Source organism: Vibrio sp. E14 (assembly GCF_020515785.1).
GTDB classification, from domain to species: domain Bacteria; phylum Pseudomonadota; class Gammaproteobacteria; order Enterobacterales; family Vibrionaceae; genus Vibrio; species Vibrio diabolicus.
On the sequence record NZ_JAHPJI010000001.1, the window covers coordinates 1,153,432 to 1,211,102 of the forward strand.

Below are 57,671 nucleotides of genomic sequence, written 5' to 3' on the forward strand. Positions count from 1 at the left end.
GAGACAAGATTGAGGACACCTACGCCGCCGTGTAAGTCACCAAGATACACGGAACGAACGTGAGAACCTGCTGGTAGCATCGTGATGACTGTGCTTGCACCATCCACGACTTCCTCAATAGAGCTCGCCACCACCGCACCAAAAGGTGCAAGTTGCTTTGCCGCTTCGCTATCGACATCAAATACTTGCACGTTAAATCCAGACGCTAATAAGTTTTGCGCCATCGGATGCCCCATTCTTCCTAAACCGATAAATGCGATGGTACTCATGATCATTCTCCTTATTGACCTAGTGTTTGTTCACCCAAATCAGCAAGCGGATGTTCGTCATCCGGCCAAAGTGAGGTAAACAAGGTATCGATGACATCTTCATCGACTTCACTGACACTGTTAAACATCCAGTTAGGTTCGCCATCCCGGTCAATAAGCCGAGAACGGACGCCCTCTTTAAACTCACCTAATAAGGCGCTGCGAACCGATAAACTCAGCTCCAAGCGGAAGCAATCTGCAAGTGGTAAGCTGTGGTATTCTTTCACTTGTCTGAAGCAAATATGCGCGGTGATCGGACTGCCCGCGGCGAACGTTTGTTTCGCGTTTTCTATCCACTGACTGTTCCCTTCGATAGCCATGATTCGCTGTGCTATTGCATTAAGATCAAAGCCTTTGCACGCTTCCTCTATCTGATCTAAGTATGGACAAATTTGCGTGGTTGGTTTGCTATCAATAACCTGTTCTTCCATTAATTGTAGTAGCGCAGTTACCAACTCTTTCGCATCTTCTTTGCCCCACTGGAGCCGCTTTAGCTCATCCAGTAAGGTGGGATACTGCTCTTCCAACAGTAACCAATCGGCCAAACCAATAGTGACAGCGTCACTTGAATTCACCATTGAACCTGTCAATCCGAGGAATAAACCCACTTGCGGATCTATCTGGCTTAAAAACCATGTACCTCCCACATCGGGATACAGTCCAATATTAATTTCTGGCATAGCAAGGCGTGATGTTGTTGTCACAACTTTGTGGCTGGTTCCCATAAAAAGCCCCATCCCACCACCCATGACAATACCCTCTCCCCAACCGATAATAGGCTTGTTGTAAGTGTGAATGAGATAGTCACACTCATACTCCAACGAGAAATAGTCCGTACAGAACTCTACGATTTTTTCTTTACTCTCGTTATGCATGACGTGATACATAGCTCGAACATCGCCACCAGCACAGAATGCTTTTTCTCCAGCGCCAGTGAGTACCACACAAGTCACATGCGGATCGTCTTGCCACTTGATAAGCTGATCGTTGAGTTGGACCAACATGTCATACGTCAATGCATTCAATGAAGCGGTGTTGTCTAACGTTGCGATACCAATGCGGTGCACGCCATCTAAGCACTCTATTTCACTGATGGTTACCATCCCTGCCATGTGGCCTCCTATCGGTTTTTCCATTGCGGTGGGCGTTTTTCTAAAAAGGCGCGAACACCCTCAACTTGATCTTCCGTATCAAAAAGATTCAGAAACAACTCTCGCTCTTTCATTAAGCCGTGCTTAAGTGGCGCAGAGCGCATATTTTGAATGAGCGCCTTACATGCGGCGACAGAAGATGGTGACTGGTTCGCAACAGATTCAGCAAGCTCCAACGCTTTACTTAACGCTTCGCCTTTGGGAACCAACTCCTCAGCCAAGCCTAGTTCTTTTGCTTTGTCAGCGCTAACTTGTTCTCCACATAAAATGATGCGCTTTGCCCAGCCTTCTCCTACTAACGCTGTGAGGTTTTGGGTACCGCCAGCGCAGGGCAAAAGTCCGACTTTGGCTTCAGGTAAAGCAAGTACCGCTTGCTCTTCAACTACTCGAATATCACAAGCTAATGCCACTTCTAAACCTCCGCCCATGGCGTAACCATTAATCGCGGCAATGGAAACACCACGGAATTCCGAGAGCGTTTCAAAAGCTTCACCAAAGCATCGCGCCATGTCTAACGCAACCGCTTTGTCACCATCAGAAAATAGCTTGAGATCCGCACCAGCTGAGAAAAACTTTTCTCCACTGCCGGTTAAAACCAGTGCGTAGACCTGCTTATCATTGTTAAGTGTGAGTATCAGCGACTTCAGTACCTTGAGGCTCTCTGCTGTCCACGTATTGGCTGGCGGGTTGTTCATCGTCACCACCGCAACGTGATTAGTGATCGTATGTTGAATGGCTTCTTGGGTTAATGGCATATATGAATCCTTTCTCAATGAACAAATCCAATACTTCGCTACAGCAAGGTCGACTCCTCAGAGAGCAAACGGCGCGCGATGATTAAACGCATAATTTCGTTCGTTCCCTCCAGAATTTGATGCACACGCACATCTCTGAAATGACGCTCCATTGGATACTCTTTGATGTAACCATAGCCGCCATAAAGCTGCAGCGCTTGGTCGCAAACCTGAAAGCCCACATCGGTTGCGAACCGTTTTGCCATCGCGCAATAAGCAGTGGCATCTGGGTCATTTCGGTCGAGCTTGCTGGCGGCATAGCGCACTAACTGCCGCGCAGCCGCTAGCTCTGTCGCCATGTCTGCTAATTTGAATTGTAAGGCTTGAAACTGCGCAAGCGGTTTGCCGAACTGCTTACGCTCCTGAATGTACTGTGTCGCCTGTTCAAGGGCCTGTTGAGCCGTACCGACGGAGCAGGTCGCAATATTTATACGCCCTCCATCAAGCCCTTTCATCGCAAAGACAAAACCTTGCCCTTCTTCGCCCAGTAAATGGCTAGCTGGAATAACGACATTCTCAAAAGTAACCGCTCGTGTTGGTTGACTGTTCCAACCCATTTTGGGTTCTTTGCGCCCATAGCTGATGCCATCTGCTTGAGCAGGAACGACAAATGCAGACACGCCTTTGGCACCCGCTTCTCCAGTTCTCGCCATCACGACCAAAACATCTGTCTCTCCTGCGCCAGAGATAAAGGTTTTGCCACCGTTGAGCACATACTTATCCCCCTTTTTTGTAGCGGAAGTGGTCAGTGCAGCGGCGTCTGATCCTGCGTTGGGCTCGGTTAAGCAATAGGAGCCTAACCATTCCCCCGTAACTAACTTCGGGCAGAACTGCGTTTTGGCTTCATCGGTAGCAAAACTGGCTATCATCCAACTGACCATGTTGTGAATCGTCATAAACGCCGTAGTGGACGTACATCCCATGGCCAGTTGTTCAAAGATAATTGACGCATCTAAGCGACTCAGCCCTAGGCCACCTTGCGCTTCTGGAGTGTAGAGGCTCAGGAAGCCTAACTCTCCCGCCTCTCTCAATACGTCTTTGGGGAAGATCTGTTTTTCATCCCACTCCGCCGCCATCGGCGCTAAACGCTCATCGGCAAATTGCTGAGCGGTATCGGCAAATGCACGTTGATCTTCATTAAGTTCAAAGTCCATAAAAGCTCCTTCTATTCACTCAGCGCAGTTGGATGGTCAGATTAGGCCCCGTTGGAATATCGTCATCAAACCAACGTGCCGTCACCGTTTTAGTCTCGGTATAAAAACGTACCGCTTGTTTACCATACGCATGCAAATCGCCATAGAAACTGCCTCTCCAGCCTGTAAAAGAGAAAAATGGCAAAGGGACTGGAATAGGCACATTGATCCCGACCTGACCAACTTGAATGTCATGCTGATATTTTCTTGCAGCAGCGCCATTAGCCGTAAAAATGGAAGTGCCGTTCCCGTATGGGTTGCGATTCACTAACTCAATGGCTTCTTGTAACGTATCCACTTCCATGCAAACTAAAACAGGGCCAAATATCTCTTGCGTGTAAATCGACATATTCGTTGTTACACCGCTAAACAAGGTTGGGCCAATCCAGTTTCCATCGGGAAAGCCTTCCACTTCACACTGACTGCCATCCAGTTCACACACTGCGCCTTGTTGCTTGCCATCTTCAATTAGGTCCAATACGCGTTGTTTAGCCTGCTCACTGATCAGTGGGCCATAAGCAGCTTGCTCATCGTCCCAAGGCCCTGGGTGTACTTTCGCCATTGCCTGTTTGATGTCTTTAATCCATTGTTTTGAATCGCCGACAAATACCGCAACAGAAATCGCCATACAGCGTTGCCCCGCCGCCCCAACGGAGGACCCCACTAGATTATTCACCACTTGTTCTTTGTTCGCATCAGGCATGATCACCATGTGATTTTTAGCACCAGCAAAAGCTTGAACGCGTTTAAAGTGTTTCGTACCCGTGGTGTAGATATAACGGGCAACAGGAACCGAGCCAACAAATGACACCGCTCGAATGTCAGGATGAGCCAGCAGAAAGTCGACTTGGTCTTTGCAACCGTGAACGATTTGCAACACTCCTTTCGGCGCGCCAGCTTGCTCAAATAGTTCGGCTAAACGAATAGAGGTCAACGGCACTTGTTCGGAGGGTTTAAGCACAAACGTATTGCCCGCCGCGATGGCGATTGGGAACATCCACAACGGAATCATGGCAGGAAAGTTAAACGGCGTAATGCCGCAACACACACCTAGGGGCTGAATCATTGAGTAACTATCAATATCCGTGGCAACGTTTTCGACGGTTTCGCCCATCATGTTGCTGGCAATGTTTGCAGCCTGCTCAACAACCTCTATGCCTCGCCACACATCGCCTTTTGCATCCGCTAAAATCTTACCCGTTTCATGAGAAAGCAGTGTGGCAAGCTCATCATGATGTTCTTTGAGAAGGTGCTGATAACGAAGCATGACTCTGGCACGCTCGGATACTGCCACTTCCTTCCAGGATTGGAATGTCTCTTTCGCATTATCAATGGCGGCTTCCATCTCGTGATCCGTTGAGCAGGGAACGTACGCAATGACATCATTAGTGGCAGGATTGGTCACCTCAACCCAATCCGAAGTTTGAGATTCACGAAACTCTCCACCAATAAACAAGGGAACCAAACGAGTCATCATTTACTCCTTTCTGATTTCAATTAAAGCGGTATTTCAATGCCTATCGCCGTTGCCTCTCCACCACCGATACAAAGTGTCGCAACGCCTCGCATCACTTTTTTGGCGTCTAGATCACCGTCGGTACCTAAAGCTTGTAGCTGACGCAAACTATGAATCAATGTCACCAGAATTCGTGCGCCACTTGCGCCTATCGGATGCCCGAGTGCACACGCTCCGCCTTTAATATTGACTTTGCTCATATCAAGCCCAAGTTCTGCTACCGCGATTTGTGTCACGACAGCAAAGGCTTCATTTATCTCCCACAGATCCACTTCGTCAATTGACCAATCCAACTGGGACAACAACTGTTCAATCGCATAAACGGGAGCCAAAGTATATTCAGCAGGTTTTCTGGCGTGTGTAGCGTGAGACTTGATAACGGCGAGTGGCTCAAGACCTTGGTGGATCGCAGTCTCTTCATCCATTAGAACAAGCGCTGCAGCGCCATCGGAAATCGCACTCGAATTAGCAGCGGTCAACGTGCCTTTTTTATCGAATGCAGGTTTGAGTTGAGGGATTTTATCCAGATCAATCGAGCGCGGGTGCTCATCGTAATCCAACGTTCCTTGTTCAGACTTGGTGTTGAATTCAATCGGTGAGAGCTCGTCTGCAAATAAGCCTCGCTCTTGAGCTTCCAACGCACGTTTTGCCGACATCACTGCCCATTCGTCCATTTGCTCTCTGGTGAACTTAAGCCTGTCTGCGACGTGCTGAGCATAAACACCCATTAAGTGCCCTTCGTACGCATCTTGCAATCCATCGAGAAACATGTGGTCATACGTCGACTGGTGGCCCATGCGCATTCCCTTTCTCGCCTCTTTCAATAAATACGGCGCATTGGTCATACTCTCCATACCACCAGCAATGGCAGTTCGAATCGTTCCAGCTTTGATAAGATCGTGCGCCAACATGACGCTCTTCATGCCGGAACCACACACTTTATTGATAGTCGTGCACCCTACACTCATGGGTAAATCCGCACCAATTGCCGCTTGTCTTGCCGGGGCTTGCCCACACCCCGCAGGTAGCACACATCCCATGAAAACTTCATCTACAGATGTCACATTCACTTCATGCATCGCAGCCTTTATCGCTTGTGCACCTAATTGGGGAGCGGAGTAAGTTTGCAACTTTCCTTGAAAGCGCCCGATCGGCGTTCTTTTCGCGCTGACAATCCAGATGTCTTTTTCCATGATTCGCATTCCCTTGAGGTATATGTGAACACTAGACTGACTGATGACGCCCCTGCATGACATTACTCACCAAGTGCTACGCCAGTCTTTGTCGCCCTTTCTCACTGACAAACTTTCATACTGCGATTTCTTGACGTTTACGTAAGCATAGCACTAGCCTTTACAATGAGATGAAAAAACACACCAAGTAGGCGTTTATCTTTCAAAATTTGCGTTCGGCCTTTCCGTTGAAGGTTCGATTTCCAGAAACTGGATTTTTATTCGAGGTAAGTATGTTATGGAAAAATACAAGATCAGTGACCTCGCCAAGGAGTTTGATATTACCACTCGCAGTATCCGGTTTTATGAGGACGTAGGTCTGATTGAACCAGAGCGAAAAGGCAACATGCGCGTTTATCAACGCAGAGATAAAATTCGTCTCAAACTGATTTTAAGAGGGAAACGGCTCGGTTTTTCACTGGCAGAAATTCGTGAACTTTTCGAGCTCTATGACATGCAACAAACCGAAGGACAGTTATTGAAAATGCTCAATATCATTGAAGAGAAACAAGCCGTCCTACAACAGCAACTCAATGACATCAGCGTCGTAATGGCAGAGTTGAATGCCGCTAAAGAACGCTGTATTCAAACACTCAAAAGCAAAGAGACATAACCGCTATACTCAAATAGCGACACTGCAATCGGCTTTTCCACCTTACCTCTGATATCGGGAGACGTTATGAAAAGCACCTACGCCCCACTCAATTTCGGACTTGGTGATACCATCGATATGCTCCGAGACCACGTTAATGCCTTTTCTACGGAACATATTGCTCCCATCGCCGCAGATATAGACCGCGATAACCAGTTTCCGAAGCATTTGTGGCCTTTGTTTGGAGATATGGGGTTGCTCGGTGTCACCGTCGATGAAGAACTTGGTGGTGCAGGCATGGGATACCTTGCTCACGTTGTGGCGATGGAAGAGATCAGCCGAGCCTCTGCCTCCGTCGCTTTAAGCTACGGCGCTCATTCTAATCTGTGCGTCAATCAGATTTTTCGCAATGGCACGCCTTCTCAACGCAAGAAATACCTTCCTAAGCTCCTCGATGGTACGCACGTTGGCGCCCTAGCTATGAGTGAGCCCAATGCCGGTTCAGACGTGATAAGCATGCAACTGAAAGCGGAGAACAAGGGCGACCATTTTGTACTGAATGGCAACAAAATGTGGATCACCAACGGTCCCGACGCTGACATAGTGGTGCTTTACGCTAAAACGGATGTCAATGCAGGTTCACGAGGTATTACCGCATTCATTGTTGAACGCAACGTCGAAGGTTTCAGCCATGCTCAAAAGCTGGACAAACTAGGCATGAGGGGCTCGAACACTTGCGAACTTGTATTTAACAATTGCGTAGTGCCGAAAGAGAATATTCTTGGCGAGCTGAATCAAGGCGTCGAGGTGTTAATGAGTGGACTAGATTACGAGCGCGTCGTCCTCGCTGCCGGACCACTCGGGATAATGCAAGCTTGCATGGACATTGTGGTCCCGTACGTACATGAACGAGAGCAGTTTGGAAAATCCATTGGCGAGTTTCAGTTAGTTCAGGGCAAGATCGCCGATATGTACTCTCGAATGAGTGCAGCAAAAGCGTATGTATATACCGTCGCAGCGGCTTGTGATCGAGGTAACGCAACACGCAAAGATGCCGCAGGAGCGATTCTGTACAGTGCAGAACTCGCCACACAAATGGCACTCGATGCAATCCAGTTGCTCGGTGGGAATGGCTACATCAATGAATACCCTGCTGGTCGTTTGCTACGTGATGCAAAGCTTTATGAAATCGGCGCGGGTACCTCAGAGATTCGCCGCATGTTAATAGGCCGAGAACTGTTCGAAGAATCTCGCTAAAGGAACATACGACAAGGAAGTCATTATGGCCATTATCAAAAGTAAAACTAAGCCAACTGACGAGTTATTTCTTTCCAATAAAGCTGCGATGGAAACGTTGGTCACTCAACTGAATCAACACATCGAGACCATCAAACAGGGAGGCGGTGAAAAAGCCATTCAGCACCAGAGGCAAAAAGGAAAACTCCCCGCCCGAGAACGCATCGCGCGCTTGCTTGATGACAACACTGACTTTCTTGAAATCAGCCAGTTTGCCGCCTGGCAAATGTATGACGAATCCATCCCCTGCGCTGGCGTTATCGCCGGCATTGGTTTCATAGCGGGAATTCAATGTATGGTCATCGCCAACGATGCTTCGGTAAAAGGCGGAACCTACTACCCACTCACGGTAAAAAAACACCTTAGAGCGCAAGAGATAGCCCAACGTTGCCAACTCCCCTGCGTATACTTGGTGGACTCCGGTGGCGCAAATCTCCCTCATCAGTCCGACGTCTTCCCCGACAAAGAACACTTTGGTCGCATTTTCTTTAACCAAGCGAGGATGTCAGCAAAAGGCATCCCTCAGGTTGCTGTTGTGATGGGGCTTTGCACTGCTGGGGGCGCGTATGTTCCTGCCATGGCGGATGTGTCCATTATGGTCAAAGAGCAAGGCACCATATTTTTGGCGGGACCGCCTCTAGTTAAAGCGGCCACTGGCGAAGTCGTGACGGGTGAAGAGCTCGGCGGTGCAGACGTGCATTGTCGTAAATCTGGTGTTGCTGATTATTACGCTGAAAATGATGAGCATGCCCTAATGCTTGCCCGAGAAGCCATTGCCAATGCCAATGCCAATAGAGAAAAACCGATTAAGCCGGAAAACACCGTGCTACCTCCCCGCTACGATGCAGAAGAAATCTACGGAATCGTGAATGCCAACTTACGACTATCATTCGACGTTCGAGAAATCATTGCCCGCATCGTCGATGATTCTGATTTTGACGAATTCAAAGCCTTGTACGGCAGAACGTTAGTGTGTGGCTTTGCTCGCATTCACGGACACTTGATCGGCATTGTGGCAAACAACGGCATCTTGTTTTCTGAATCGGCACAAAAAGGCGCGCACTTTATTGAACTTTGCGCCAAACGGAAAACACCGCTTCTCTTTCTCCAAAACATTACCGGATTTATGGTCGGGAAAAAGGTGGAAGAAGAAGGCATCGCAAAACATGGTGCCAAGCTGGTGATGGCCGTCGCTTGTGCTGACGTACCGAAGTTTACCGTGATCATCGGTGGGTCGTACGGCGCTGGCAATTATGGCATGTGCGGCCGAGCTTATGATCCAACCATGATGTGGATGTGGCCGAACGCGCGTATTTCTGTGATGGGCGGAGAACAAGCGGCAGGCGTCTTAACACAAGTTCGAAAAGACGCGAAGGAACGCCAGGGAGAAGCGTGGTCAGAGCAAGAAGAACACACTTTTAGAGAATCGATCATAGACTTGTATGAAACACAAGGACATCCCTATTTTGCGAGCGCTCGGCTATGGGATGACGGAATTATTGACCCCAAACAAACGCGTCAGGTGTTGAGTCAAGCGCTAACGGCAGCATTAAATGCCCCCATTCCTGATAGCGAGTTTGGCGTCTTCAGAATGTAAATATCCAGAGATAAATTAAGGAAGTAAGTATGCAGGAAATGCAACCAAGCATTATTCCCAACGCCCAAAGACAAGATGATGTTCTTTGGCATGTCGATGACAATGGCGTAGCGACCATCACTCTAAACAGAACAGCCAAGCACAATGCTTTTGACGCTTGTACGATCGACTTGCTGATCCACCGCCTAGATTATCTCGCTTTACGAACGGATGTGCGATGCTTGGTATTAAAAAGTAACGGCAAGCACTTTTCATCCGGGGCCGACCTGAATTGGATGCAGTCGATGGCCGACAGCACGAGGCAAGATAATTTCGTTGATGCCCAAAACTTGGCAAGACTCATGGAAACACTAGATTCGTTCCCTCAACCCACCATCGCGGTTGTACAAGGCTCCGCTTACGGCGGCGCGCTGGGATTGATTTGTTGCAGTGATATCGCCATCGCGAGCCAATGTGCCAACTTTTGCTTAAGTGAAGTTAAGCTTGGTCTAGTTCCGGCAACCATTGCGCCTTACGTCATGCGCGCTATGGGGAATCGACAAGCTAGACGCTATATCTTAAGTGGTGAAGTCATTTCAGCCGAGGATGCCGAACGGTTTGGTATTGTGCACGAAGTGAAAGAAGCCAAACAACTTGAAAGTGCGGTCGATAGCGTGATCAAGACGTTACTACTTAATAGCCCAGATGCGATGCGTAAAGCGAAAACGCTCTGTCACCAATGTCATCAAAACCCCATCGATCAACAACTGATTCACTATACCAGCAAGCTCATTGCGGACATTAGGGTATCGCCACAAGGCCAAGATGGCTTGCAAGCGTTTCTTGAAAAACGAAGCCCAAGTTGGGTAACCAAATCACAGGACAAGTAATGCTGCCTTCCAAAGTAAATATTGTCGAAGTAGGTCCTAGAGATGGGCTACAAAATGAGTCTCCCGTTGCGACCCAGACTAAAATCCGGTTGATCAACTTACTCTCTGATACTGGGCTAACGCATATTGAGGCGGGCTCTTTTGTTTCGCCCAAATGGGTGCCACAAATGGCGGACTCAACAGAGGTCATGAAAGCAATAACAAGGCGAAATCATGTTACTTATTCTGCCCTGACACCAAACCTAAAAGGCTTCGAACAAGCCTTGGAGGCTGGTGCCAATCAGGTCGCAATTTTCACTTCATCATCAGAAGGATTCTGCCAACACAATATCAATTGCTCGATTGCAGAAAGTTTAACTCGCTTCGAGCCTGTAATGCGATTAGCCACCAAACACGGCATCCCTGTTCGAGGTTATCTATCCTGCGTTGCCGATTGCCCTTACGACGGTCCAACAGCCCCTAAACAGGTGGCGAGCGTGACCAAATCGCTCATCGATTTAGGGTGCTATGAGGTGTCTCTAGGTGACACCATCGGCACAGGCACGCCAAATCGAATTGCAGCCATGCTGGAAGCCGTCATGTTGGTTACACCTCTCCCCCAGCTTGCTGTCCATTTCCACGATACATGGGGACAAGCGCTCGCCAACATTCATCAAGCCTTGAGTATGGGCATCAATACCATCGACAGCAGTGTCGCTGGGCTGGGTGGATGCCCATACGCTCATGGGGCCTCGGGGAATGTCGCGACGGAGGATGTACTGTATTTATGCCAAGGATTAGGGATCGAAACGGGGATCGACTTGGAGCTGTTAGCAAAAGCTGGCTGGATGATCAGCGAAGAGCTTAATCGAGAACCCACGTCAAAAGTATCGCTAGCTTTGCGTAACCGTATGACATCTCTAACGTAAGACGTTTATTAAACCTCGTAGTTTGCTTTAATACCAATATCAAAATGAAGTGGCATCCGCCACTTTGATATAGACAGGAAACCCATAATTAAGCCAGACAACCCTGTCGCAATAGTCGCTACCGTCAGTATTTCGAAACAAAACGCAAAGGTTGCGATGGCAAGTAGCACTGGCACCGCTTTCAAGCCTGGAACTTTAAAACAAAAGGACTCTTTCAGCGCCACACCGGAAAAAGTGACAAAGACAAAACCAAGAGAAAGCCACACGCGGGATAAGTCTGGATCGCTCACCATGAAGAGCAGTCCCACCCAAGTTGACCAGCTGATGACAGTACGCACAGTTTTACTGTAGACATGGATATTTGCTGCAGTTAATACACCTGCAATGGCGATGAGCAGCAACACATTTCGATCATAAAATGCCGAACCTTCAATAAGGTGCAAACCCGATATCGTCATCGCGATAAGTCCAAAGGCAAATACGCTAATTCCTAAACGGTATAAACAGACACTTAAAATATCTAAAAAGTCTAGTGATTCCTTATGCTCAGTATTGGCCATGCTTCACTCCTAAATTGTTCCCTACCCACATTTCTTGAAGCTACCTAGGGATAGACAAACGAAATAGCCCGCCAGTACGATAAATAATAAGAGAGAATAAGATAAGCACACAGCCCACTAGCTTATTTGCCGTTAGCACTTCGCCATACCACAGCACGCTCAGAATGACGGTCCAAACTGGCTCTAATATCATGATCAAGGCAGCATTACCTGCCTGAACAAATTTTTGACCCATGGTTTGCATTACGTAACGCAAGCTCGTCGCTAGCAAAGTACTCAACGCGAACCACCACCAAATGGAGGAGTCAACCTCTGCCGGAAAAGACTCCATAAAGAAAGAAACCAACAAACCTAAACAACCAGCAGAAAAAAGCTGCACGCAAGTAAGCAGCAACACAGGCAATTTTTGAGAATATTTACTGTTCACATTAAAGTGAAGCGCCAGAACCAGTGCCGCGCCAAGAAACCAAAATTGACTGGCCGATTGCTTCCAGCCGCCAACTAAAGAGAGACAGGCGAGACCTAATACCGCGATAGGCAAAGAAAGCCAGAAAATTCGTTGTGGTCGTTGACGAAACATAACCCACGCAACAATAGGCACAAATAGCATGGAGAGACTCATGATAAATGCGCCTTCTCCGAGCGTATCGCTGATGGAGATGGCGTAAATCCATGTCATAACGGCACTGCCTAACAGGAGCCCGACACCACCAGCAGAAAGCACATCTCTCAAATTCGCTTTCAGCAAAGGTCGATAGCACAACGGCAACAGACAGAGCGATGCAATAGTAAATCGCGCCCCAATAAAGCCAAAAGGTGGTAACCCCTGTATTGTTTCCTTAGAGAATATCCAGCCAAGTGCCGCGATCATCGTCGTCGCAACCAGAATAACCGTCGCTTTGCGTTCTGAGTTAAACATAAATACTCACAAAATATGGAACACAGTATCGCAGCAAGGGAAGTTTGCTGCGCTGTTGTATCAATTTGAAAGGAGTTTCTGTCGAGCGGAAGTGAAAGCCCGATTCTCTCCTGTGTTGTTGTTAAGCAGATTGAAGTTCTGCGGTCGGATACATTAAAGGCAGGCAAAGTCTTAAGGCAAGCGTTTTCGTATACTAAATTGCCTAAGCATCTTATGCATTAAACAAACTGGCTAAAACTTGGACCGGATGTCGAACGACCTCCCCTTCAAAACGCTTAACCTGACTGCGACAGGAATACCCCGTGGCTAACACACGCTCAGTGGGCAGGTTCTTTATATTCGGTTTCCAACTCAGCTGATAAATAGCTTCAGACGTACTTTTCTTATCCACTTCATGGCCGAATGTCCCTGCCATGCCACAACATCCCGTAGGTATCACATGCAGCTTTAAGCCAAAGTGATGAAAAATAGACTGCCAAGATTTCTCAGTCTCCGGGATTTTGGTCTTTTCTGTGCAATGCGCCATCAAATACCAAGGTTCTTCGTCTGATACACTTACTGGCGGCCATTCATTAAGTGTATCCACCAGCCACTCATGAGCCGTATTAACTGTAAACTCGCCCCGCTTTTCTTTTAGAGCCTGACGGTATTCATCGCGATAACAAAGTACTAAGGCTGCATCGATACCGATCATAGGAATTTCAAGCTCAGCAACTTGGTTGAGAAAATCCGAGGTATTTTGTGCATTTCTGGCGAATGCCTTAAGAAAACCTTTTACATGTTGAGCTTTCCCATTGGGTTTGAAAGGCAGAACAACAGGGTGTTTCCCTAACCGCTGCAATAACTGAATAAAGTCCGAAACCAACTCGGCTTCATAAAAGCTGGTAAATGGATCTTGAACAATCAAGACGTAATTTTGCTTCACTTCTGGGGAAAGCGATTCTAGATACGCAAAGTCGAACGGGCTCACTCCAAGTGCCTGACATCGACTTTGCAACGTAGGGATCGATAGCACTGGCGAATCAACAAAACCAATGGATGTCTCTAATACTTGCGTAACAGGCCTACTAGATGCAATTCGATTAACCAGCTTGGGGGCTTTTGCCATAATCGGCAGCAGTTGCTCAATATTCGACACCAGATAGTCGCGCAGAGGTCTGCGATAACGCGAGTGATAGACGTGTAAAAAACATGCTCTAAAATCAGGCACATCAACTTTAACAGGACACTGACTCGCACACGCTTTGCACGCTAGACAGCCATTCATCACCTCATAAACTTCATGCGATAGGTCATCAGATGCGGGGCGAGATATCAGTTGACTCAGCTTCTGAGCCAAAAGCTTAACCGATAACGTTTGATTGAGAAGCTGCTGTTCGTTAGCGAGCAAATCGAAGCCACTGTCATTAAGGCGACGCAGCCATTCACGCATTATCCCAGCCCTCCCTTTCGGAGAGTGGCGACGATCGGCTGTTACTTTAAATGATGGACACATTGGGCTATCAGCATCGTAATTAAAACACAGCCCATTGCCATTGCAAGACAGCACGGGCTTAAGCGACTCTCGGACTTCTACAGGGATCTGACGATCATAGTAGCCACGCTTGGTCGCTGTGACTTTTACCATTTCAGCGTCGCTATTCAGTGGCGTGCAAATCTTGCCCGGGTTCATTTTATTGTCGGGGTCAAACGCCGCTTTAATACGCCTTAATTCAGTAAAGAGCTCATCACCAAAGAAGGCTGGTCCATATTCTGAGCGATATCCTTTACCGTGCTCTCCCCACATTAAACCATTGTATTTTGCCACCAGCGCGACCACATCATCGGACAGTTGATGCATCAACGCTTCTTGCTCAGGGTCACACATATCGAGCGCTGGACGCACGTGAAGGACGCCAGCATCCACATGCCCAAACATGCCATAATGCAGGTTATTGCGGTCTAGCAACGTACGAAATTCCGCGATAAAGTCCGCTAAATTTTCAGGCGGCACACAGGTATCTTCCGCGAATGCAATGGGCTTTGCCTGACCTTTGGTCGCGCCAAGCAGCCCAACCGCTTTCTTGCGCATGCCATAAATGGCCAGGATGTCTTGGGGTTCACGACAGACTTGATAACCGATGATACCACTGCGTCGGTGAGCCATTTCTTTATCGAGAATTGAAAGTAAGCGTTCAACTTTATCCTCAATATCATCGTTGTGACTGCCTGCGAACTCGACAAAGTTAATCCCTTGCATCTCTTTGCCCTGCACATCTGAGATCGCGTGTTTTACCGAGTGCCAGACAATGTCTTCTCTTGCAAGATTAAGCACCTTTGCATCAACTGTCTCTACCGATAGCGCTTCTGCTTCGACCATCAAGGGAGCATTTCGCAATGCAGAATCAAAGCTATCGTATTTAACGTTCACTAACCGTCGCGTGGTAGGTATTCGCGTAAGGTTGAGCTTGGCTTCAGTGATAAAAGCTAACGTGCCTTCAGAGCCACATAATATTCTCGTGACGTCAAACTCTTCACTCTTGTCGTTGATGGCATTTTTTAGGTCATAACCAGTAAGAAATCGATTCAGAGGAGGAAACTTATCCAGAATCTGTTGACGCTTGTCTCGACAAACTTCCTCCGTAATTTTTAACGCTCGCGATACTACATCACTGTTTAACCATTTGTTTTGTTGAATTGCTTCGGTATCGAGCACCGAACCATCCGCCAATACGGCTTTGAGCGCCAACACATGATCCGAGGTTTTACCATATTGCAAAGAGCCTTGGCCTGATGCATCGGTATTAATCATCCCACCTAATGTTGCGCGGTTGCTGGTCGACAGATCTGGCGAGAAGAAATAACCATAAGGGCGAACGATGTCGTTGAGTTGATCTTTGACTATCCCAGTTTCCACTCTCACCCAACCTTCCTGCTCGTTGATCTCTAACACTCGATTCATATAGCGAGACAGATCAACCACGATCCCCGAGTTCAATGATTGTCCGTTGGTGCCCGTTCCGCCTCCTCTGGGCGAAAAGGTCAGGTGTTTAAATTCATCACGAGCACTGACCTTGCCAAGTATTACCACATCATGATGGTTGGCAGGAAAGACGACCGACAACGGAAGTTGCTGGTAGACGCTGTTGTCAGTCGCCATACTCAATCGAGTGGTATAGCGAGCATCAGTATCCCCCTTGAAACCAAGCTGTTTAAGGGTGTTAAAGAACTTGATAACCAAAGGATCAGAGTAAACCTGTAGCGGAAGTGCAGGAAGCATAATTTGAATCAGTGCCTTACGGTTGTCTTTTTAGGTTCGTAACATGAATGCGGAGTTAAAAGCGGTAGAGGCGCTTGGGGTTATCGACCAGAATCTTGCCAAACAGTGTCATATCTTGCGTCCAGTGCCACAAGGTATCTAGCAGCTGGCCATCACTTGGCATCTCAGCAGCAAAACATGGGTGAGGCCAATCCGATCCCCAGACACATTGATCTTCATTCGCTTCTAACAAAGCTTGAGCAAATGGAGAAACGTCATCATAAGGCGGTGATTGAGGCGACAGACGATACGGCGCCGACAGTTTTGTCCACACTTTCCCTTCGGTCTTAAGCTTCAATAAGGTTTGAAAACCAGGATGAGAAATAAGCTTGTTTGTTGGCATATGTCCAAGATGATCAATCACTACGGGCACGGGTAAAGCCCTTAATCGCTGATATAAGTCATCAAACTGCGAAACATCAATTAAGCATTGAAGGTGCCAGTGTCGCTCTGCAAGGCGAGCCGCTAAACGTTCAACATCACGCCACTCAATACCACCTTTAAACAGCAGGTTCATCCGCACCCCACAAAATCCCGCTTCTTGTAGCTCATCCAGCGTTTGCTCGGACACATCCGCATCCACGACCGCGACGCCTTTGTAGTCATAACCTTGCTGGCGTAAATATCGCAATGTATCAAGATGCAACTGGTTATCATTGCCATACACACTCGGCTGAACCAGCACGCCATGACGGATGCCTAATTGCTGGTGCAAATGCATGTACGCGCCGACGCTGGCATCAGGTGGCGTGTAGGTTCGCGTTTCACAGTACGGATAACGTGAAGAAAAAACGTGGGCGTGACAATCAACCGCGCCTTCAGGAATCGCGATTGTTGGTTTATTTACAAATGGGTCAGCCGCTTCACAAAATGGAATTATGCTCATCGAAAATCATCCTGTCAGAAAGGTAGAGGTGCCATCAACGCAAGCACCTCTTGAAGACTTAACTGAAGTTCTCACTCAACCAGTTCGCGATCACACCAGAGAACTGAATAAACTTAGGATCGTCGTCCAACATCCACTCGGTGTGACCACCTTCAGGCAGTAGGAAAAGAGATTTCGGCCCAGGATATTTCGCGTACAGCGACTTTGCTTCGGTCACTGGGTGAAGGTCGTTTTCTGCACCGTGCGCAATCAAGATTGGCGCGTCTGCAAATCGCTCGTCCAGTAGAGCTTCCGGTTTGAAATTGATGAGAGAATCCGCAAAATCCAGATCAGATGTCACGCCGTAGCCCGGCGCTTTGACCAGTTCAGTGAATACATATTCTCGGCTTACTGGATCAAGCGGGTAGATTTCAAATGGATCAATCCCCTGCTTTTCTCCACCAAGAGCAAGACGTGTACGCTCTTCTAACATAAATTGACGGAACGCTTTCCAGCCGTGCTCGCCACGTTGAGCAACCTGAACACGTACCGCGTCATAAAAGCCGTTCATGGAGATAAGGCCATCAATCGCATCTTGGCAAACTCGGTAAGCATCAAGAATTAATCCCCCCGCCATGCCCCAGCCAGCCAGTACGACTTTGCGGCCTTCCTTATTAGCGCGCTGTTTCACAACCGCAACCGCGTTGGCGATGTCGCGTACTTGTTCATCCAGAATAACTCGCTCACGAATGCCTTCAGATTCACCAAAGCCACGGTAGTCAAATCCGAATACCGTAAAGCCCTTCGCAGTTAAGGCTCTCGCGTAACGCTCTGGGTGAATATTTTTTTGCCCAGTAAAGCCTGAGCAGACAATAACGATCGGTAAGTCTGGGTTGTTAACGTTCTCGTCAGTAAAGAAGGCGCCATCAAGGCGTAGACCATCACTAATTACTGGGGCTTTTTGTTCAATCATAATTATCTCGTCCAAATGAATGTGTATGCTCGACAAAGAACTCCTTGTCTTAAGTCACATCATGTTCGAATTTTGATAGCAATAATTTAACAATTGCGACATTCTTATCCAGAAATACGACATAGATGAACTGCCCACTTGGTGACCACAGAGAATGAAAACGACACACACGTATCGCATTGGTTTTTTCCTTATTCCTGATTTTTCGATGCTCTCTTTTTCGGCGGTTATCGAACCTCTTCGAATGGCCAACCGCCTCGCAGGTTGCGATTTGTATCAGTGGGATATTTATGGATTCGAAGATAAAGAAGTGTCGGCCAGCAATGGCGTTTCATTCTCGCCAACACAGTCAGTCAACGACATTGCCCATTTAGACTTGCTGCTGGTTGTGGCAGGTATTGGCGCCCATGTTGCTGCTACGAGTGGCTCGGTGAGTCAGTGGTTAAAGCAAGCGCTTCGTCAAGGCATCGCCGTGGGCTCGACTTCGACAGGCAGCGTGTTGTTAGCAAAAGCTGGGCTATTAAAAAACAAGACGTGTACGGTGCATTGGGAGTCCGCCAACAGCCTGGCAGAGGAGTTTCCAAACATCAACGTGACCAGTGAGTTGTACGAATTCGACCCACGCACACCAACTTGTTCGGGCGGCTTAGCCGGTTTGGATATGATGCTTCATTTAATTACAAACCAACATGGGAGCGACTTGGCGAATCAAGTAGCTGAGCAATGCATTCACCCTGCGATTCGACCGGCGCATGATAAACAGCGCATGTCGTTAATTCGTAAGCACAACATCCGCCACCCGCGCCTGCTCGACGCTGTAGAGATCATGGAAGCCAACATGGAAGAGCCGCTAAAGTGCTATGAAATTGGCGAACAAGTAGGATTATCGGTCAGGCAGATGGAAAGATTATTTTTGCAATACTTGCAAGACAAACCAGGTAATTACTACCTTCAATTGCGCTTAGAACGCGCTCAACATTTGTTGTTGCAAACCATGCTGTCCATTACTCAAATTAGCACCGCTTGTGGGTTCAGTTCTACATCGTATTTTGCGCGTTGCTACAAAAAACGCTATGAAAAAACGCCGCGTGAAGAGCGACGTTTAGCTTAAGATTGAGTAAGAGAAAAGAAGTTCGATCTCTTCGATCTCATCGTGATGTGTCAGGCGACGTGTCAGACGGCTTATCAGACAACGTGCCTTGGTAAAGCAGTGATAGCCAAGCAAGTACCTGCTCTTTACTGGCTTTATCAAGTTGCAAACAGCCCTCTTCTATCGCTGACACGCGTGAAGCGGACAATTCTTTCTCTGCCAAAGTATGAAACTTACCTCGCATCTCGTCTCGACTGAGCGGATTTTCAGGATTACCTCGCGCAATACTGGGAGGCGAAGTCAGTTTGTCACCATTTTTCAACGTCACCACGACATGCGCCCAGCGTTCGGCTGGAAACTTATCATTGTAAACGGGCTCTTCAATTAACCTCATCCGCTCCGTAAGTGCCAAGCGAGCAGGATCTTTCAGTCCTTTGGTGACGGCTTCTACCGTGACCGTATTATCCATGACCGCACTCGCGACTGAAAATGGCAAACTGTACTGAGCCTGCTCGGTTGTCTCTGGGCGCTTGGTATGCAGGCACACCGCCTGATGAAAGCTGTGAACTTCGATAAGTTCAATCTCATCAGGTTCTAGTTTATTTTCTTGTTGCAGTGCTCTCACTGCTTCAACCGCGGGTTGAGCCCAACGACAAACCGGATACGGTTTAAAGTATTGCTCCAGAATATACCAGCGCTGCCCTAAATCTGCCCACAAAGCGTGAGTTTGTTGGTCCAGCAGCGTCACGGCTGGCGCGCCAGTAAATCCTTCTTCTGCCAGCTCTGCACTGGCAAAGCCCGCCATCGCTCCCCAGCCAGAGCCGTCTTTGAGCATGGTTGGATGTTCAATACAACGCATCATTTGACTGCGCGGACCATAGAACTCGGCAATGCCGAGCGCATGCTCTGTTTCTGCATCCGTTAAGCCTTTTCTTCTTGCAGACACCGCAGCGACGCCCAACGCATTCCAAGCACCAGAAGTATGATAATCACAAGCGGTTTGATGCAGCGCGATTCCGGCGCGAGTTGCTATTTCGTAGCCAATGACGAGGGACGTTAATAACTCTTCTCCCGTAACTGCTGACTCATGCATACTGGCGAGCAGCCCCGGCAAAACAGCGACGCCAACATGGCCTTTCGTCAGGACTTGGCCGTCGTGCGCGTCCATACTGTCAATCAACATGCCGCCATATAGAGTCGCCCCGCAACCACTAGCCGTGTGATCAGAAAACAGCATCGGCGTATCACCGGCAAACTGCTTCTGCGCGAGTTTGGCTACCATGTTTTGCAGCTGCGTCGCTTTACCAGCTGCGGCGACACCTAACAGATCCAAGACGCAATATTTCGCTTGTTCAATAACGTCAGCAGGAAGCTGTTCAAAGGTTAGTTCGTGAATAAATCGATGAATAGATTGCATCGTCTACTGCTCCTGTTTTAGCGTTTTGCCTTCGACAATAGCGTTGTGATCAATGGTGTATTGCTGTCTCGCACGGTAGGCAGCTCGAATCTGGCTTTGTCAATATCGTCCAATGACAAGGTTGCAGTTATCAAGGTTTCACCGTCTTCTGCCTGCGCCAATAGCTCACCCGTTGCAGACAAAATACAGCTTCCTCCCCAAAACCACGCTTCGCCCTCTGGCCCGTAACGGTTGGCCATCAAAACTGGAGTTCCGTACAGCACCGCATAAAATTTAACGTTAACTAACCAGTTGTCTTCATTGGAAAAGTCTTTACTGACAATACTGCTGGCCGAATTGATCGGCGCGAGCAAGATTTCAGGCTTATCGAGTAGCGCGCAATGAACCAAAGGTGGATTCCATAAATCGGCACAAATTAAAACCGAGCCTCGCCAATTTTCATCAAAACAAACACTGGTGGTTGCGTCACCAGAATGAAACCACTTGCCCTCTTCAAGCCCACCATAGGTTGGTAAATTGATTTTGCGATGCACAGCAACCACCGTACCACCGAGCAACCAAGCCATCGCGTTGTAGTACTCTCCCGGAGCAGCCTGTTCAACAAAGCCGACAATCACGGACATCTGCGGTGCAAGTTGCGCAAGCTCTTTAAGCCGAGCATCATCACGCTTCATGGCGACTTCACGCACAGAGGATTGGAGCTGGTATCCGGTCAAGGAGAGTTCAGGAAACAGCAATAGCTGCGACCCCAAGGCCGCGGCTTGCTTTATGTAATCCTGATGAGTATTCAGATTGGCATTCACATCGCCTAACTGGGCGTTGATTTGGGCCACACTGACTTGCAGGATAGTCATGGTATTACCCCAAGTTATGCTCAGATAGGAACTGGCTTGCGACTTCTGAGATCGAACGTCGCTCCACATCAACTTGTTGATTCAAAGTCGACATCGTATCGCCATCGATCGCCGCAGAAAGCGCGTTCATTTGCTCGGCAAGCTCTGGGTTCGCATCTAGCGTTTCTTGGCGAACCACAGGAGTGATCGCGTAATCAGGGAAGAACTGTTTGTCATCCGTTAAAACGGTAAAACCAAATGCTTTGATACGACCATCTGTTGCAAATACGAGCGCAGCATCGACTTCTTTCCCTTTTAGCGCATCATAAGTTAACCCCGTATCCATGCGTTTCACTTGGTCTCGTGACGCTTTGAATTTGTAGGTTTTCTGTAAAGGTCGGAAGCCATCTTTTCGTGCATAGAATTCCGCATTCAAAGCAATGGTCATTGGCGGGTCTTGGCGCATTTGCTCGGCGAAGTCGGATAAGGTTGAGATGCCACGTTGTTTCGCATCGTCACTGCGCATAGCGAGCGCGTAGGTGTTGTTCGCTTTTGAAGGGTTAAGCCAAACTAGGCCTTTCTTCGCATCGAGTTCCTTAACGCGTTGATACACTTGCTCTGCAGGGAGCTTGTCTTTGACTTTGTTGTAAATGATCAGTGATGTGCCCGTGTATTCCCAATAAAGATCAATCTGGCCGTTTTCTTGCGCTTTACGCAAAACCGCACTGCCCATGCCCGAACGTTTATCAACGTCGTAGCCTTTTTTGGTTAAATATTGAGACGTAATTTCCGTTAAAAGCTGTTGTTCTGTAAAGTTTTTACCACCTACGACGATTTCCGCAGATGCGTGAAAACTTGAAAGCAGTACACCAACGGCCAGCAAGCGGCGAGTAATTTGCTTCAACATGTTTGACTCCTGTCTGTGTTCAATTTTTAGGATTGTTATTGTCTAGCTCTAATAGGGTTACAGCCTTTAGGTACAGTGACATAGGAAACGGCTCCTACCACACTGTCGATAGCGATAGCCAGCATCGCTGTAGGAATAGCGCCTGCCAGCATCATGATGGGTTCACCCAGATCAATACCGGTAAAAATGAGCTCCCCTAACCCACCGCCACCAATTAAGAAGGCCAGTGGAACGGTGCCCACGTTGACAGCTAACGCCGTGCGGATACCGGCAAAAATGACGAACAGCGCATTAGGAATTTCAACCTGAAACAACATTTGTAACTCGGTCATACCAATGCCTGACGCCGCTTCTTTTAAATGAGCGGGCACTTCTTTCAGCCCGATGTAGGTGTTTCTGACAATCGGTAACAACGAGGCAATCGTCAGCCCAAATACCGCTGGCACGGTGCCAATGCCAAGAAAGCTCATTGCCAGCGCGAGAATGGCTAAAGTAGGAATCGTGGTCCCCACATTCAAAATCTGCATCGCCGATTCTGCGACTTTCTGAAAACGAGGACGGCTGAGCAATACGCCGACGGGAATCGCGATTAGGATCGCCAATCCACCAGACAGCAGCACCAGTTCAATGTGCTGAAACGTCAGATAAACAATGTCTTCTTGGTAGTAAAGAAAATCATCGATCGTACCCGCGCCTTGTAAATAAATACCCAACGCAAAGACACACGCCAATAAAACGAAATAGTAGGTTTGTTTTAGCTGATTGGTCACGATGCCTCCTTAGCCTGATGCAATGGCTGCGGCTGATTAGGAGAGGTATCGCGCTGATAAGTTGCACCGAGATAATGGGTAATGCCGCGCTGTGTGACTTCGCCCACTAAGCGGCCATTCTCGTCAACACACGGCATCCAAACAATGTCGTGCGTGAACATCTTCGACGCGACTTTACGCAGATCATCCGTGGTTCGGGCGATTGTTTTCAGGCCGACATAATGTTCACCGCAGTACCCCTTCATATTGATTGCGGTAGCTTTTGGCACATAACCGATAGGTTGGTGTTGGTCATTCACTAATATCACGGCGTCGCGATATCCATACGCGTCAATTTTAGTTAGAGCGTCGGCAAGCGTATCGTTAGGTTTTACGTACGCAAAGGTGGTCTGCATGACGGATTCAGCTGTAACTAAGCGAAGACGTTTAAGTGCGCGATCATCTCCGACAAAGTTTTTCACGAAATCATCTTTCGGGTGTGCGAGCAAATCGTCAGGCGTATCGTACTGAACCAGGTGACCATCACGGAAAATCGCAATTCTATCGGCCATTTTGACCGCTTCATCAATGTCATGACTGACAAACATGATGGTCTTGTTGAGCTCTTGCTGCATTTTAAGGAACTCATCCTGGATTACTTCACGGTTGATCGGGTCAATCGCGCCAAAAGGTTCATCCATCAGCATGACGGGAGGATCCGCAGCTAGCGCTCGGGCAACACCAATTCGTTGCTGCTGTCCGCCAGACAACTCATTTGGATAACGATTAAGGAAGACACTAGGATCAAGAGCCACCATCTCCAATAGCTCTTTTGCACGCGCCATGTATCTTGCCTTATCCCACCCTAATAACTTGGGAACCACCGCGATGTTTTCGCCGATCGTCATGTTGGGAAATAAGCCAATTTGCTGAATAACATAACCGATATTGCGGCGCAGAGTGACTGTATCCATCCCAGAAGTATCTTCACCACCAAGGTAGATCTTGCCCGATGTCGCGGGAATAATTCGGTTGACCATTTTCAGCGTGGTGGTTTTGCCACAACCGGACGGACCAAGTAACACACAAATTTCACCACTGGGAACTTCCATCTCAATGTGATCTGCGGCAGTCACCGGGCCATTAGGCGTTTCAAAAATTTTGGTTAGCTTGTCAATTTTGATCATTTGAATGTCCCTATTATTTATCCTTTATCGAGCTGCAGTCAGGCCCGGTGGCGTTAATCTTTTTTGTAGTCGAATCAATCCGTAATCCGCGATGATAGCCAGAAGGCTAACGGCGATGGCACCAACGATCAGTTGTCGAGGATCACTTTGCGAGATGCCGCGGCTGATAAACACGCCCAACCCTCCTGCTCCGATATACGCGGCGATCGCCATAACGCCAATATTCATTACTACTGCCGTTCTCACACCCGCCATAATCACCGGAATCGCCAATGGAATTTCCACCATTTTCAAACGCTGAAAAGGCGTCATCCCGATGCCGCAAGCTGCCTCTCGGAGTGACGGTTCTACGTTGTGAATGGCGGTATAAGTGTTGCGAATAATAGGCAGCTGAGAATAAAGCAGTACGGTAATCACGGCGGGCACGTAGCCAATCCCATGACCAATGGTCGATAAGAGAGGAATCATCAAACCAAACAGTGCGATTGAAGGAATGGTGATAATGATGGACGCTACGTAAAGCACCACTTTCGCAACGCGCTCATTTTGTGTGATAAGAATGCCGATAGGTACTCCAGTTAAGATGGCAAGCCCAACAGCCAGAGCGACCAAAGAGATGTGCTCCATGGTAAGCGTACCTAGCAGCGCTAAGTTATCTATGGTGAAATTTAGTAAGTCCAAGTAGGTCTCCCCCAACTGTGATTCGCAACCAAGTTAACAGGAGATTAAATTACGCTACTTTTTATTAACAGTGTTGTAAAATAGCGACACGTTAAGATAGAAATACGAAATATTAAGGAGGGAAATAATTAGCTTTCTCATCACCAAAAAAAGCGCTTTATTGGCGATGAGCAGCAGTAGTAAACAGGTTGATTATATCGGAGCTGAAAAAAGCCATTGATAGCATGAAGAACCCACTACAATGAGCGGTTAAATTGCTCCACAGCCTCTACGACACGGCTAGCGCCATCTTGTATTTCGTTCATCACATTCCCCGCTTTTTCTGAAAGCTCTAGCGTATCTAGTGCTTCTTTTTGGCACTTGGCGATCAGTTGGACAGCATTATCGGTTCGCTCTAAGTTTTCAGTTACCATTGTGATAATTTCATCAGTGGTCGCATTGGTTCTTGTGGCAAGCTGTCTGACCTCGTCAGCAACAACGGCAAAGCCTCTACCATGCTCACCCGCGCGAGCCGCTTCTATCGCCGCATTTAACGCTAGTAAGTTAGTTTGGTCTGCAATACCACTGATGCTATTAACCAGTTCACTAATGCGCGATGAGTGCGCTTTGAGCTCGTCAATGGCCGTATTCGCTTGCTGCATCTGGTCAGACAGTGTTTGCACCTTTTCTAGCGTCGAACCTATCACTTGCTGACCTTGCAGTGTTTGTGTTCCGGTCTCTTGAGAAACTTCATTAGCCAATTGCGCAGCCTGAGCCATTTTCTGCTCTTGCATCACCTGCTGGGTGATGTCAGTCGCGAACTTGACGACCTTGTAGAGCTCTCCTCTATCGTTATGGATAGGGTTATAGGAGGCTTCTAGCCATACCTCTTCACCGTAACGGTTAACTCGCTTAAATCGGTCTGAAGCAAACTGTCCTTTTGCCAAACGTTGCCAGAACTCGCGATAAGCTTCAGAACCAGCCTCTTCCTGATCGCAGAACATACGATGATGCTTCCCTTTAATTTGATCCAGTGTATAACCCATCGTATTAAGGAAGTTATCATTGGCTTTTAATACATTACCTTCTAACGTGAACTCAATAACCGCCATAGAACGGCTCAACGCATTCAGCATGTCCTCTTGCTCACGCGATGTTTTGATCGTTCGCGTAAGCTCAGAAGCAAACACAAAAAAGCTTTCAACTTCTTGATGTTCGTTCAAAACAGGCTGGATAACCGTTCGTAACCACGCTTCTTCGCCGTTGCCTTTAAGGACTTGCATCGCGCCATTCCAAAATACTTTGTCTTGAACGGCTCTCTTCATTCGATGAAAGTGCTCTGTATTGCGCGAATTTGATGGAACCAACTCGGTAATCGGTTTCGCTAAAATATCCGCATCAGTGAAAAAGAGTTGTTGCTGAAGTTTTGTATTTGCAGAGGTAATGCAGCCTTTCTTATCCAGCGTTAAGCGAAGCATTTCTTCATCTAAACTGTATTGGATTTGCTGCAAGCGTTGCAGATCCTGCTTTAATCGTTGGTTTTCTTGCTGAAGCGACTTATTAAAAAACATGACTTTCTCTCATTTGACTAATCTTCGAACTAGTCAACGGTTTATTATTTATATGCCCAATAGCCTGCAAAGATCCGATTTCGTTTGATCGTTCTTCAAACGCAATTCCTGTCTCCGAGCTGAGACACCTACATGACATAAGGCTATTTTTCTTTGGTATGACTTAAGCTCAGTATACTGAAATTTCTTCACCGCCCAAGTTGTTTATATATTTATCAATATCAAGACAATTGGCAGCTATTAGAGATCCGTATTAATGCGGATAGTTGTATGGAGAAAGGATGTATTTGGATCAAAAAAAGCCCTTTCCATAAAGGAAAGGGCTTTGACTTAGTTCCCAAAATTTTTGCCGTTTTACAGCAGTTCCACCGACTGTTGAGCGATTACCCACTCTTCATTGGTAGGAATAACTAGTGCTTTCGCACCGAGCAACTCAGATGTTGCAATAACACCTGCGTTGCCAAATCTTGCATCTTCGTTGCCTTTCTCATCTTCAACAAAACCTAGCAGTTTTAGGTTTTTCAAGATTTCACGACGAATTGGTAGTGAGTTTTCACCAATACCACCAGTGAAGATGATGCCGTCTAATGAATCCAGAGCAGCTAGGTAAGAAGTAATGTATTTCGCAACACGGTAAGTGAAGATTTCAAATGCCAACTTCGCACGTGTGTTACCCGCTTCCATGGCTTCTAGTACACCACGTGCGTCACTTGTTACACCGGATACACCTAAGAAGCCTGACTTCTTGTTCATCATCTCGAACACTTCGTCTTTTTCCCAACCTTTACGGAAAAGGAACTCGATAACACTTGGGTCGAGGTCACCACAACGAGTACCCATCATTAGGCCAGCTAACGGCGTCAAACCCATACTTGTATCAACACATTCGCCATTTTTAACCGCACTCACTGATGCACCATTACCTAAGTGCACGGTGATAAAGCTGCTTTCTTCAACCGGCTTATCTAGCATTTTCGCTGCTTCACGACTTACGTAGTAGTGGCTTGTGCCGTGAGCACCGTAACGACGCACTTTATGCTCTTCGTAAAGCTCGTAAGGAAGCGCGTACATAAACGCTTTGGCAGGCATTGTTTGGTGGAAAGCAGTATCAAACACAGCGAATTGAGGCAGTGAAGGGAATGCTGCCATTGCTGCTCGCATGCCTTCTGCATTCGCTTTGTTATGAAGTGGCGCTAGCTCAGCAAGACGCTCAACTTCTTGAATAACTTTTTCATCGACTTTTACTGTGCCTTTAAAGGTTTCGCCACCAGCAACAATGCGGTGACCTACAGCCACAAATTTTGAGCTCAAACCCAAAGTCTCGAGTAGTTTTACCACTCGCTCAACAGCGTACTGATGATGGTTACCGCCAGCAGGAATTGCTTCAACGGTTTTTTCTCCCTGATATTTCCAACTGATTTCAGCTTCAGGTAGGCCAAAACACTCACCAATACCTGATACCAAAGCTTCACCGGTTTCAGAATCAATAACAGCAAATTTTAATGAAGAGCTACCAGAGTTGATCACCAGTACAAACGAATTAGACATGAAATAGTTATCCTGTTGTAGAGCAGAGGTTGTAATAGCGCTTGTGCGCTGCGTACTTCTTGTTTGCCCCTCTATTATTCAATAATTTTTTAATCTTTCAACAATCTTTTAGTAAAAGCGATTTGATTGAACAAATTTTGTTGATCTGTAGCAAGTTTTGATTTTATTTGAAGACTAAAAAATATGACTTGTTAAACATAATTTATGAATAGGTCAATTTGTACAAATTCAGAGATATGAGCTACGTTGTTTATTGGGTGAACAAAAATAATAAACCAATCAATAAATCGGGGTAATAATGTGCCCACTATTGCATTTCTATTAGTGATCTTAGGTTTGATTTTGCTCTGCTGGGGATGGCAGATGACAAAAAACATCTGCTCGAGAACTGATGTACCCGGGTGGACTTTCCTATTGTTGTTAATCAGCTGTTTCATTTTTGCGTATGCCGCTTTTTTACACGCTATAATGCAAAAACCTATCGCTTCCCTCTTGGAAACCGGAGTTTCTCTCATTCTATTCGGTGGCAGCATTTTTGTGGTGCTGGTTATCAAATGGAGCAACGACTCCATACTAGAACTGCATACCGTTGCTGAAAAAGAGAAGCGTAATGCCGTTCACGATGCACTTACTGGACTCCCTAACCGTAAATACTGCTTTGAGTTAATCGAAGATAGAATACAGTCTGGAGACCCTTTCTCAGTGATCCTTTTCGATGTCGTTAACTTTAAACAAGTCAACGATGCTATGGGACACTTTTGTGGAGACCAACTGCTGATTCAAATTGGGCAACGTCTCCAAGAGAAACTTAAAGGCAGTGACAAAATTTTCCGCGTTGGTGGCGATGAATTTGTCATCCTCACCTCGTCAGCATGCGAGGAAACAGGCAAAAGTCTCATCGAAGAGTTAGATTCAGCACTGTCTAATCGCTTCCATTTAGATGAGTTTCAAGTCTCTTCCCGCGTTGTTTTCGGTGTCAGTACCTACCCTTATGACGCTCTGTCCAATGATCTATTGATAAAGCACGCGGACATTGCCATGTATCACGCCAAACGAAATGGCAACCTCTTTGCATTTTATAATGAGGACATGAACGTCGGGGCCAAGTACCAGCTCGAAATCTCTTCTCGTATTCAATGTGCGCTGGAAAAAGAGGAGTTCCAGCTGTACTACCAACCGTTGATTGACGCACATACTAACTTAGCTGTCGGCTTTGAAGCCGTGATCCGTTGGCATGATGAAAATGGTAAAACGATTTCGCCTAACGACTTCATCCCCATCGCGGAGCGAAGTAATCAAGTGCACAACATCACCATGTGGGTCCTCAACCAAGTTGAAAAAGACCTCCAGACCTTTATAGAAAAAGACATCAAGCTTCCTGTCCACGTTAACTTATCTGCAAAAGATCTCTCGTCTAATTTATTGTTTAACCGCTTGGAAACACTGCTCAAGGTAAACCCTCAATTTGCTGACCTTATAAGCTTAGAGATTACTGAAACGATGGCGATTGATAGAGTTGTTGAGCTCAACCCCCTAATTCACCAAATCAAAGGATTGGGTATTAAGATCAGCTTGGACGACTTTGGCACCGGGTATTCATCTCTGTCGCTTTTGAGAGATCTCCCAGTTGATCAAATTAAAATCGACCGATCATTTCTTTGTACCGCAAGCCGGACAGAGGGCACCCGCTCTATCGTTGAGAATACAATAGCGTTAGCGCATGGCCTAGGGTATTCAGTCGTCGCAGAAGGCGTTCAAGACATGGATACACTGCATTTTTTACGCAGTCGTGGCTGCGACATCATTCAGGGCTACTTGTTCTGCCCAGCCCTACCCTTAAACGAAGTAATAACCTGGGTAAATGAGCACGATGAAAAACAAAGCCGTATTCGACGCGCATAAAAAAGCCGAGCATTTCGCTCGGCTTTCAATTCTTACGGCAATTTAATCAATTGCTCTAATCACTGATTCGTGATTATGCTTCTTGAGTGCGACGACCACGGCCGTGACCACGTTCACCACGGTGGTTACCACGGTGATCACCACCACGGTTACGATCGAAGCGACGTTCGCCACCGTCACGGTTACCACGGAAGCCACCTTCGCGACGACCGCCTTCACGACGATCACCACCACGGTTGCCGCCTTCGCGGTTGCCACGGTAACCGCCGCCATCACGACGACCGCCATCGCGACGACCACCGTCACGGCGACCACCACGAGACTCTCGGAAGTCATCGAAGTCACATACTACAGCACCAACATCTTGTTGACGGATGCGAAGTTTGCTTAGCTTGCCCGCAGCTTCAGAAGTCATTGCTTTTGGTAGCTGAACGAATGTGTGGCCTTGTGCTAGCTTGATCGCACCGATAGAGCCTTTACCTAGACCTAGTTCGTTCGCTAGAGCACCAACGATGTCTTTAACTTGAACACCTTGCTCGCGACCAACTTGAAGCTGGTAAGTATCCCAATCTTGGTTGTTGAAGTTACGACCGCCGTCACGACCACCTTCACGGCGCTCTTTACGACGTTGCTTATCACGCTCAATCGCTTCAACCATTGGGTCTTCGCCAATGTAGAACAGAGGACGTTTACCTTGCTGACGCTTAAGAAGCATAGCAGCAAGCGTTGCTGGGTCGATTTCTAGAGAAGTTTGTAGTTTCTCTACTAGCTCAGCAAATTTGTCTAGAGCTTTGTGCTCTTTCTCTGCTTCAAGCTCAGCACCTAGCTTAGCTAGACGAGCTTCAGCAACTTGGTCACGTAGAGGAAGTTGAATCTCTTCCATAGATGACTTAGTTACGCGCTCGATAGTGCGAAGCATACGGATTTGGTTAGTGCGAACAAGAAGGATCGCTTTACCTTTACGTCCAGCACGGCCAGTACGACCGATACGGTGGATGTAAGACTCAACATCGAATGGGATGTCGTAGTTGAATACGTGCGTAATACGTGGAACATCAAGACCACGTGCAACAACGTCAGTTGCAACTAGGATGTCGATAACACCTTGTTTGATGTGATCAACAGTACGCTCACGTAAAGACTGAGGAATGTCACCGTGCAGAGCTGCCGCTTTAAAGCCACGTGCAGATAACCAATCAGCTAGACGCTCAGTGTCTTGACGAGTACGTACGAAGACGATTGACGCATCAGTTTCTTCCGTTTCAAGAAGACGAGACATCGCTTCATCTTTCTCTACACCCTTCACTACCCAGAACTGCTGTTGAACTTTGTCTACAGTGTGGTTCTTACCCGCAACGTCAACCATTACAGGCTCACGTAGGAAACGCTCAACGATTTTCTTAAGCATCGGAGGCATTGTTGCAGAGAATAGAACGCGTTGAGCAGACTCTGGTGCATGTTCCATGATCGCAGTAACGTCATCAACGAAACCCATGTTTAGCATTTCGTCAGCTTCGTCTAGTACAAACGTGTTTACTTCATCTAGGTGTAGACGTTCACGGTTGATAAGGTCTTGTACACGACCTGGAGTACCAACAATAACTTGTGCACCGCTCTTAAGAGCACGCATCTGATCTACGATAGAAGCACCACCGTAAATCTCTAAAACTTTAAGACCCTTGATGTTCTTACCAAGGTTTTTCATTTCAGCCGCAACCTGGATCGCTAACTCACGCGTTGGCGCAAGAACGATAGCTTGTGGTTTACGTTGGTTGAGATCGATCTTATTTAGAAGAGGCAGAGAGAACGCTGCCGTTTTACCTGTACCTGTTTGAGCTTTACCCAGCGCGTCAGCACCTTCCAACAGGTGTGGGATTGCCGCAGCCTGAATTGGAGTTGGTGACACGAAACCCATTCCGTCTAGAGCAGAAAGGATAGAATCATTCAGAGATAAATCGCTGAATTGAATAACAGAATCTTGCATTGGGATCCTACTTAATTAAACAAAAAAACAGTCCCATATGCTCTTCCAATTCGATACTGATTCATCCAGTTACTGATTCCATTCAGACAGGAACACAGCACAGTACACAACCGCGATAAGCCATTAGGGACGACTAAGGGAGGCGGATTATTCCTTAAAAGCATAAAAAAAGCCAGAAAAAATTGAATTACATCACAATTTATTCTCAATAATGGCATTTTTAGCATATTTTTCCACCAGCCCCACCATTCCCCGTAGATTTGCGCAGCTCGCAGATGAGTTTTTCATCAATATTTAAGCCGATTTCCTGCAATTCGATCAGCAAAATTCACGGCGAAATTGCGCTCCACAGGTAGTAATAATAGCTCGCAATGATTATAGTGTGCCCAACTCCATAGGTAATTTAAGAAAAGATGTTTCAAGATAACCCACTACTCGCTCAGCTTAAGCAGCAAATCCAAGAAAACCTGCCGAAAAAAGAAGGCTCAATAAAAGCTACAGATAAAGGCTTTGGCTTTTTGGAAGTGGACAGCAAGACTAGCTTCTTCATCCCACCTGCGTACATGAAAAAGTGCATGCACGGTGACAAAGTCGTCGCCATTATCCGCACAGAAAATGAACGCGAAGTTGCAGAGCCACAAGAGCTGTTAGAACAAGCCGTGACTCGCTTTATTGGTCGAGTCAAAATGTTCAAAGGCAAGCTAAACGTAGCACCTGATCACCCACAGCTTAAAAAGCTTTCTCTTAAAGCGAAACTAAAGAAAGGTCTCAAACCTGACGAGTTCGCAGAGGGAGATTGGGTTGTCGCACATCTTATTCGCCACCCTCTAAAAGGCGATAACTCTTTCTTCGTAGAAATTTCTGAAAAAATCACAGATGCGAACGACAAAATTGCACCTTGGTGGGTAACGCTTGCTCAAAACGATCTACCAAACTCTGAGCCAGCAGGCATCGAGAACTGGGAACTAAAAGACGACGCCGATCTAGAACGCGTAGACATGACACACGTTCCTTTCGTGACTATCGACGGTGAATCAACCAAAGATATGGACGATGCGCTGTACGCGAAGAAAACCGAATCTGGCGATTTCGAACTGACTATCGCTATCGCAGATCCAACCGCCTACATCACACCAGAAGATGAAATGGATAAAGTAGCACGTGAACGTGGCTATACTATTTATCTTCCGGGCCGCAATATTCCAATGCTGCCTCGCGATCTAGCAGACAACCTATGCTCTCTGATTGAAGGCGAAATCCGCCCTGCTATTTGCTGTACCGTAACAGTAAATAAAGACGGCGTAATTGGCGACGATATCAAGTTCTTTGCAGCAAACATCAAATCACACGCACGCTTAGCATACGATCACGTGTCTGATTGGCTAGAAAACGGCAGCTCAGAAGCATGGCAACCATCTGAAGAGATCGCGACGATCGTTCGTGACCTTTACGACTTCTCCCTTGCTCGCGCAGAATGGCGTGAGAAAAACGCAGTGGTCTTCCCAGACCGTCCTGACTACCGTTTTGAGTTGAGTGAAGACAACGATGTGGCTGCTATCCATGCAGATATGCGCCGCAGTGCAAATCGCTTGGTTGAAGAGTCAATGATTACCGCAAACATCTGTGCTGGTCGTACACTGCGCGATAAATTTGAAACAGGTGTTTTCAATACTCACGCTGGCATTAAGACTGAGAAGATTGAAGAAGTGGTTCAACTTGTCAACCCAGAAGGTGAACTGGAATTCACAGCGGAGTCAATTACCACACTAGAAGGCTTTGCTGCATTGCGTCGCTGGTTGGCTGCGCAAGAAACCTCTTACCTTGATAATCGTATTCGTAAGTTCCAAGCCTACAGTGAAGTAGGTAATCAGCCTCTTCCTCATTACGCTATGGGGCTGGATATCTATGCGACTTGGACATCACCAATTCGTAAGTACGGCGATATGATCAACCACCGCATGTTGAAGGCCGTCATCCTAGGCAAAGAGCCAGTGCAAAAACCTGATGATCAAGTCGGTGAAGAACTAGCTCTGCACCGTAAACATCATAAAATTGCTGAGCGAAATGTCTCAGATTGGTTATATGCACGTACGCTTGCTGATGAGCCGAACAAGAAAACTTGTTTCACAGGTGAGATTTTCGATATTAATCGTGCAGGTGCACGTGTCCGACTTCTCGAAAATGGCGCAGCAGCCTTTATTCCTGGTGCACTAATTCTTGATAATAAAGAAAGAATTGAGTGCAATGGCGACAACGGTACCATCTCTATCGATAAAGAGGTCGTATACAAACTTGGTGATACATTGGAAATTGTCCTCGCGGACGTAAACCAAGAGAACCGCAGTTTAGTTGCAAAGCCAACCCAGGTATTTGCTGAACAACCAGCAGCACAAGCAGAACAGACTGTAAGTGAATAATACCGAATGAAGTTAAAAGGCGCTCTATTGAGCGCCTTTTTTATTTGTTATGTAAAAATGATAAGAACGAATATGCCGAACATTGAGATCATTCGCTTTAATCACTTCACTGCGCGCAAAAGTGAGCGTTACACCGCAACACATAATGGCTTATATGTTGTTGAAGAAGGTGCCCTATTAGTTCATCAACCAAATGGTGAACAGTTTGAACTTAAAGCAGGAGATTTTACTCTCTACAACTCTGCTGATTTGAGCAGCGCAGAAGCCATCCCTAGTGAAAATGGCTTTAAAGCACTGGCTCTAGTCTTCAACCCAAATCTATTCTGTGACTTTAAAAAAGCACACCCAATACTACGCTCCAAGACGGAAGAAAGGCGCTTCTATCCTTTTTCAGCGCAAGCCAGCAGCGAAGTAGCACAACTAAAAGACACATTGGTCAACTTAGCGAGTCGCAATGCTCCAGACTACACACAAGGTCATATCGCAATGGCACTGCTGTCGTTAATGGTGGAGGTAGAGCCAAACATCCTATCAATCATAGATGACGCAAGCAGCCTAAGCGACTCTCAAAAGGCCATCAAGTATATTGAGAACAATATCGAGAAAGATATCACTCTGGAAGGCTTAGCGGCTCATATGAGCATGTCTATCGCGACCTTAAAACGCCGCCTCGCCGCAGAGGATCTTTCATTTTCACAGATATTAAAAGTGAAGCGGATCAACTTCGCCGCAACCCAGCTGCGCATGTCAGAAAAATCTATAACAGAAATAGCGTTTGAATCCGGGTTTAAAAGTGCAGCGCATTTCAGTACCGCATTTAAATCGGTTTACAACATGACGCCGAAAGACTTTAGAAACCAAGTCGTTAAGTCCAAAGCATAAATCATGGTGACATTGACAGCTGTTAGAGTTGGAGCGTTCCCTATTCCCAAAAACACGCTTGAGGATCGCTTTCCAACTCGGTGAGTAGGTCTTCGAGCGTTTGACTGTATGGAAGTGGCTTATAAGGTATCCACCTTAATAATTCGTTGCGGTACGTTGGGACGTAGAAATACCAAAGCTGATTGCCCTCATCAAACACGATCTTCGCGACGGGAGAGGTATATTCGCAGTGCTGTGAATCAAGAAGAAAATGCGCTCTATGAAGCTCGACACCATTCTCCACTGGCTCATATAGGCACTTACCCTGCTCGACAGGCAGGTTAGCATTACGCGCAGAGCAGAGCGATTGAACTGATTTGTATAAACGACTTGTCGCCATTTGGGACACTGACATCAACGTTCTCCCGATGGATGATAGTTAGAGCTGTCGATCCTAGTATATAACCTTTACACCACCATCGATGGTGATTATCTGCCTACCTCAAACAAAAGGTGGCTATATTCTCATTTACTCAGATTACCATCTCACTTTGCTTGGAAACGCTACCTACATCACCTCTTGGTTAGAAAGAATTCCCTTGTTTAGACCTGACAGTTCACAAAAGTGTAACCTGAACGCAATATCATAAACGCTGCTTTATACCGTATATGGAGTTTAATATGTTACGTTTTACTGTGGCGACGTTATTGGCCATAGCAGTCTCCCTCCCCGCCATTGCAAAAGAAATTAATATCTCTGGGTCAACCTCGGTTGCTCGCGTAATGGATGTACTTGCAGAGGAATACAACAAAACACACCCGGACGATTACATTGCAGTTCAAGGTATTGGTTCTAGTGCGGGTATTACAATGGTTAATAAAGGTGTAGCCGAGATTGGGATGAGCTCTCGCTATCTGACAGAAAGCGAAAAAGGTGAAGATCTCAACGTATATCCTATCGCTTATGATGGCCTAGCTGTTGTTGTAAACCGTACAAACTCTGTAAAAAACCTTTCTCAACAACAACTGTTTGATATCTACAAAGGTAAAATCAAGAATTGGAAAGAGGTTGGTGGTGCAGATCAACCTATCGCTGTTGTCACTAGAGAGGCATCTTCAGGCTCGCGCTACAGTTTTGAAAGTCTGCTAGGACTAACCAAAATCGTAAATGATCGCCTCGTCTCAGATATCAGCCCGAACAACTTGGTTGTAAATAGCAACAGCATGGTAAAAACCATCGTGAACCATAATACTCGTGCAATTGGGTTTATTTCTGTGGGATCAGTAGATCGCTCAATAAAAGCGATTCAATTAGATGGTATTGACCCAACTTCGGCAAACATTAGCAATCACAAGTATAAATTGGCGCGGCCATTCCTAGTGCTCTACAAAGTCAATAAGATTAGCGAACCAGGTAAAGGATTCGTCACCTTCCTTCGTTCAGAACAAGGACAAAAAGCGATTGCTGATTACGGTTACACTCCAGTAAAAAGCTTTAATCAATAAAACCAAAAAGAGAGCATATTGATGCTCTCTTTTCATATGTTTTCTATCTGGCTCTGGAATTAGAAATGCAGTTGAATAACAGAAACGACAACAGCACCAGGTCGACGAATGCCTTCTATTTCCACTTTAATTTCACGCTCGATCTCCAAACCTTTTTTGATCGGCGTTACTTTTGTTAACGTGCTGACAGCACGAACGTTGTTTCCTGCTTTAACAGGGTAAGGGAAACGAACTTGGTTTAAGCCTAAGTTAACGACCATTTTGGCTGTTGGGAACATTGGCTTATCAGGGTCCACTGAGTCAGTCAATTTAGGCAACAATGCTAATGTTAAAAAGCCATGAGCGATGGTTGTCTTAAATGGAGATTCAACTGACGCGCGTTCTGGATCTGTGTGAATCCACTGCATGTCTTCCGTTACCGCGCCAAATTGATTGATACGTTCTTGAGATACATGCACCCAGTCACCAGTGTGAATCACTTCACCAATTTTTTCACTTAACTCGTCATACAGCTTTTGAGCCTCAGGTGCCATTACGATTGGTGTAGGTTGAGGCGCAACCTCTTCGTTAACAGCTGGCTGTTGGTGATCACGAACTTTTGAGAAAAGAAAGCTATTCTGAGCTTTTCCCAAAAAGTCACTCCAATAATCGCGTAACGTTGGAGACATCCAATTCATAAACTCGGATTGATGAGCAGAAATCGCATCAACTTTGTCTTTAAATAGATTTGTGACCTTCATAAACACCCTTAAAAAATTTAAGCACAACTGGCTATACCAGTTAATTTTGAATTAGTTCACAAAGTCTTGCAAATACTTTCGGGCGAACACATGTACCCTAAAAGCAAGTTATTTCTTAAATATCATAAAGATAACAATAAAACACCATTTTATTGACTTGCGCCAATATAAAGTAAAAACTCTATAAATTGCTACTATTTGTCCCTTTTTTACCCCATTTTTAAACTGTTTAACATTACATCAGCGACTATAAAACGAGCAAACAGTACTTCTATTATAATTCAGCACTTTACAAGTCGGACTATGCTCCCTATTATACGTTCCGCAACGGAGAGATGGCTGAGTGGTTGAAAGCACCGGTCTTGAAAACCGGCATACGTTAATAGCGTATCTAGGGTTCAAATCCCTATCTCTCCGCCACTTATTTAGAAAGCTCGCATTTATTGCGAGCTTTCGTCGTTTTAGTGCTTGTAAAATGACGGAGGTTCGAACCCCTAGTCGTATACGGCCCCAGAACTTCACCACATTCCAATAAAGAGCCCGCTAAAAATCAGCGGGCTCTTTATTTCTATTTTCTAGTGTTTAAGCAAACTTCTTAATCATTTCAGACAGGTCATTGGTGCAATTTTGCACTTTGGTGTTCATATGATTCGTTTCAGTCATCAGTTCATACGATTCACTGTACTTTAAGTTAAGCGACTGGATGTTTTCGTTAATCTCATCCGTTACGTAAACCTGTTCTTCTATCGCTACCGCAATTTGTTGATTTCGCTCGACTACATCCTGAACGAGAGATTGCAGCTGTTGGATGCTCTCTAAAGCCGTGCCTAATAATGTTACCGTTCCGGTCGACATTTCATTGCCTTTCTCTAGCGCAGAAACCGCTGATTTACTGCCCTTTTGAATCCCTTCAATGGCCGCTTTAATTTCTGTTGTCGATTCCTGTGTTCTTTTAGCAAGGGTTCTCACTTCATCCGCAACGACTGCAAACCCTCTCCCTTGTTCGCCTGCCCTCGCCGCTTCAATTGCTGCATTCAACGCTAATAAGTTGGTTTGTTCAGCAATATCATTGATCACTTCAACAACGGTTCCTATTTGCTCGGTTTGTTGATTCAAACGCATGACCACTTTAGAGATTTCGCCGAGCTCATCCACCAGCTCTAGTACCGAGTGGTTAACATTATCAATAACGCTACGGCTATCTGTCATCGTGTTCTGCGCTTCTAGCGTAGCATCGGCAGTCGCTTGAGCATTATTTGATATCTCAGATGATGAGGCTTGCATCTCGTTGACCGCTGTAGCGACCGAGTCGATCTCTACTTTCTGGGCACTCAAGTTTTCCGTCACTTGCTGGCTATTAGTCGCAGCACTGTTGGCACTTGCACGTGTTTCTTCGCAAGAGTCTTTTACAGACACCCCGACTCGCCCTAATAGCGCATCTGCAAATTGCTTACGCATCTTCATACCCAGCTCAATTTCAGCCAGATCGTTAATTTTTCCGCAATAAATATACTCCATTAGAGGATTGTTGAAGTCTTGCCTAGCCTGTCTAGCAAGCTTCTCAACTGGCCTAGTTAATACATAAATTGAGAAAACGGAAAGTAATGCAGCAATGCCAAAGGCCACCTCTGGTGATTGATTCATTTGTAGAGTTAGCAAGCCAAGAAGGTTGGAAATGAAAAGAAAGAAGGCTGATCTCATCCACAAACGCGTACGGGGAAGATACATTTGCAATGGTTTACCGTTATTCCGAAGTTTTGAATACGCTTTTTCCGCTCGTTGAACGTGTATACGCTCAGGTTTAAATCGAACCGATTGGTACTCAACAACTTCACCATTGGATTTGATAGGAGAAGCAAACGCATCAACCCAATAATACCCTCCGTTTTTACGTCGGTTTTTCACCATTCCCATCCAGTGTTTTCCGGCTTTTAGGTGCGTCCATAAATCTTTAAAAGCCTGTTTCGGCATGTCGGGGTGGCGTACAACATTGTGAGGCTTACCGATAAGTTCACCATCATCAAACCCCGCGACTTCATTAAAGTTTTCACTGGCATATTTGATATAGCTGGACGTATCGGTGATAGAAACTAGGCTGTAACTCGAAGGGTAATCATATTCCGTTTCACTCATAAACATGTGTCCTTACATTGATTAGTTAAATAAACGGCAAGTATGAGTGTAGCAGCATAACATTTATGCGCATAATGATAAGCTCATTGTAAAATTCAATGAAATTACTGATAGGTCAATTTATTACCTGCAAACATAGTGGCGGTTTCACTCTCAAATAGCACTCCCCTTGAGTGCTCACAAGATGCTGCATTGATTAAAATTAATACACAAAAGCGCTTCCTTACTGAGTTCGTAAATTGTTATAAATAAACAATTACAACGAAAACAAGGAAGACAAACATATGACTATTCGTTTTAGTCAACTTGCCGCTCAAGGGAACACGGCTCACCTATTTATTGACGATTGGAAAATAGACACTCAGCAATCTTGGGGAATATTCAGCGCGGATGGGGATATTGGAGCTCTACTTGGAGACCTTATTTGTGGTGAACTTTCACCAATAAGCGGAAAGCTTGAGCTTGATGGGCTGTCCGTTGCTCAAGTGTCGTTATCAGAGCAACAGCGATTACTGGAAAGAGAATTAGAAAAGGACGATACAGACTTTCTTGATCGTATCGATCAAGGCAGTACCGTTTACTCACTCATTCAGGAGCGCAGCCAAGACGCTAATTTAATAGATCAACTGATTACCGATCTCGACCTAACTCACCTTAAACACAGTGGCTTTCGTGTTCTCTCTACAGGGGAAACAAGACGAGTGATGCTAGCTCGCGCTTTAGCAACACAGCCTGATTTGTTACTGCTAGATAACCCATTTACTGGTTTAGATATTGCCCATCGAGCAGCTCTCGCTCACTATTTACACTCGCTTTCTCAAACCGTACAGCTACTGGTCACGTTTTCTCGCGAGTCTGATATGCCTGAGTGGATTGATCGCGTTGCGCTTTTCAGTGCAGGAAAGCTGGACAGTACGATGGATAAATCCAGTTGGGATAATCATCCAATCATTGAACAAATTAAATCTCAGTCCGAGCAACAGAGTGAAGAAATGATGAACTTGATACGTCAGCATCAGCACTCGACACACTTCGACAACCCAATATTTGAACTAACAAATGGGTCTGTTGAATACACTGATAAGAAGATCTTTACTGACTTAAACTGGCGAATAGACAAAGGTCAGCATTGGCAGGTCAAAGGCCCAAATGGCTGTGGGAAGAGCACCTTGCTTGGGTTAATCTTTGGTGATCATCCTCAGTGCTACAGCAATGACATTGATATCTTTGGTAAAAAGCGAGGGTCTGGCGAGACAATCTGGGAAATTAAGCAGCACATAGGCATTGTATCTTCAGCGTTACACCTTCAATACCGCGTTAACTGCAGTGCGCTAGACGTGATTTTGTCCGGTTTTTACGACTCCATAGGGTTGTATAACCAACCCACTCGTAAAGAAGTGGACATCGCAAACGAATGGCTCGACATCCTACATATGAGCCAATACCGAAAAACCTCATTCAAGCAATTAGAGTATGGTCAACAGCGCCTGTTGTTGATTGCAAGAGCCATCGTTAAACAACCAACATTACTGATTTTGGACGAGCCATATCAAGGGTTAGATTTTCTTGGCAGGCGTTTAGTTAAGAATACACTTGAGCTCATCGCCCGAGAGAATTTAAGCCAGCTATTGTATGTATCTCATTACCAAGAAGACCGCTTGGATAGCATCAAGAATGAGTTAGAGTTTGTTTTTGATGACAATGACCAATGTTACCGGGCTAACGTTTACCAATCATAATGACTTCGCTGAGCAAGTTGATCATAAGGTAAAGGCTTGGAGTAAAAATATCCTTGATGATATCGCACTCCCATCTTTTTCAAATGGTCGGCTTGCGCCGTTGTTTCTACACCTTCAGCGATGAGTTGTACTTTTAGCTCTTCCGCAAAGTGAACAACAGCTTTTAAAACAGAAGCACTAAGGCTAGGTATACCAATAGTTTCGACAAAACATTTATCGATTTTTAGGTAATCAATACGCATGTGCTGCAGAAACGCCAGCGAGGTTTGACCGGTACCAAAATCGTCGATTAACACATCAATGCCATGTACTCGCAGCGCTGCGATACACTTTCTGGCTTCAGCATCAATGAGTTGACGTTCTGTTATCTCTATGCCTAATGAGACGTTATTTCGACTTAACTTCCTATCAATGAGTTGAATCTTTCTAATCGCGTTTGGCCCAACTAAGTAACCGGGCGGCACATTAATACCAAGGTGAACAGACTGATTAAAGTCTAATTTACTAAAGTCTTCTGCCGCTTTATCGAGAACGTAATCCGTGAGCAAAAAGACCAATCCACTTTGCTCCGCCGCTGGTACAAACTCATCAGGAGAAATGAACCCTTTATTCTGATGTTCCCATCGCACTAGGGCTTCAAAACCAAATAGTTGACCAGTATCGACGTTAATCTGGGGCTGGTAATACAGAGTCAACTCGCCTTTCTTTATGGCTTTCTTTAAATCCAGAACCAAGCTTCGATGAGGATCGATAAATTTATTTAACGCATATAAGCAAAGATAGATAACAAAAATGATTGGAATTGAATACAAAAAATAGGAAAGTGTTCTCTGTTTGACAAATAGATCGCTAGCTTCACTCAAAGCTTCATACTCAAACATTTGCGACGATTTGATGCCAATAGGATTACTTCCCGTTCTCAACGCTTCTTCAGGTGCAACTTGGTCATGGATAAATAAGGCAGAGCGTTTTAAACGTAAATCGTTATTAAATCCTATCTTCGCATTAAAGTAGTCATGATCAATAATCGTCACCGCTTGATAACCTCGCTCTCCTTCGGTCACGACGAGCAAAAATTGGTCATATACGCTATCCACGTTTCCCAGTGCTAACGCTTGTCCCTCAGGAAATGTAATGTGCTCGGCTAACGGCTTAGAAATTACGCCCAGTTTAGAAGAACACGTAATGATCCCATCTTTTACAATCAGCATTTCTTCGATATCTCGTTCAAACATCAAGTTTTGCTGAAGCTCTTCACATCGTCTAGGATGCAACAAAGCCGTGCGGTTTTCGGTCTCTATTTGGAATAAAATTTCGTCTGCGATTTGAACATTTTTTTCTAATAGATGATTGAGGTTGTTTTGCACGCTTTCACGAGCTAAATACAAGACCTCGCCAACAATCAAAGGAATGGGCAACAAAAAAATGATGGCTTTTTTAAAAAGCGCCTTATTCAGCATATAAAAGTAACCTTTTATAAAACCGATTTACTGAGATGGTATCTGGATTCTGATACCCACTAGCAACTCTCGTTTATAATATTATTTATTTAGATTAACTCAGTATGCGAAACACTTGGTAATACCGCAAACTAAACAATGCCTTAATCCCTCCTGTTCCAATTTAGCATCAAACGACTCAAACCTGAGACGTCAATACGACATCATTTTTGAGCCTATCGGTACCGAGGTAAGCCCTCAGTCGTCAAATTCTCACTCTACGAGAATTACCCATTAAAATTATTTTTCTTTTCTCAGTGATTAAGAATTATATTTGTCGTAATTCATATAACACGTTACAACACTCTCATGACGACAAACAAAGCTAATGCGAACCAGGTAAACGAAAAAGCACTGCAGTTGTTAATGCAAGTTGCAGTTAGTCCATTCCCAGTCTCTGCGAAAACGCTAAGCGAGCAATTGAACGTTCCTTTGAGCAGTCTCTACCGACACTTGAAGCTGCTCAAAGAGTGGAACTTGATTGAAGAAAGCGTACACGACAAGACATTTGTCGTTGGCCCGGCAGCATTGCTGCTCATGCATAGCTATGAGACCGCACAGCATGGTTTAGATATGGTCGAAACCATACTGGCTCGGTTGGTACAACAAACAGGGGAAATGGCCGCTTATATGGTACCTGCAGGGTATCGCGCGCTTTGTGTCAGACAAAAAGAAAGTATGCAGGCGCTGCGTTGCAGCTTCGTCCAGGGTCAAAGTCAACCTCTGCTACGTGGTGCCTCATCTAAAGTGATGCTCGCTTTTATGCCTCAAAGTCGATGCGAGAAAATCTTGAGATACTTTAATCAAGATCACCGACGAGACGAATGGGAACAAGAGCTCACAACCATCCGTAAACACGGATATGCCGTCAGTACTTCAGAAATTGACCCGGGTGTTTCTGGCATCAGTGCACCAGTGATGAAAGGAAGCAAACTGATCGGCGCGGTCTCGGTGATGGCTCCGGCCCACCGAGTCGAAAAGGATAAGCAGCGCATTATTTTGCATGTGTTGCAAGCGGCAAGGGCACTACCACCAGAAAGGTAATTCATCATGTTAAGCTTTTTCAAACGCTATAAACTCCACCACACCGTGAAACAGCCGCAGCATTACCCTTTTTCTTTTATGACAGTGTGTGAGTATTTGCCACCCATGTCTAAGGGCGCGTTTGAATTAGCTGATCAAAGTTTGGAAAATGCTAGTGATTGGCTATACCAACAGCATGATCATGAAACCGCTGAAAACTTTGGTCACTTCAACCACGACAAGTTGGAAAATGGCGAGTTTCAGGAAGCGTTAAGCCTTTCGCTTTCTCGCCACTCAATTCCTGTTTTAGTAACTAACTGTACCGAGGCAATCTTGTCCATGTTACCTGTGGTCGGGTCCTATCGAGACGAAGTGGGTGTGGTAAATATTGGACATGACATGAACTTGAAGCCGACACTTGAACCACGTTTAGGCTCCGCATTCCATTTTGCTCTTTCTCGCTATCAAAACGTGCGATTATTTTTTGCTGGTGTTAGCGAACAAGATACAAAGCAAGAAACGTGGGAATACGCGGAGGATCAAGGTTGTGACTGGGTAACCGATAAAGAGTTTTCTTTTCGTCATCGCAATAATGTAAAGCAGTTGATCGGCAATTACCTCGACCATTGCGACCAAATAATCCTCAGTATCGACCTTGGCTCCCTAAAAACCAAAAACAGCCTTGATGGTACCTCAGAAATTGATATCCAAATGGTTCTACGCACCATTAGGCAATGCCTGGTTGCAGGTAAAGTCAGAGCCATTCAACTCGTTGGCGATCGCGATCGTCTGGTCTATTCGAGACAAACGAAAGCCATACTAGAAGAGTTATATCAAATGGCCCCACTCATTGTTCACGCAGCCTAGGATTAAGTTCGGTTCAGAATCAGGACGCTCAAGCTACTGGTTCTGAATCAACATGGTTAATTATTATCTTTTATCAACAAATAGTTACATGAATAAAGCGACTCATGTCACACTTAGCTATTGAACTAATCTCATACTTACGTTCTAATAACGCCACTAAGCTTTGGTATGACATACGAAATAAAAATAGCCAAAGTTCAATAAGTAAGCGGATTAAAAACCAAAAACACCGCCGACATTTCAACTTCTGTGAGCATTTGCTCACGCTCGCTTGATGCCATCTTGTTCCACTTTTTTAGGACATTTGATGATGCGTCTTTGCAGTATTTTCGCTGCGGTTCTTGTTTTACCGCTAGCCTCACACGCCACCACTTATGACGTCAAAGATCTATCTGAGCTAGGTCAACTTTGCTCACACAAGAGTTTTAGTATCGGAAGCGATGGTACGACTTATCACTGTACAGGGAAACTAGTTCTACCCGCTGGTGACAAAATTGTCTCCTCATTACCGGAAAAAGAGATAACGCTAGAAGCAGCTCATGGCATTGTGTTAGAGGGGAACAATACGATTGGTGAACCCAATAAGCGTATCTCTCTCCACGCACTCGCTACCGGATTAACGGTTAACAATGAGAAAGCATCAAGCATTGACGATTACCAAAACAAGCACACTGTTATCTATGGTGATCTTCTATCGGCTTATCCAACAAAGCTGCATAACGTTCTCATCGATGGGGATATAGAGCTAACAGGTGAGGCCCTTCATATTGATGGTGAGTACAACACCATTATTGGTGACATTTTGACTCACAGTACGACCGATATATTCAACGCTAACGTTTGTGGCACCATTGAATCAAAAGGCCATCAATTGCATCTCAAGACGACGAACCCTCTCCAACGACATTTCGTCGTCGGTGATATTGTGGCGCACAGTTCTCTGCTTATTGATGACATGGAGATCTACGGCACTACTGAGACTAAAGGAGCATCTGCCGCATTGAACGGTTCGTTCTATGGCTCTACTACAGCAATTAAATACTTCCAAACATTGAACTTCAACAACGCTCCAAATCAGCCAAGTCAAGTTTGTGGTGAAATCCAACAAACGCCAGGAAGTGCACAAACGAAAGCACAAGACAACAAATACACGCAATACTGTGGATTAGACGACACTGATTGTCACTACTCTTCTCAGATCTGTCCGATCACCCCTCAAGATGTTCCGAATTGCAGCATGCAACCACCATCAGAGAACGACTTCGACCTAAGCGTCACACCATCGGACGACATGGCACTGATGTGCGGCGACGATCTTCCGCAATTTACAGCAATGACAACCAATAATGGAGAAGTTGTAAGCGCAGAAGTCAGTGCAGCCCTATCACACCCTGACTTGTTCACTTTAGAGGTGATCAAAGGTCAGCAGACATTAAAAGCAAACCAATTTATGTCTGACGACAATGGTGAGCTCGTTGTTCGAGTGGTCCCGAACGATATTGATACCATCGCGTTAGGTACTAACTACACGCTGACTTTCACTATGGCAGAAGACACCAGCAAGCATCAAACGGTTAGCTTTATGTTTACGCCATTTATGTTTGAGGCCTACTCAAAGACGAAAAGCGCCACTTTAAATGAAATACGCGTTATTGCAGGTAAACCAGAAAACGTGCATACGCGATTGCTTGCTTGTGCTTCCACCGGCGAACCTGTAGTCGCAAGCAACTACAATGGTACTCCTAAGGTTTTTCATCCATTGGTTCAACCATTAGGAGGAAGTGAAGGAAACTTTAGCTATTCAGCGGAATTTAAAGGCGGCTTGTCTGAACATGGTCTTGTCACGAACGAGTCCGGCATATTTGAAGTGACACTGTCCGATCATTTTGAATGTGAGGGATTTGAAGAGTGCCCTGAAGAAGGCAAAGTGGAAGTGAAAGGAACATTTAATGTGTACTCGCGACCATGGACACTGGCTATCTGTGACAACCAACGTGCTTTGCCTTCTGGCACCTCTGAACAAGGAGATGGGTTTATTGCCGCCGGAGAACTTTTCTCTCTAACAGTGAAGCCGATCATTTGGCAAACTGACGGCTCTGTAAGTGGTTCTGTTGAATCAGCACGTTATTGTGATGCCTCTATCACCCGTAATTTTATGCTTGATGACGCTCCAGCAGCATCCGTTGTCTTGTCGAGTGAGCAACATACGCCATCAGAGACAGCGAACCAAACCTCGAAATTGCTAAAAAGTAGTTACTCACTGGCTCAGGCGCATAATTCAGCCAAGAATGATCAATTCGTCTTTAATGGATTATATTGGGAAGAAGTCGGGAGCTTGAGAGTAAAAACAAACCTAGAAAGTAAATATCTAGGTATGACTGTTAACGAAGGCTATCGTTACATCGGTCGTTTTTACCCAAAATATTTTCAAGTGCAAGACCAAGGATGGCACTACCCACATGGCCAAACTTTTGCTTACATGAATCAACCTTTTGAAAAAGTCACTTACGATGTTGTCGCACTCAATGCGAATAAAGAAAACGTGAAGAACTACGTCCACTTTTCATCTAACCTTCAACAACATTTCGATTTAGGCGAGCTAAGCTCATACTCCGAACGGTTTTTGCCGCCTAAGCCTAAGAAGGTAGACTGGAAACTACTGGGTAGCGCGAGTGTTGGAACGTTTGTTATCGAGAAGCCCTCAACCAACGCGACTTGTAACAATAGCCCATGTTGGAAAAAGAACACAACCGATAAACAATACCCTGATGGTCCATTTAATAATGGGACTAACAGTGACAGCAGCAAAATAGGTATAGTCACGACTAAAGCCGTTGATGAGGTAAATTTCTTTGATAACAGCGAAATGCTCACTCAACAACCGGACATTCGATTCGGTCGTTTGAACTTTCAAGATGTAGGTGGCAACCAAGGCATGGTGATCAAAGTGCCACTTGATGTGGAAATTTGGCAAAACGGTCGATTTACGACTAACTTCGATGACAGCTCAACAACGACGAATGGTGAATATTACTTCAGCACGCCAATTTGGTCGCATGCGCCAGCAAACAACGCCCTGCTTTCTGGCGTTGGAACGATGAGTATTGGCAGAATGACCGATATCGTCGCAAGCCAAATTGACTCAGCGCGCGAGCAAATACAATTCCACCTAGATTTAGACAGCTCAGGCAATCGCATCCCTTGGCTAAAATACGACTGGGATAGCTCTACAAGTGAAGAGGAAAACCCACCCGTTATTGTTACGTTTGGCATTCACCGAGGAAACGACCGCATTATTTATCGTGGTGAACCCAATATGCTTGGCCTAAATTAACGCGAAACGGCAAACAAAAAGAGCCCCTCAATTGAGGGGCTCTTTTCATCACAAACTGATGTAATTTACTTTGCGCCACGACGCGCTTTCAGGCGCTTCACCATAGCAAGACGACGCTCTGCCGACCCTTGGTCTGTTGCCGACTGGTTCGGATTATTACGACGACCTTGACGATTCTTAAATGCTGGTTTTGAGTGCAGCTTTTCAATGTAAGACTCACGCTGCTTTGGTTCATAGCCTGCAAGCTCAATACGGCGAATGCGTTGCTGGATTAGATTTTCAACCTGAACCACCGTGAGCTCTTCATCTCGGTTTACAAATGAAACAGCATGACCTTGTTTACCTGCACGACCCGTACGGCCAATTCGGTGAACGTAATCTTCCGCTAGGAAAGGCATGTCATAGTTCACAACGTGAGGTAAGTCTTCAATATCTAGACCTCGAGCAGCGACATCGGTAGCCACCATGACACGTGCTTTACCGGACTTGAACTCTTCTAGCGCACGACGACGAGCACTTTGAGCACGGTCACCATGACAAACCACCGCTTTGATACCATCAAGTTTCAGCTCTTTTACCACTTCGTTTGCGGTCTCTTTGTAGTTCACAAATACCAACACTTGTTTCCAGTTTTTGCGACCAATTAGCTCTGAAAGCAGTTCCGTTTTTCGCTCTTGATCAACTGGATATAGCACGTGAGCAACTGTTTGTGCCGTAGTATTTGCACGCTCTACTTCGATACGTTTTGGTTTACGCAGAATGTCTTTCGCTAAGAGATTTAGCTGGCTTGAAGTCGTTGCCGAAAACATCATGATTTGTGGGTCTGTATCCACATCCAGCATGATCTTACGAACTGCATGAATAAAGCCCATATCCAAGATACGGTCTGCTTCATCAAACACCAAAAACTCTAAGTGTGCCACCGAGACATTACCTTGTTCGATGTGCTCTTCCAATCGACCAGGTGTAGCCACAAGGATATCAACACCATTTTCCAGTGCCGCAACCTGAGAAGACATTTTACGACCACCGAAAATCGCCGCCACCGACAGATTGGTGTACTTCGTGTAAGCTTTGATGTTGTCAGCAATTTGTTCAGCAAGCTCGCGAGTTGGAGCCAAGATAAGTGCACGAGCAGTCTTACGAGAAGCGCTACGGTTACTGTCTAACAACTGCTGAATCATAGGCAGAGAAAACGCAGCCGTTTTACCAGTACCTGTTTGTGCTGTAGCGAAAATATCATGGCCTTTGCGAGCCATTGGAATCGCCTTCTGTTGAATTGGCGTTAACTTTTCATAACCGCATTCTGCCAGTGCTTTAACCACTTCTGGCGCAAAACCTTGAGATGAAAATGACATTGAGCGTATTCCTTAAACAAACCACTAAAAATAGCTTTAAAAATTTAGCCGTGCACTATACCCGAATTTGAGTGATTTATCTCACTTTTCTCATTGAAACGCTACAAAAGCAAAAACGGCGAACGCAGACAGATTGCTGGTTCACCGTTTCCGTTTAACATTTGTTCGATTTAACGCTTGATGCCAGACAACTGAAGGAGAATTTGCTCAAGTTCATCCCATGGCAACAACTGAGAATCTATCACTTCTAATCGTGATTCAAACCCTTCTAAGCTGATTTCATTCACCGACACGACTCGGTTGGCAACATTAAACGCGTAACACCCCTGATCCGTGTTGACCACCGCTTTAACACGTTCAGCCGTTAATTCCGAAAGCATTGAGAAAAGTTTATCAAAATCAAACGTGTACTCTGCCCCAAACAACCACCCGCAACTAAAATACCCTTGCCCTTTGTTCTCTTTACGCACAAAGGCTTCACCTGGCGGCAACTGGAATTGAGGCTCTTGGTGAGCATGGTCATGATGATGTGACTCGATCTGAGAAGAAGCGCTGCCGTAAACCCGTTCGATATCCAAGACTTCTATCGGTAACTCACCGTCATGAATAAGCTTACTGAATACTTTTGAGGGAGATTGGTCCGTCACCCAGTCATTAAACACATCAATGTCGTGACTGGTACAAAGGTCAACCTTACTGCCTATAACCACATCTGCGCTGTCTAACTGGTCCACGAAATTTTGGTTAGAAAGATATTTTTCATCACTTAAGTTACGCGGATCAACCAGAGCGATCGTCGCTTTTAGATCAACGTAAGGTTCATACTGTTCTGAGGTAAGCGTCGCGATAACCTGTTTTGGATGACCAAGGCCTGTCGGCTCAATCAATAAACGGTCCGGTTTTTGGCGCAGTAACGCGGTAATACCGACCGACATTGGCACGCCCGCCGTACAACACATACAGCCACCCGGCACTTCTTTAATCAGCGCACCTTGGTCGGTCATCAATGCACCGTCGATGCCAATCTCACCAAATTCATTGACCAAAACCGCCCAGTTTTCGTTTTCCGGTTTGTTCTTCAGTAGATTTAAAATCGTGGTCGTTTTACCGACACCCAAAAATCCGGTCAGTATGTTGGTTGGTACTCGATTTGACATGCTTATCTCCGACACGTTAGTGCATTAATGCTCCAGCAAAGTATACGGAGAATGTGACTCGCTTCAACGCTTTTTATCGCGCTCATCAAGCTCATTGCGTGATGCGTGGGTACACATTTTTTGAGAATGATCAGAGTGACTTATCAACTCTGAACGCTTCATATCAGAAAGATACATACTGGTGTAAATGACGCAGGTAAAAAACGCGATAATAGCGACTACGATGGGAAGAACTCCGAGCGTGTTTTCGAATTTAAGCGCAGCGATAGCCAATGCGAAAACAACGACAGAGATAAGTGCGATTGACTTACTTTTGTTGCTTTTCATGATAACTCGCCTTTCGTAAGGGTAGCCCCTAACACCTCCTGTATTAGGGAAGTGCCAGTTTGAACAACATCCAACCTGACTATTCAATGCTACTCCTTTCGCTACTTGTGAAATTTGACAAAGCTAACATTTATTACAACATCAAACGATGAACTTATTACTAGCTTTCAGACACTTAGTGGACTGTAAAACACTTACTAGCAAATCGACCCGCCGCTGACCAATATGTCGTTTTCATTGGCAATACAAACTTGAGCCACCAGCCTTAGCCCTTCGACTATCATCTCCAGAGACATGGAAGGCTGACGGCCATCTACTGCTTGTTCTGGCAATAATGGGATATGAACAAACCCATGACGAATAGGTTTGTCTTTTAGATAATGTTGGATGCCATAAAAAAGGTGGTTACATACAAATGTTCCGGCACTGTTGGAAATCTGGCTAGGTATCCCCTGCTTTTGCAGCGTTTGAACAATACGCTTTATCGGCAGTGTCGAGAAGTAAGCATCTGGGCCGTCAGCCACTACGGGTTCATCAATCGGCTGATGACCAGCGTTATCTGGAATACGAAAATCATCCACATTAATTGCGACACGCTCTGGGGTGATCGCGCCACGTCCGGCCGCTTGCCCAACGGTAATCACACAATCTGGCTGGTGCGCTTCTATTGCATCAATAACGGTATTCACTGACTCATGCCGAATCACAGGAACTGGGCAAGTAACGATCATGGCATCTTCTATTGCCGCAGCCTCTAATCGCTTGACCGCTTCTAAGGCGGGGTTAATGGCGTCACCACCAAAAGGTTCAAAACCGGTAATCAGGACTTTCTTCATAACAGCCTTTAGGAAAAGAGTTTCACAAATTATTGCACTCCCCTTCACCCCATCCAATAGCAAAAGTATTGTTGACATAAACCAGACAACATTATGTGACTCATGTCTAACCAGCGAGGGTTGTCACCTTTATTGAATCTACACAAGTTCCGGACTATGGAGACTAACTATCGATGATTAGTGGCAGGGCTTGGCTCTCTCATTACATGACTCACGCAGAAACTTGGTTTCCACGCTTAACTTAGGTAGAGTACGCGACCGCAATGCAATTCGAAGAGATTGAATACAATGAATATTGATAACCATGTAATCGAAACGATTGAAGAGTTAGAGGCATTTCTGCATTTAGTAGAAAGCGGCGCTCTGGGTCTTGAAGGTGTCACTGGCGTTGCGCTAGCCACCTCTAATACCGATGGCCGTCCATTTGTTGCCGTATTAGGAGAAAAGCACCAATTGCTACTTGGCCGCTGGGTTTCGCAGCACGTATATGACAATGGTAAAGACATCGTTCGTAACGGCTCAACCAGAAAACACTAAGCGCTCAGCACCATCTATAACACCATGCCGTCTTATACACCAAGCGTATGCTTTGAAAGCAATGCGCTTGGTGTACTTAAAAAATAAAAAAAGAAAAGGCTAGCCTTTATTAATTTTGTCGGTATACTGCACATCAGCTCTTACGGAAAGAGCTATTAATGTAATTAAAGATCAAAGTTTCTCTCAGTTCCACATCGAATTCCTCGTTTACGTTCCTGCGACAAAATAGTTATCTCTAAAATCATATAGTAGCACTTGATATTAGCTAAAAATTCAATATTTAAAACAATCAAATATAGAGGTATCTATGTCTAATAAATTAACTGGTTCAGTAAAATGGTTCAACGAAACTAAAGGTTTTGGTTTTATTTCTCAAGACAATGGCGGTGATGACGTATTCGTTCACTTCCGTTCTATTGTTTCTGAAGGCTTCAAAACTCTTACTGAAGGCCAAAAAGTATCGTTCGTTGTTGAACAAGGTAACAAAGGTTTACAAGCTGCTGAAGTAACTGCACTGTAATTCTTTGTGTGGCATCAATGTTGTTGGTGCCACCATCCCCTTCCACTTATTACCGCCCTTACTATTCTCTATCTAAGTTTATATACCCAAATCACTTACCTCTCCCACACCGTCATTAATCACTTTCAATAAAGTCACTTTGGTATACATCTTTAGGTAATCACACTACCTACCTTGCAATTCCAGTTTGGAATTAAATTAATCTGATTCATATCTGAATCACTTCGCCTCATGCTTTGCTCATATAAATAAAGTTTATAAAATAAAAGCGATTGGCGAATATAAGAGAAAAAAATGAAATTAAATATATCCGCACAATCAATAAATTCTAATAATTACGAGCACATTATCCCTAGCCGAGACGTTATCCTTAGCCTATTCGATAAAGTCAAAAATCACTTAAGTCACGAGCAAATTTCTCGCTCTACTGGCTTAGATGAGAAACCACAAAAAGACGCTTTAAAAAAACGTTTACGCGCTATGGAGCGCGATGGCCAGTTGATTTTCACGCATCGCCGTGGTTATAAAAAAGTCGATCAAACCGCTTTGGTTTCTGGAAAGGTCAGCATTCACGCAGACGGCTTTGGTTTTGTCACTTACGACAGTAATGAAAAAGACCTTTTCTTACCTAAACACCAACTTACTCATGTGTTTGATGGCGATATCGTACTGGTTCTGAAAGGCAATGCTCAGCATCAAGGACGCTCAAATCATCGTTTCATCAAAATAGTGGAACGAAAAACAACCCATATCGTGGGCTTGTTAAAGAGAAAAGGTTCGAACTTCTATCTAGTGCCAGAAAGCGCGAAACTGACTCAAACCATTCATGTCACACCAAATGATCTTATCGCCAAAAGTGCCGGTAAACTCGTTCATTGTAAAGTCACGGCCTATCCAGATCACAGACAATCAACAACAGTTGAAGTGGCGGAAGTATTAGGGCGTCCGGGAGAAGCAGGGATTGAAGTTAAATTGGCGTTACGTCGACATGGCATCAATGACCATTGGGATGATGAAGTTCTTCACGCTGCTTCCGCATTTGGCAATCACGTAGAAGAAAAAGACAAAACGTCACGAGTGGATTATCGAGATTTACCGTTCGTCACTATCGACGGGGACGACGCGAAAGACTTTGATGATGCCGTTTATGCATACCAAATGGACAATGGGCATTGGAAGTTATTCGTCGCGATTGCAGACGTATCTCACTACGTTCAGCCAAACGACCATTTAGATCTTGAGGCGCAATCTCGTGCAACGTCCGTTTACTTCCCCGGATACGTTGTACCAATGCTACCAGAAACATTATCTAACGGTTTGTGCTCGCTTAACCCGAATGAAGACCGATTGGTTATGGTATGTGAGATGACCTTTGACGACGAAGGTAACATGCTAGATTCAGAGTTTTCTGAAGGGATCATTCACTCGCATGCTCGTTTAACTTATAACGAAGCTTACCGCATTGTTTCCCAATCAACGGAAGCAAAAAAATACCAAGGTAAGAACCCAAAACAAAACATTAAACAGCACCTGGTGAATCTCCATCGCTTGTATTTGAACCTATCTGGTCAACGTCAAGTCCGTGGTGCCATTGATTTTGACACGCAAGAGCTTTCATTCACGTTAAACAATAAAAAGAAAATCGCGTCCATCGTTCCTGTAGTTCGAAATGATGCCCACCGAATGATCGAAGAATTCATGCTATGTGCCAACGTTGCCACCGCTCAATTTTTGCAGCAACAAAAAATACCGAGCTTATACCGCGTGCACTCTGGTCCTCAGATGAAAAAACTGTCTTCATTAAGAATGATGCTTGCAGACAAAGGGCTAACGCTTGCGGGCGGTGATAAACCAACTTCTCATGACTACAACGCATTACTGGAACAAGTACGAGATTTAGATGAGTGTGATGTGATTCGTACCCTACTGCTACGTTCTCAGAGTCAAGCCGAGTATTCGCCGAAGAATATGGGTCACTTCGGTTTAGCCTATGACGCATACGCACACTTTACTTCGCCAATTCGTCGTTACCCAGACTTACTCGTTCACCGCGCCATTCGCGCTAAACTTCGAGAGCAAAAAACAGGCAAGCTACGCAGTCTGCTCATGAAACTAAAGCCTATTCGTCAATTGACAGGTGCTGCGAACAACTACCCTTACGATACAAAAGTGATCGAGCAACTGAGCGTGCACTGTTCGCATCAATCTCGTCAGGCAGATGAAGTGAGTCGAGAGGTTGAATCAGCACTGAAATGTCATTACATGAAGCCATTTATCGGGCAACACTTCACGGGGACAGTGTCTGGGGTCACACACTTCGGAGTATTTGTTGAGTTAGAGGAAAACCGAATCGAAGGTCTCATTCCTTTATCAAGTTTCCAAAATGGTGAGTTCGAATTTGATGCAGTCAAACAAAAAATTTCTAGCCAGAGCACCACGTTTACTTTAGGGACTAAAGTGCACGTGTTGGTTAAAGACGTCGATTCGAAACAAAGAAAGATCGTGTTCAATTTAAAAGATGCAGAACACACGGTAGGTTAGTCTGTTGTAGTCTATTTTCTAACCCATTGTTCAAAAATAAAAAATAAGCTTTATATACCGCGATTAACTTGTGACATTTCGCTGACATCAACTCATTCTAAAACCCTAATATCTGGCAAAGGAAACGAATCTAACTTTTGTTTCCAGACACCATCGCAGAGTGTATTTCCAGCACTCTGTTTGCCTCGAGAGGTTCTTATGACAGCCTAGGATCTCTCGGGGCTTTTTTGCGCCTCTTAAACCCCACCTTATGTTGTATCCAACCCGTTACCAACCACACAAATTGTACTTTTTAACTAGTTCACTAGATCGCGAATTCTGATTTAAGCAACTGATCACACAACCTCTTCCAAATTTTGGGTATAAAAGTATCAATACTTTCGTTAACTAGGATGTAAATAATAAAAAACTCGTTTGATCTCACCATGCCCAATGAAGAAGGATACTTTGGTGAATACGGTGGTAGCTTCGTGCCGCCGGAGCTTGAACAAATCATGCGTGACATCAACGCAGCTTATGAGGAATGCAGCAAAGATCCTGAATTTAAAGCGGAGCTTGCTCGTTTGTATAAGCACTTTGTTGGACGACCTAGCCCAATCTTCCATGCGGAAAACTTGTCTAAAAAATACGGAGCAGACATCTACCTAAAGCGCGAAGACTTAAATCATACAGGCGCACATAAAATTAACCACTGCTTAGGAGAAGCCATTCTCGCTAAAAAGATGGGTAAGAAGAAACTGATTGCAGAAACTGGCGCAGGACAACACGGTGTTGTGCTTGCTACAGCCGCGGCATTGGTTGGCTTGAAATGCGATATTTACATGGGTGAAGTTGATATCGCCAAAGAGCATCCGAATGTCGTCCGCATGAGAATCCTTGGTGCTAATGTCATTCCTGCCATTCATGGGCGCAAAACCCTCAAAGAAGCGGTAGATTCTGCATTCGAAGCCTACCTAAAAGATCCTGACACACAACTTTATGCGATAGGCTCTGTCGTTGGCCCTCACCCATTCCCTAAAATGGTACGAGATTTCCAATCAATTATCGGCAACGAAGCACGTGTTCAATTCAAAGAAATGACTGGTAAGCTACCCAATAATCTCGTTGCATGTGTTGGGGGAGGATCTAATGCGATGGGGCTATTTACTGCTTTCTTAGACGATGAACAAGTCGCTATTCACGGCGTCGAGCCCGCGGGCCGCTCTTTGCAAAAGGTTGGCGAGCACGCTGCAACACTCACACTCGGTGAGCCAGGTATTATGCACGGATTTAAGTCTTACATGCTTAAAGATGAGCAAGGCGAACCTCAGGAAGTGTACTCTGTAGCAAGTGGCTTGGATTACCCATCGGTTGGGCCTCAGCATAGTTACTTAAAAGACATTGGCCGTGTCAATTACGGCTCAATCACCGATGACGAAGCGATTGATGCATTCTTTGAACTGTCTCGCGAAGAGGGGATTATTCCAGCGATTGAATCCGCACACGCTGTCGCTTACGCGATTAAACTCGCGAAGCAAGGAGAAACTGGCTCAATTCTGATCAACTTATCCGGTCGCGGTGACAAAGACATTGATTTTGTCGTTGAACACTACGGCGAAAAATATGGCATTGAATCAATTATTTAGTCACGACTTCGTAGGCTAAATGTCTATACAAAAAGCTACCTATTACTAGGTAGCTTTTTGTTTGAGCCTTGCTTTCCCTACATGCGCTTTGAAGGCTTAACTACACAGTCCAAACCTTTTACTTTTGAAAAATAGGCATAGCTTGAGAAAGCCCTCTTACTTACCACTCCAACTAGTCCTTTAGAACATAATTCGATTAACCGATCAGAGCAGGAATACCCGGAAGCTGACCAACGACAGCAAGCGAACCTGCACAAACGATAAATGCAGTGCCAGGAATCAGGTATTTATCTTTTCGCGACAGTTCGTTGGCACGCTCATGGTCGCCGATAAGTCCAAGGTTATCCAGTAGCATCGTGATTGCCCAGCCAAAGACTGGATTAACGAATGCACAGGCAAAAATACAGATACCTGCACTGAGTGAATCTTTATGCTTGTGGATCATCTGCATGCCCGCCTCAAGAAGTGGTAAGAATACACCGACAATCAAAGCAACGCGCAGAACAGGCTCCCACATTGCTAGATCCATTGGATAGCCAATTACCGCCGCAGCAATACACATGAAACCCGTTAACAGTGCGCCACCTGGAATAGGACGTTTAGCAATTGCGGCTGGAATCATGTACGTTCCCCAAGAAGAAGCTAGGTTTCCGCCACCTAATAGTGAGCCAACTCCCTGACGAACAGACGCTCCGACCATCGTGTCGTCGACATCCATGAGTACGCCTTTCG

General features: G+C 45.6%; 47 protein-coding genes and 1 tRNA gene (2 of these 48 only partly in view). 19 read left to right on the plus strand and 29 right to left on the minus strand.

From position 1 onward, the window contains the following. The 6 genes in view from mmsB to LIX84_RS04950 are tightly spaced (at most 38 nt apart) and all read right to left on the minus strand, a layout consistent with a single transcriptional unit that may run on beyond the window. A protein-coding gene (gene mmsB, locus LIX84_RS04925) for a 3-hydroxyisobutyrate dehydrogenase (protein WP_005390978.1) crosses the window boundary here: on the minus strand, positions 1-269 show its 5' end (the start). The gene continues 637 nt to the left of window position 1, outside the view; the window shows 269 of its 906 coding nt (coding positions 1-269); it begins with the start codon at positions 267-269; the stop codon falls past the left edge of the window. Between the two features lie 11 nt (positions 270-280). After that, positions 281-1,420 (minus strand): enoyl-CoA hydratase/isomerase family protein, encoded by a 1,140-nt coding sequence (locus LIX84_RS04930; protein WP_048625200.1) that lies wholly within the window; start codon positions 1,418-1,420, stop codon positions 281-283. An 8-nt stretch (positions 1,421-1,428) separates the two neighbouring features. Then, on the minus strand, positions 1,429-2,214 hold the full coding sequence (locus LIX84_RS04935) for an enoyl-CoA hydratase (protein WP_005390981.1): 786 nt from the start codon (positions 2,212-2,214) through the stop codon (positions 1,429-1,431). Between the two features lie 38 nt (positions 2,215-2,252). Further along, positions 2,253-3,407: an acyl-CoA dehydrogenase family protein gene (locus tag LIX84_RS04940; protein ID WP_226420786.1), complete on the minus strand. Its 1,155-nt coding sequence runs from the start codon at positions 3,405-3,407 to the stop codon at positions 2,253-2,255. 19 nt (positions 3,408-3,426) lie between these two features. Next, positions 3,427-4,920 carry a CoA-acylating methylmalonate-semialdehyde dehydrogenase gene (locus LIX84_RS04945; protein ID WP_182035709.1) on the minus strand — a complete coding sequence of 498 codons (1,494 nt, stop codon included), beginning with the start codon at positions 4,918-4,920 and terminating at the stop codon, positions 3,427-3,429. 23 nt (positions 4,921-4,943) lie between these two features. Next, complete coding sequence (locus LIX84_RS04950; protein WP_226420787.1) at positions 4,944-6,155, minus strand: thiolase family protein; 1,212 nt, start codon at positions 6,153-6,155, stop codon at positions 4,944-4,946. A gap of 277 nt (positions 6,156-6,432) precedes the next feature. Here LIX84_RS04950 and LIX84_RS04955 point away from each other — a divergent pair, with 277 nt between their 5' ends. From LIX84_RS04955 to LIX84_RS04975, 5 genes are all read left to right on the plus strand, one after another. Then, positions 6,433-6,807, plus strand: coding sequence for a MerR family transcriptional regulator (locus tag LIX84_RS04955; protein ID WP_012842485.1), 375 nt, complete (start codon positions 6,433-6,435; stop codon positions 6,805-6,807). A 66-nt stretch (positions 6,808-6,873) separates the two neighbouring features. Beyond that, a complete protein-coding gene (locus LIX84_RS04960) occupies positions 6,874-8,043 on the plus strand; it encodes an isovaleryl-CoA dehydrogenase (protein WP_226420788.1) in 1,170 nt (389 codons plus the stop codon). A gap of 25 nt (positions 8,044-8,068) precedes the next feature. After that, positions 8,069-9,679: a carboxyl transferase domain-containing protein gene (locus LIX84_RS04965; protein ID WP_226420789.1), complete on the plus strand. Its 1,611-nt coding sequence runs from the start codon at positions 8,069-8,071 to the stop codon at positions 9,677-9,679. A 29-nt stretch (positions 9,680-9,708) separates the two neighbouring features. Next, the gene (locus LIX84_RS04970) at positions 9,709-10,548 is read left to right on the plus strand and encodes an enoyl-CoA hydratase-related protein (protein WP_005390997.1); all 840 of its coding nucleotides are present in this window, start codon (positions 9,709-9,711) and stop codon (positions 10,546-10,548) included. Further along, positions 10,548-11,456, plus strand: a complete 909-nt coding sequence (locus tag LIX84_RS04975) for a hydroxymethylglutaryl-CoA lyase (RefSeq protein ID WP_047009300.1) — start codon at positions 10,548-10,550, stop codon at positions 11,454-11,456. Before LIX84_RS04970 ends, LIX84_RS04975 begins: the two co-directional genes overlap by 1 nt. Positions 11,457-11,464: 8 nt before the next feature. Here the strand turns inward: LIX84_RS04975 and LIX84_RS04980 are convergent, their stop codons facing one another. The 5 genes from LIX84_RS04980 to LIX84_RS05000 all read right to left on the minus strand — a co-directional run bounded on the left by LIX84_RS04980 (position 11,465) and on the right by LIX84_RS05000 (position 18,071). Next, positions 11,465-12,016: a DUF2301 domain-containing membrane protein gene (locus tag LIX84_RS04980; protein WP_226420790.1), complete on the minus strand. Its 552-nt coding sequence runs from the start codon at positions 12,014-12,016 to the stop codon at positions 11,465-11,467. Between the two features lie 40 nt (positions 12,017-12,056). Then, positions 12,057-12,935, minus strand: coding sequence for a DMT family transporter (locus LIX84_RS04985; protein ID WP_226420791.1), 879 nt, complete (start codon positions 12,933-12,935; stop codon positions 12,057-12,059). 211 nt (positions 12,936-13,146) lie between these two features. Next, on the minus strand, positions 13,147-16,194 hold the full coding sequence (gene ydiJ / locus LIX84_RS04990) for a D-2-hydroxyglutarate dehydrogenase YdiJ (protein ID WP_226420792.1): 3,048 nt from the start codon (positions 16,192-16,194) through the stop codon (positions 13,147-13,149). Between the two features lie 55 nt (positions 16,195-16,249). Beyond that, complete coding sequence (locus LIX84_RS04995; protein WP_226420793.1) at positions 16,250-17,119, minus strand: amidohydrolase family protein; 870 nt, start codon at positions 17,117-17,119, stop codon at positions 16,250-16,252. Positions 17,120-17,177: 58 nt separating this feature from the next. Next, positions 17,178-18,071, minus strand: a complete 894-nt coding sequence (locus LIX84_RS05000) for an alpha/beta hydrolase (protein WP_226420794.1) — start codon at positions 18,069-18,071, stop codon at positions 17,178-17,180. Positions 18,072-18,225: 154 nt separating this feature from the next. On the opposite strand from LIX84_RS05000, the gene LIX84_RS05005 reads away from it, so the two are divergent. Continuing rightward, positions 18,226-19,182 carry a GlxA family transcriptional regulator gene (locus LIX84_RS05005; RefSeq protein WP_226420795.1) on the plus strand — a complete coding sequence of 319 codons (957 nt, stop codon included), beginning with the start codon at positions 18,226-18,228 and terminating at the stop codon, positions 19,180-19,182. Positions 19,183-19,219: 37 nt separating this feature from the next. Here LIX84_RS05005 and LIX84_RS05010 read toward each other — a convergent pair whose 3' ends face one another. The 8 genes from LIX84_RS05010 to LIX84_RS05045 form a co-directional block, all read right to left on the minus strand. Continuing rightward, complete coding sequence (locus LIX84_RS05010) at positions 19,220-20,578, minus strand: MmgE/PrpD family protein (RefSeq protein WP_226420796.1); 1,359 nt, start codon at positions 20,576-20,578, stop codon at positions 19,220-19,222. Between the two features lie 17 nt (positions 20,579-20,595). Then, on the minus strand, positions 20,596-21,432 hold the full coding sequence (locus LIX84_RS05015) for a nitrilase-related carbon-nitrogen hydrolase (RefSeq protein WP_226420797.1): 837 nt from the start codon (positions 21,430-21,432) through the stop codon (positions 20,596-20,598). Between the two features lie 4 nt (positions 21,433-21,436). Next, on the minus strand, positions 21,437-22,318 hold the full coding sequence (locus tag LIX84_RS05020) for a glycine betaine ABC transporter substrate-binding protein (protein WP_046873659.1): 882 nt from the start codon (positions 22,316-22,318) through the stop codon (positions 21,437-21,439). 35 nt (positions 22,319-22,353) lie between these two features. Then, on the minus strand, positions 22,354-23,088 hold the full coding sequence (locus LIX84_RS05025) for an ABC transporter permease (protein ID WP_226420798.1): 735 nt from the start codon (positions 23,086-23,088) through the stop codon (positions 22,354-22,356). Further along, positions 23,085-24,254 (minus strand): ABC transporter ATP-binding protein, encoded by a 1,170-nt coding sequence (locus tag LIX84_RS05030; protein ID WP_226420799.1) that lies wholly within the window; start codon positions 24,252-24,254, stop codon positions 23,085-23,087. Before LIX84_RS05030 ends, LIX84_RS05025 begins: the two co-directional genes overlap by 4 nt. A gap of 24 nt (positions 24,255-24,278) precedes the next feature. Next, positions 24,279-24,881, minus strand: a complete 603-nt coding sequence (locus LIX84_RS05035; RefSeq protein WP_443083697.1) for an ABC transporter permease — start codon at positions 24,879-24,881, stop codon at positions 24,279-24,281. Between the two features lie 290 nt (positions 24,882-25,171). Then, complete coding sequence (locus tag LIX84_RS05040) at positions 25,172-26,485, minus strand: methyl-accepting chemotaxis protein (RefSeq protein ID WP_226420801.1); 1,314 nt, start codon at positions 26,483-26,485, stop codon at positions 25,172-25,174. A gap of 354 nt (positions 26,486-26,839) precedes the next feature. Continuing rightward, the gene (locus LIX84_RS05045) at positions 26,840-28,033 is read right to left on the minus strand and encodes an acetate/propionate family kinase (protein ID WP_104970111.1); all 1,194 of its coding nucleotides are present in this window, start codon (positions 28,031-28,033) and stop codon (positions 26,840-26,842) included. A gap of 363 nt (positions 28,034-28,396) precedes the next feature. On the opposite strand from LIX84_RS05045, the gene LIX84_RS05050 reads away from it, so the two are divergent. Further along, a complete protein-coding gene (locus tag LIX84_RS05050) occupies positions 28,397-29,935 on the plus strand; it encodes a putative bifunctional diguanylate cyclase/phosphodiesterase (RefSeq protein ID WP_031780182.1) in 1,539 nt (512 codons plus the stop codon). Between the two features lie 73 nt (positions 29,936-30,008). Here LIX84_RS05050 and LIX84_RS05055 read toward each other — a convergent pair whose 3' ends face one another. After that, entirely contained in the window at positions 30,009-31,919 is a 1,911-nt protein-coding gene (locus LIX84_RS05055) for a DEAD/DEAH box helicase (RefSeq protein WP_226420802.1), read from the minus strand. A 413-nt stretch (positions 31,920-32,332) separates the two neighbouring features. Here LIX84_RS05055 and rnb point away from each other — a divergent pair, with 413 nt between their 5' ends. Then, complete coding sequence (rnb, locus tag LIX84_RS05060; RefSeq protein ID WP_226420803.1) at positions 32,333-34,336, plus strand: exoribonuclease II; 2,004 nt, start codon at positions 32,333-32,335, stop codon at positions 34,334-34,336. Between the two features lie 72 nt (positions 34,337-34,408). Then, on the plus strand, positions 34,409-35,218 hold the full coding sequence (locus LIX84_RS05065) for an AraC family transcriptional regulator (RefSeq protein ID WP_226420804.1): 810 nt from the start codon (positions 34,409-34,411) through the stop codon (positions 35,216-35,218). Positions 35,219-35,258: 40 nt separating this feature from the next. On the opposite strand, the gene LIX84_RS05070 is transcribed toward LIX84_RS05065, so the two are convergent. Then, positions 35,259-35,612 carry a DUF3024 domain-containing protein gene (locus LIX84_RS05070; RefSeq protein ID WP_164665734.1) on the minus strand — a complete coding sequence of 118 codons (354 nt, stop codon included), beginning with the start codon at positions 35,610-35,612 and terminating at the stop codon, positions 35,259-35,261. Between the two features lie 266 nt (positions 35,613-35,878). Here LIX84_RS05070 and LIX84_RS05075 point away from each other — a divergent pair, with 266 nt between their 5' ends. Next, a complete protein-coding gene (locus LIX84_RS05075) occupies positions 35,879-36,703 on the plus strand; it encodes a phosphate ABC transporter substrate-binding protein (RefSeq protein ID WP_005391035.1) in 825 nt (274 codons plus the stop codon). 59 nt (positions 36,704-36,762) lie between these two features. Here the strand turns inward: LIX84_RS05075 and LIX84_RS05080 are convergent, their stop codons facing one another. Then, a complete protein-coding gene (locus LIX84_RS05080) occupies positions 36,763-37,443 on the minus strand; it encodes a MaoC family dehydratase (RefSeq protein WP_048625217.1) in 681 nt (226 codons plus the stop codon). A gap of 329 nt (positions 37,444-37,772) precedes the next feature. On the opposite strand from LIX84_RS05080, the gene LIX84_RS05085 reads away from it, so the two are divergent. Then, a tRNA-Ser gene (locus tag LIX84_RS05085) sits at positions 37,773-37,863 on the plus strand. A gap of 162 nt (positions 37,864-38,025) precedes the next feature. On the opposite strand, the gene LIX84_RS05090 is transcribed toward LIX84_RS05085, so the two are convergent. After that, the gene (locus LIX84_RS05090) at positions 38,026-39,576 is read right to left on the minus strand and encodes a methyl-accepting chemotaxis protein (RefSeq protein WP_226420805.1); all 1,551 of its coding nucleotides are present in this window, start codon (positions 39,574-39,576) and stop codon (positions 38,026-38,028) included. 284 nt (positions 39,577-39,860) lie between these two features. On the opposite strand from LIX84_RS05090, the gene modF reads away from it, so the two are divergent. Beyond that, a complete protein-coding gene (modF, locus tag LIX84_RS05095) occupies positions 39,861-41,315 on the plus strand; it encodes a molybdate ABC transporter ATP-binding protein ModF (RefSeq protein WP_226420806.1) in 1,455 nt (484 codons plus the stop codon). On the opposite strand, the gene LIX84_RS05100 is transcribed toward modF, so the two are convergent. Then, positions 41,303-42,775, minus strand: a complete 1,473-nt coding sequence (locus LIX84_RS05100; protein WP_226420807.1) for an EAL domain-containing protein — start codon at positions 42,773-42,775, stop codon at positions 41,303-41,305. The genes modF and LIX84_RS05100 overlap by 13 nt on opposite strands. 348 nt (positions 42,776-43,123) lie before the next feature. Between LIX84_RS05100 and LIX84_RS05105 the strand changes: the two genes are divergently transcribed. The 3 genes from LIX84_RS05105 to LIX84_RS05115 all read left to right on the plus strand — a co-directional run bounded on the left by LIX84_RS05105 (position 43,124) and on the right by LIX84_RS05115 (position 48,038). Then, on the plus strand, positions 43,124-43,858 hold the full coding sequence (locus LIX84_RS05105; RefSeq protein WP_005391048.1) for an IclR family transcriptional regulator: 735 nt from the start codon (positions 43,124-43,126) through the stop codon (positions 43,856-43,858). 6 nt (positions 43,859-43,864) lie between these two features. Further along, complete coding sequence (locus LIX84_RS05110) at positions 43,865-44,704, plus strand: arginase family protein (RefSeq protein WP_006742009.1); 840 nt, start codon at positions 43,865-43,867, stop codon at positions 44,702-44,704. Positions 44,705-45,011: 307 nt separating this feature from the next. Further along, positions 45,012-48,038 carry a DUF6701 domain-containing protein gene (locus LIX84_RS05115; protein ID WP_226420808.1) on the plus strand — a complete coding sequence of 1,009 codons (3,027 nt, stop codon included), beginning with the start codon at positions 45,012-45,014 and terminating at the stop codon, positions 48,036-48,038. A gap of 65 nt (positions 48,039-48,103) precedes the next feature. Here LIX84_RS05115 and LIX84_RS05120 read toward each other — a convergent pair whose 3' ends face one another. The 4 genes from LIX84_RS05120 to pcp all read right to left on the minus strand — a co-directional run bounded on the left by LIX84_RS05120 (position 48,104) and on the right by pcp (position 51,716). Then, complete coding sequence (locus LIX84_RS05120) at positions 48,104-49,396, minus strand: DEAD/DEAH box helicase (protein WP_005386186.1); 1,293 nt, start codon at positions 49,394-49,396, stop codon at positions 48,104-48,106. A 170-nt stretch (positions 49,397-49,566) separates the two neighbouring features. Then, entirely contained in the window at positions 49,567-50,553 is a 987-nt protein-coding gene (locus tag LIX84_RS05125; protein ID WP_226420809.1) for a CobW family GTP-binding protein, read from the minus strand. 63 nt (positions 50,554-50,616) lie between these two features. Beyond that, entirely contained in the window at positions 50,617-50,880 is a 264-nt protein-coding gene (locus tag LIX84_RS05130) for a hypothetical protein (RefSeq protein WP_005391057.1), read from the minus strand. Between the two features lie 197 nt (positions 50,881-51,077). Next, positions 51,078-51,716, minus strand: a complete 639-nt coding sequence (gene pcp / locus LIX84_RS05135) for a pyroglutamyl-peptidase I (RefSeq protein ID WP_226420810.1) — start codon at positions 51,714-51,716, stop codon at positions 51,078-51,080. 288 nt (positions 51,717-52,004) lie between these two features. On the opposite strand from pcp, the gene LIX84_RS05140 reads away from it, so the two are divergent. The 4 genes from LIX84_RS05140 (at position 52,005) to trpB (ending at position 56,939) form a co-directional block, all read left to right on the plus strand. Then, the gene (locus LIX84_RS05140; RefSeq protein WP_005391061.1) at positions 52,005-52,253 is read left to right on the plus strand and encodes a hypothetical protein; all 249 of its coding nucleotides are present in this window, start codon (positions 52,005-52,007) and stop codon (positions 52,251-52,253) included. 307 nt (positions 52,254-52,560) lie between these two features. Next, positions 52,561-52,773 carry a cold-shock protein gene (locus LIX84_RS05145; protein WP_005375644.1) on the plus strand — a complete coding sequence of 71 codons (213 nt, stop codon included), beginning with the start codon at positions 52,561-52,563 and terminating at the stop codon, positions 52,771-52,773. A gap of 294 nt (positions 52,774-53,067) precedes the next feature. Further along, the gene (gene rnr / locus LIX84_RS05150; RefSeq protein WP_226420811.1) at positions 53,068-55,314 is read left to right on the plus strand and encodes a ribonuclease R; all 2,247 of its coding nucleotides are present in this window, start codon (positions 53,068-53,070) and stop codon (positions 55,312-55,314) included. 425 nt (positions 55,315-55,739) lie between these two features. Continuing rightward, positions 55,740-56,939: a tryptophan synthase subunit beta gene (gene trpB / locus LIX84_RS05155; RefSeq protein ID WP_226420812.1), complete on the plus strand. Its 1,200-nt coding sequence runs from the start codon at positions 55,740-55,742 to the stop codon at positions 56,937-56,939. Positions 56,940-57,135: 196 nt separating this feature from the next. On the opposite strand, the gene LIX84_RS05160 is transcribed toward trpB, so the two are convergent. Continuing rightward, a protein-coding gene (locus LIX84_RS05160) for a DUF3360 domain-containing protein (RefSeq protein ID WP_182035728.1) crosses the window boundary here: on the minus strand, positions 57,136-57,671 show its final stretch. Its footprint extends 922 nt past the window's final position; only the last 536 of its 1,458 coding nucleotides appear in the window; its start codon lies off the right edge, out of view; its stop codon occupies positions 57,136-57,138.

Excerpts from the sequence above, each read along its gene's own strand:
- LIX84_RS04930 (WP_048625200.1), bottom strand. The coding sequence starts at position 1,420 with ATGGCAGGGATGGTAACCATCAGTGAAATAGAGTGCTTAGATGGCGTG.
- LIX84_RS04935 (WP_005390981.1), bottom strand. The coding sequence starts at position 2,214 with ATGCCATTAACCCAAGAAGCCATTCAACATACGATCACTAATCACGTT.
- LIX84_RS04940 (WP_226420786.1), bottom strand. The coding sequence starts at position 3,407 with ATGGACTTTGAACTTAATGAAGATCAACGTGCATTTGCCGATACCGCT.
- LIX84_RS04945 (WP_182035709.1), bottom strand. The coding sequence starts at position 4,920 with ATGACTCGTTTGGTTCCCTTGTTTATTGGTGGAGAGTTTCGTGAATCT.
- LIX84_RS04950 (WP_226420787.1), bottom strand. The coding sequence starts at position 6,155 with ATGGAAAAAGACATCTGGATTGTCAGCGCGAAAAGAACGCCGATCGGG.
- LIX84_RS04955 (WP_012842485.1), top strand. The coding sequence starts at position 6,433 with ATGGAAAAATACAAGATCAGTGACCTCGCCAAGGAGTTTGATATTACC.
- LIX84_RS04960 (WP_226420788.1), top strand. The coding sequence starts at position 6,874 with ATGAAAAGCACCTACGCCCCACTCAATTTCGGACTTGGTGATACCATC.
- LIX84_RS04965 (WP_226420789.1), top strand. The coding sequence starts at position 8,069 with ATGGCCATTATCAAAAGTAAAACTAAGCCAACTGACGAGTTATTTCTT.
- LIX84_RS04970 (WP_005390997.1), top strand. The coding sequence starts at position 9,709 with ATGCAGGAAATGCAACCAAGCATTATTCCCAACGCCCAAAGACAAGAT.
- LIX84_RS04975 (WP_047009300.1), top strand. The coding sequence starts at position 10,548 with ATGCTGCCTTCCAAAGTAAATATTGTCGAAGTAGGTCCTAGAGATGGG.
- LIX84_RS04980 (WP_226420790.1), bottom strand. The coding sequence starts at position 12,016 with ATGGCCAATACTGAGCATAAGGAATCACTAGACTTTTTAGATATTTTA.
- LIX84_RS04985 (WP_226420791.1), bottom strand. The coding sequence starts at position 12,935 with ATGTTTAACTCAGAACGCAAAGCGACGGTTATTCTGGTTGCGACGACG.
- ydiJ (WP_226420792.1), bottom strand. The coding sequence starts at position 16,194 with ATGCTTCCTGCACTTCCGCTACAGGTTTACTCTGATCCTTTGGTTATC.
- LIX84_RS04995 (WP_226420793.1), bottom strand. The coding sequence starts at position 17,119 with ATGAGCATAATTCCATTTTGTGAAGCGGCTGACCCATTTGTAAATAAA.
- LIX84_RS05000 (WP_226420794.1), bottom strand. The coding sequence starts at position 18,071 with ATGATTGAACAAAAAGCCCCAGTAATTAGTGATGGTCTACGCCTTGAT.
- LIX84_RS05005 (WP_226420795.1), top strand. The coding sequence starts at position 18,226 with ATGAAAACGACACACACGTATCGCATTGGTTTTTTCCTTATTCCTGAT.
- LIX84_RS05010 (WP_226420796.1), bottom strand. The coding sequence starts at position 20,578 with ATGCAATCTATTCATCGATTTATTCACGAACTAACCTTTGAACAGCTT.
- LIX84_RS05015 (WP_226420797.1), bottom strand. The coding sequence starts at position 21,432 with ATGACTATCCTGCAAGTCAGTGTGGCCCAAATCAACGCCCAGTTAGGC.
- LIX84_RS05020 (WP_046873659.1), bottom strand. The coding sequence starts at position 22,318 with ATGTTGAAGCAAATTACTCGCCGCTTGCTGGCCGTTGGTGTACTGCTT.
- LIX84_RS05030 (WP_226420799.1), bottom strand. The coding sequence starts at position 24,254 with ATGATCAAAATTGACAAGCTAACCAAAATTTTTGAAACGCCTAATGGC.
- LIX84_RS05035 (WP_443083697.1), bottom strand. The coding sequence starts at position 24,881 with ATGGAGCACATCTCTTTGGTCGCTCTGGCTGTTGGGCTTGCCATCTTA.
- LIX84_RS05040 (WP_226420801.1), bottom strand. The coding sequence starts at position 26,485 with ATGTTTTTTAATAAGTCGCTTCAGCAAGAAAACCAACGATTAAAGCAG.
- LIX84_RS05045 (WP_104970111.1), bottom strand. The coding sequence starts at position 28,033 with ATGTCTAATTCGTTTGTACTGGTGATCAACTCTGGTAGCTCTTCATTA.
- LIX84_RS05050 (WP_031780182.1), top strand. The coding sequence starts at position 28,397 with ATGACAAAAAACATCTGCTCGAGAACTGATGTACCCGGGTGGACTTTC.
- LIX84_RS05055 (WP_226420802.1), bottom strand. The coding sequence starts at position 31,919 with ATGCAAGATTCTGTTATTCAATTCAGCGATTTATCTCTGAATGATTCT.
- rnb (WP_226420803.1), top strand. The coding sequence starts at position 32,333 with ATGTTTCAAGATAACCCACTACTCGCTCAGCTTAAGCAGCAAATCCAA.
- LIX84_RS05065 (WP_226420804.1), top strand. The coding sequence starts at position 34,409 with ATGCCGAACATTGAGATCATTCGCTTTAATCACTTCACTGCGCGCAAA.
- LIX84_RS05070 (WP_164665734.1), bottom strand. The coding sequence starts at position 35,612 with ATGTCAGTGTCCCAAATGGCGACAAGTCGTTTATACAAATCAGTTCAA.
- LIX84_RS05075 (WP_005391035.1), top strand. The coding sequence starts at position 35,879 with ATGTTACGTTTTACTGTGGCGACGTTATTGGCCATAGCAGTCTCCCTC.
- LIX84_RS05080 (WP_048625217.1), bottom strand. The coding sequence starts at position 37,443 with ATGAAGGTCACAAATCTATTTAAAGACAAAGTTGATGCGATTTCTGCT.
- LIX84_RS05090 (WP_226420805.1), bottom strand. The coding sequence starts at position 39,576 with ATGAGTGAAACGGAATATGATTACCCTTCGAGTTACAGCCTAGTTTCT.
- modF (WP_226420806.1), top strand. The coding sequence starts at position 39,861 with ATGACTATTCGTTTTAGTCAACTTGCCGCTCAAGGGAACACGGCTCAC.
- LIX84_RS05100 (WP_226420807.1), bottom strand. The coding sequence starts at position 42,775 with ATGCTGAATAAGGCGCTTTTTAAAAAAGCCATCATTTTTTTGTTGCCC.
- LIX84_RS05105 (WP_005391048.1), top strand. The coding sequence starts at position 43,124 with ATGACGACAAACAAAGCTAATGCGAACCAGGTAAACGAAAAAGCACTG.
- LIX84_RS05110 (WP_006742009.1), top strand. The coding sequence starts at position 43,865 with ATGTTAAGCTTTTTCAAACGCTATAAACTCCACCACACCGTGAAACAG.
- LIX84_RS05115 (WP_226420808.1), top strand. The coding sequence starts at position 45,012 with ATGATGCGTCTTTGCAGTATTTTCGCTGCGGTTCTTGTTTTACCGCTA.
- LIX84_RS05120 (WP_005386186.1), bottom strand. The coding sequence starts at position 49,396 with ATGTCATTTTCATCTCAAGGTTTTGCGCCAGAAGTGGTTAAAGCACTG.
- LIX84_RS05125 (WP_226420809.1), bottom strand. The coding sequence starts at position 50,553 with ATGTCAAATCGAGTACCAACCAACATACTGACCGGATTTTTGGGTGTC.
- LIX84_RS05130 (WP_005391057.1), bottom strand. The coding sequence starts at position 50,880 with ATGAAAAGCAACAAAAGTAAGTCAATCGCACTTATCTCTGTCGTTGTT.
- pcp (WP_226420810.1), bottom strand. The coding sequence starts at position 51,716 with ATGAAGAAAGTCCTGATTACCGGTTTTGAACCTTTTGGTGGTGACGCC.
- LIX84_RS05140 (WP_005391061.1), top strand. The coding sequence starts at position 52,005 with ATGAATATTGATAACCATGTAATCGAAACGATTGAAGAGTTAGAGGCA.
- LIX84_RS05145 (WP_005375644.1), top strand. The coding sequence starts at position 52,561 with ATGTCTAATAAATTAACTGGTTCAGTAAAATGGTTCAACGAAACTAAA.
- rnr (WP_226420811.1), top strand. The coding sequence starts at position 53,068 with ATGAAATTAAATATATCCGCACAATCAATAAATTCTAATAATTACGAG.
- trpB (WP_226420812.1), top strand. The coding sequence starts at position 55,740 with ATGCCCAATGAAGAAGGATACTTTGGTGAATACGGTGGTAGCTTCGTG.